General features: G+C 61.6%; 44 protein-coding genes. 15 read left to right on the forward strand and 29 right to left on the reverse strand.

Annotated features, from left to right (window positions below; all coding sequences use genetic code 11):
- The first annotated feature begins 257 nt into the window (after positions 1-257).
- From VL202_RS11150 to VL202_RS11170, 5 genes are all read left to right on the forward strand, one after another.
- On the forward strand, positions 258-7,853 hold the full coding sequence (locus VL202_RS11150) for a type I polyketide synthase (protein ID WP_325464185.1): 7,596 nt from the start codon (positions 258-260) through the stop codon (positions 7,851-7,853).
- On the forward strand, positions 7,850-9,265 hold the full coding sequence (locus VL202_RS11155) for an aminotransferase class I/II-fold pyridoxal phosphate-dependent enzyme (protein WP_325464186.1): 1,416 nt from the start codon (positions 7,850-7,852) through the stop codon (positions 9,263-9,265). Before VL202_RS11150 ends, VL202_RS11155 begins: the two co-directional genes overlap by 4 nt.
- A gap of 55 nt (positions 9,266-9,320) precedes the next feature.
- On the forward strand, positions 9,321-10,121 hold the full coding sequence (locus VL202_RS11160; protein WP_325464187.1) for an SDR family oxidoreductase: 801 nt from the start codon (positions 9,321-9,323) through the stop codon (positions 10,119-10,121).
- Between the two features lie 229 nt (positions 10,122-10,350).
- A complete protein-coding gene (locus VL202_RS11165) occupies positions 10,351-11,931 on the forward strand; it encodes an LTA synthase family protein (RefSeq protein WP_325464188.1) in 1,581 nt (526 codons plus the stop codon).
- The gene (locus VL202_RS11170) at positions 11,918-13,255 is read left to right on the forward strand and encodes a capsular biosynthesis protein (protein WP_325464226.1); all 1,338 of its coding nucleotides are present in this window, start codon (positions 11,918-11,920) and stop codon (positions 13,253-13,255) included. Before VL202_RS11165 ends, VL202_RS11170 begins: the two co-directional genes overlap by 14 nt.
- Here VL202_RS11170 and VL202_RS11175 read toward each other — a convergent pair.
- From VL202_RS11175 to VL202_RS11240, 14 genes are all read right to left on the reverse strand, one after another.
- Positions 13,236-13,952 (reverse strand): hypothetical protein, encoded by a 717-nt coding sequence (locus VL202_RS11175; protein ID WP_325464189.1) that lies wholly within the window; start codon positions 13,950-13,952, stop codon positions 13,236-13,238. The two genes, VL202_RS11170 and VL202_RS11175, sit on opposite strands and share 20 nt — an antisense overlap.
- A gap of 126 nt (positions 13,953-14,078) precedes the next feature.
- Entirely contained in the window at positions 14,079-15,440 is a 1,362-nt protein-coding gene (locus tag VL202_RS11180) for an RkpR, polysaccharide export protein (RefSeq protein WP_325464190.1), read from the reverse strand.
- Entirely contained in the window at positions 15,440-16,099 is a 660-nt protein-coding gene (locus VL202_RS11185; protein ID WP_325464191.1) for an ABC transporter ATP-binding protein, read from the reverse strand. Before VL202_RS11185 ends, VL202_RS11180 begins: the two co-directional genes overlap by 1 nt.
- On the reverse strand, positions 16,096-16,866 hold the full coding sequence (locus tag VL202_RS11190) for an ABC transporter permease (RefSeq protein ID WP_325464227.1): 771 nt from the start codon (positions 16,864-16,866) through the stop codon (positions 16,096-16,098). Before VL202_RS11190 ends, VL202_RS11185 begins: the two co-directional genes overlap by 4 nt.
- Positions 16,867-17,015: 149 nt before the next feature.
- The gene (locus VL202_RS11195; protein ID WP_325464192.1) at positions 17,016-18,329 is read right to left on the reverse strand and encodes a capsular polysaccharide biosynthesis protein; all 1,314 of its coding nucleotides are present in this window, start codon (positions 18,327-18,329) and stop codon (positions 17,016-17,018) included.
- Positions 18,330-18,416: 87 nt separating this feature from the next.
- Complete coding sequence (locus VL202_RS11200) at positions 18,417-19,427, reverse strand: KpsF/GutQ family sugar-phosphate isomerase (RefSeq protein ID WP_325464193.1); 1,011 nt, start codon at positions 19,425-19,427, stop codon at positions 18,417-18,419.
- 143 nt (positions 19,428-19,570) lie between these two features.
- Positions 19,571-20,035 carry an Rrf2 family transcriptional regulator gene (locus tag VL202_RS11205; protein WP_325464194.1) on the reverse strand — a complete coding sequence of 155 codons (465 nt, stop codon included), beginning with the start codon at positions 20,033-20,035 and terminating at the stop codon, positions 19,571-19,573.
- A gap of 152 nt (positions 20,036-20,187) precedes the next feature.
- Positions 20,188-20,418 carry a hypothetical protein gene (locus VL202_RS11210; RefSeq protein WP_325464195.1) on the reverse strand — a complete coding sequence of 77 codons (231 nt, stop codon included), beginning with the start codon at positions 20,416-20,418 and terminating at the stop codon, positions 20,188-20,190.
- Between the two features lie 497 nt (positions 20,419-20,915).
- Positions 20,916-23,450, reverse strand: coding sequence for a protein translocase subunit SecD (gene secD / locus VL202_RS11215; RefSeq protein WP_325464196.1), 2,535 nt, complete (start codon positions 23,448-23,450; stop codon positions 20,916-20,918).
- 110 nt (positions 23,451-23,560) lie between these two features.
- Positions 23,561-23,989, reverse strand: coding sequence for a hypothetical protein (locus VL202_RS11220; RefSeq protein WP_325464197.1), 429 nt, complete (start codon positions 23,987-23,989; stop codon positions 23,561-23,563).
- A gap of 149 nt (positions 23,990-24,138) precedes the next feature.
- Positions 24,139-25,752: a 5-guanidino-2-oxopentanoate decarboxylase gene (locus VL202_RS11225; RefSeq protein ID WP_325464198.1), complete on the reverse strand. Its 1,614-nt coding sequence runs from the start codon at positions 25,750-25,752 to the stop codon at positions 24,139-24,141.
- On the reverse strand, positions 25,749-26,939 hold the full coding sequence (locus VL202_RS11230) for a pyridoxal phosphate-dependent aminotransferase (RefSeq protein WP_325464199.1): 1,191 nt from the start codon (positions 26,937-26,939) through the stop codon (positions 25,749-25,751). Before VL202_RS11230 ends, VL202_RS11225 begins: the two co-directional genes overlap by 4 nt.
- 15 nt (positions 26,940-26,954) lie before the next feature.
- Positions 26,955-27,614, reverse strand: coding sequence for a TetR family transcriptional regulator C-terminal domain-containing protein (locus VL202_RS11235; protein ID WP_325464200.1), 660 nt, complete (start codon positions 27,612-27,614; stop codon positions 26,955-26,957).
- Positions 27,611-28,489 carry a dimethylarginine dimethylaminohydrolase family protein gene (locus VL202_RS11240; protein ID WP_325464201.1) on the reverse strand — a complete coding sequence of 293 codons (879 nt, stop codon included), beginning with the start codon at positions 28,487-28,489 and terminating at the stop codon, positions 27,611-27,613. Before VL202_RS11240 ends, VL202_RS11235 begins: the two co-directional genes overlap by 4 nt.
- 211 nt (positions 28,490-28,700) lie before the next feature.
- Here VL202_RS11240 and VL202_RS11245 point away from each other — a divergent pair, with 211 nt between their 5' ends.
- From VL202_RS11245 to VL202_RS11265, 5 genes are all read left to right on the forward strand, one after another.
- The gene (locus VL202_RS11245; RefSeq protein ID WP_325464202.1) at positions 28,701-29,474 is read left to right on the forward strand and encodes an ABC transporter ATP-binding protein; all 774 of its coding nucleotides are present in this window, start codon (positions 28,701-28,703) and stop codon (positions 29,472-29,474) included.
- Between the two features lie 35 nt (positions 29,475-29,509).
- Positions 29,510-30,292, forward strand: coding sequence for a transporter substrate-binding domain-containing protein (locus VL202_RS11250; protein WP_325464203.1), 783 nt, complete (start codon positions 29,510-29,512; stop codon positions 30,290-30,292).
- A 207-nt stretch (positions 30,293-30,499) separates the two neighbouring features.
- Positions 30,500-31,228 carry an ABC transporter permease gene (locus tag VL202_RS11255; RefSeq protein ID WP_325464204.1) on the forward strand — a complete coding sequence of 243 codons (729 nt, stop codon included), beginning with the start codon at positions 30,500-30,502 and terminating at the stop codon, positions 31,226-31,228.
- Complete coding sequence (locus tag VL202_RS11260; RefSeq protein ID WP_414692840.1) at positions 31,225-32,079, forward strand: ABC transporter permease; 855 nt, start codon at positions 31,225-31,227, stop codon at positions 32,077-32,079. The genes VL202_RS11255 and VL202_RS11260 overlap by 4 nt, the downstream gene beginning before the upstream one ends.
- Position 32,080: 1 nt before the next feature.
- Complete coding sequence (locus VL202_RS11265) at positions 32,081-33,250, forward strand: M20 aminoacylase family protein (RefSeq protein ID WP_325464205.1); 1,170 nt, start codon at positions 32,081-32,083, stop codon at positions 33,248-33,250.
- An 84-nt stretch (positions 33,251-33,334) separates the two neighbouring features.
- On the opposite strand, the gene VL202_RS11270 is transcribed toward VL202_RS11265, so the two are convergent.
- Positions 33,335-33,901: a transglutaminase-like cysteine peptidase gene (locus VL202_RS11270; RefSeq protein ID WP_325464206.1), complete on the reverse strand. Its 567-nt coding sequence runs from the start codon at positions 33,899-33,901 to the stop codon at positions 33,335-33,337.
- Positions 33,902-34,346: 445 nt separating this feature from the next.
- Between VL202_RS11270 and VL202_RS11275 the strand changes: the two genes are divergently transcribed.
- The 3 genes from VL202_RS11275 to VL202_RS11285 are packed head-to-tail and all read left to right on the forward strand — an operon-like array spanning position 34,347 to position 37,427.
- Positions 34,347-35,474, forward strand: a complete 1,128-nt coding sequence (locus VL202_RS11275; protein WP_325464207.1) for a hypothetical protein — start codon at positions 34,347-34,349, stop codon at positions 35,472-35,474.
- Positions 35,471-36,643: a DegT/DnrJ/EryC1/StrS family aminotransferase gene (locus tag VL202_RS11280; protein ID WP_325464208.1), complete on the forward strand. Its 1,173-nt coding sequence runs from the start codon at positions 35,471-35,473 to the stop codon at positions 36,641-36,643. The genes VL202_RS11275 and VL202_RS11280 overlap by 4 nt, the downstream gene beginning before the upstream one ends.
- A 19-nt stretch (positions 36,644-36,662) precedes the next feature.
- Positions 36,663-37,427 carry a cephalosporin hydroxylase family protein gene (locus tag VL202_RS11285; protein ID WP_325464209.1) on the forward strand — a complete coding sequence of 255 codons (765 nt, stop codon included), beginning with the start codon at positions 36,663-36,665 and terminating at the stop codon, positions 37,425-37,427.
- 213 nt (positions 37,428-37,640) lie between these two features.
- On the opposite strand, the gene VL202_RS11290 is transcribed toward VL202_RS11285, so the two are convergent.
- From VL202_RS11290 to VL202_RS11320, 7 genes are all read right to left on the reverse strand, one after another.
- Positions 37,641-38,330, reverse strand: a complete 690-nt coding sequence (locus VL202_RS11290) for a metallophosphoesterase family protein (RefSeq protein ID WP_325464210.1) — start codon at positions 38,328-38,330, stop codon at positions 37,641-37,643.
- Positions 38,327-39,322, reverse strand: a complete 996-nt coding sequence (locus VL202_RS11295) for an ATP-grasp domain-containing protein (RefSeq protein WP_325464211.1) — start codon at positions 39,320-39,322, stop codon at positions 38,327-38,329. The genes VL202_RS11290 and VL202_RS11295 overlap by 4 nt, the downstream gene beginning before the upstream one ends.
- Positions 39,319-40,194 carry an NAD(P)-dependent oxidoreductase gene (locus VL202_RS11300; RefSeq protein ID WP_325464212.1) on the reverse strand — a complete coding sequence of 292 codons (876 nt, stop codon included), beginning with the start codon at positions 40,192-40,194 and terminating at the stop codon, positions 39,319-39,321. The genes VL202_RS11295 and VL202_RS11300 overlap by 4 nt, the downstream gene beginning before the upstream one ends.
- Positions 40,191-40,916 carry a class I SAM-dependent methyltransferase gene (locus tag VL202_RS11305; protein WP_325464213.1) on the reverse strand — a complete coding sequence of 242 codons (726 nt, stop codon included), beginning with the start codon at positions 40,914-40,916 and terminating at the stop codon, positions 40,191-40,193. Before VL202_RS11305 ends, VL202_RS11300 begins: the two co-directional genes overlap by 4 nt.
- Complete coding sequence (locus VL202_RS11310) at positions 40,913-41,626, reverse strand: WbqC family protein (RefSeq protein ID WP_325464214.1); 714 nt, start codon at positions 41,624-41,626, stop codon at positions 40,913-40,915. Before VL202_RS11310 ends, VL202_RS11305 begins: the two co-directional genes overlap by 4 nt.
- Before the next feature lie 123 nt (positions 41,627-41,749).
- Positions 41,750-41,932, reverse strand: coding sequence for a hypothetical protein (locus VL202_RS11315; RefSeq protein ID WP_325464215.1), 183 nt, complete (start codon positions 41,930-41,932; stop codon positions 41,750-41,752).
- 194 nt (positions 41,933-42,126) lie between these two features.
- Positions 42,127-43,344 (reverse strand): glycosyltransferase family 2 protein, encoded by a 1,218-nt coding sequence (locus tag VL202_RS11320; protein ID WP_325464216.1) that lies wholly within the window; start codon positions 43,342-43,344, stop codon positions 42,127-42,129.
- A gap of 174 nt (positions 43,345-43,518) precedes the next feature.
- Between VL202_RS11320 and VL202_RS11325 the strand changes: the two genes are divergently transcribed.
- Positions 43,519-43,824, forward strand: coding sequence for a chorismate mutase family protein (locus VL202_RS11325; protein WP_325464217.1), 306 nt, complete (start codon positions 43,519-43,521; stop codon positions 43,822-43,824).
- A gap of 83 nt (positions 43,825-43,907) precedes the next feature.
- Here VL202_RS11325 and VL202_RS11330 read toward each other — a convergent pair whose 3' ends face one another.
- The 7 genes from VL202_RS11330 to mscL all read right to left on the reverse strand — a co-directional run bounded on the left by VL202_RS11330 (position 43,908) and on the right by mscL (position 50,797).
- A complete protein-coding gene (locus tag VL202_RS11330; protein ID WP_325464218.1) occupies positions 43,908-45,137 on the reverse strand; it encodes a class I SAM-dependent methyltransferase in 1,230 nt (409 codons plus the stop codon).
- Entirely contained in the window at positions 45,134-45,697 is a 564-nt protein-coding gene (locus VL202_RS11335) for a dTDP-4-dehydrorhamnose 3,5-epimerase family protein (RefSeq protein ID WP_325464219.1), read from the reverse strand. The genes VL202_RS11330 and VL202_RS11335 overlap by 4 nt, the downstream gene beginning before the upstream one ends.
- Positions 45,694-46,779, reverse strand: a complete 1,086-nt coding sequence (rfbG, locus tag VL202_RS11340; RefSeq protein WP_325464220.1) for a CDP-glucose 4,6-dehydratase — start codon at positions 46,777-46,779, stop codon at positions 45,694-45,696. Before rfbG ends, VL202_RS11335 begins: the two co-directional genes overlap by 4 nt.
- Positions 46,779-47,549, reverse strand: coding sequence for a glucose-1-phosphate cytidylyltransferase (gene rfbF, locus VL202_RS11345; protein WP_325464221.1), 771 nt, complete (start codon positions 47,547-47,549; stop codon positions 46,779-46,781). Before rfbF ends, rfbG begins: the two co-directional genes overlap by 1 nt.
- Positions 47,550-47,819: 270 nt before the next feature.
- Positions 47,820-48,854: a UDP-glucose 4-epimerase GalE gene (gene galE, locus VL202_RS11350; protein WP_325464222.1), complete on the reverse strand. Its 1,035-nt coding sequence runs from the start codon at positions 48,852-48,854 to the stop codon at positions 47,820-47,822.
- Between the two features lie 167 nt (positions 48,855-49,021).
- The gene (locus VL202_RS11355; RefSeq protein ID WP_325464223.1) at positions 49,022-50,188 is read right to left on the reverse strand and encodes a pyridoxal phosphate-dependent aminotransferase; all 1,167 of its coding nucleotides are present in this window, start codon (positions 50,186-50,188) and stop codon (positions 49,022-49,024) included.
- Between the two features lie 180 nt (positions 50,189-50,368).
- Positions 50,369-50,797, reverse strand: coding sequence for a large conductance mechanosensitive channel protein MscL (gene mscL / locus VL202_RS11360; protein ID WP_325464224.1), 429 nt, complete (start codon positions 50,795-50,797; stop codon positions 50,369-50,371).
- A gap of 231 nt (positions 50,798-51,028) precedes the next feature.
- On the opposite strand from mscL, the gene VL202_RS11365 reads away from it, so the two are divergent.
- The coding region (locus tag VL202_RS11365) for a hybrid sensor histidine kinase/response regulator (RefSeq protein ID WP_325464225.1) at positions 51,029-54,349 on the forward strand (3,321 nt) is incomplete at its 3' end.

A 54,349-nucleotide genomic window follows, 5' to 3' on the forward strand; every position in this document is an offset into this window, starting at 1 on the left:
CGCCTTTCCGGCAATAGGTTCTCCACAACGGTTACGGCATGTCTCCATAAGTGTGTTGGACGCCCATGCGCCAAGTGTATGTTCGCACAACAGGGTTGAAAGCTAGTGAACATGGGTTAAAAGGACGCTAATATAGCTGGCGTCGAAAGGATGGCGATCCGCTCCAGCGGGTCCGAAGGGAAGTTCCGATTGCTTTTTCGCGTTTCAAGTGTAAGCAGCTAAAACAACTCACAGCAGTTTAGAGCGTTCGATAAAATATGACAGTTGAAATCATAGGGCGCGCATGTCTCGCCCCGGGAGCCAATTCGCCCCAAGCGTTGTTTCGTATCCTTCGCCAGGGCAAATGCACCGTCACACGCATACCTTCGGACCGCTGGGATCTTGCTCGCTTCTGGCATCCTGTCATTGGCAATCCGGGCAAGACCTATTCGTTTGCGGCCGGCGTACTCGACAGCGTCTATGATTTCGATCCGGCTGCCTTCGGCATGTCGCAGCGCGAAGCCATGTATATGGATCCGCAGCAGCGCGTCCTGTTGCAACTCGCGTGGCGTGCGCTCGAGGACGCGAACATTTCCGTCCCATCGCTGCATGGCGAAAATGTCGGCGTCTACATCGGCGCGTCGAGCCTCGACCATGCCAACCTGACGGTCGAGGACCCTGCCGCCGCCGGTCCCTACTTCATGACCGGCAATACGCTGTCGATCGTTTCGAACCGTATTTCGCATATTTTCGGCCTCAGCGGCCCCAGCATGACGGTCGATACCGCCTGCTCGTCGTCGCTGGTCGCCCTCGACCAGGCGATGCGGGCGCTGAATGACGGGGAAATCGACACGGCTATCGTCGGCGGCGTCAATATCCTCGCGCATCCGCTGCCCTTCGTCGGCTTCGCACAGGCCCGCATGCTGTCGCCCGAAGGACTCTGCCGCGCCTACGACAATGACGGCGGTGGCTATGTGCGTGCCGAAGGCGGCGTCGTTTTCGTCTTGCGCCGCTCCGACCGTGCCAAGCAGGAAAAAGACCGCAGCTACGCCAAGATCATCGCGACCGGCGTTAATTCCGCCGGCCGGACCAATGGCATTTCGCTGCCGTCGCGCGAAGCGCAGGCCAACCTGTTGCGCGCGATCTATCAGGGCAACAACATCGATTCCAATCAGGTCGCCTTCGTCGAAGGCCACGGCACCGGCACCAAGGTGGGCGACCCGGCCGAAGTCTGGTCGATCGGCACCGTCATCGGCGCCAACCGCCGTGCGCCCGTTCCGATCGGCTCGATCAAGTCCAACATCGGCCATACCGAACCGGCGTCCGGCCTGTTCGGCATGCTCAAGGCCGTCATGGCGCTTGAGAACAATTATCTGCCCGCCTCGCTGCATTTCGATACGCCGAACGAAAATATCGACTTCGACGGCCTGAACGTCCGCGTCACGGCAAACCCGATCGAGCTTCTGCGCGGCAAGCGCGCCCGTCTCGCCGGCATCAACTCCTTCGGCTTCGGCGGCGCCAATGCCCACGTCGTCATCAGCGATCCGGATCCGGTTCAGGACGAACGCCACCGCAACAACGCCACGGGCCATGTCTTCATGGCAAGTGCCCACACCGCCAACAGTCTTGAAGACCTGCTGAAGTCGTACAAGTCGGCCTTCGCCAAGGCCTCGAAAGAAGAGGCGCGCTCCATCATTGCCGCTTCCGGCGCCAATCGCACTCAGATGCGCCATCGTTTTGCCGCGCGCAGCGATCATCCCGAAGACATCATCCGTGCCATCGCCAGCCATCTGGAGAAGCCGGCTTCCGACATCGGGGAAACCGGTGAAGCCGTTACCAAGGACGCGAAAGTCGCCTTCGTCTTCTCCGGCAACGGCTCACAGTGGGCCGGCATGGGCGTCGAGGCTTTCCGTGAAAATCTGCATTTCCGCCAGTGTTTCACCTCCGTCAGCGCGCTGTTCAAATTCCACTCGGACATCGTCCTCACCGATCTCTTGACCGATCCGGATCTCGACAAGAAGCTTGCCGACACCAAGGTCGCCCAGCCGTTGCTGTTCGCGGTGCAGGCAGCCCTGTCGGATTCGCTGGTTGCCATGGGCATCAAGCCGACCGCCGTCTTCGGCCATTCCGTCGGTGAAATCGCTGCCGCCTATGCGGCCGGCACCCTGTCGCTGGTCGATGCCGTCTCGATCGTCGCCAAGCGCTCGCTGCACCAGGACCTTCTGGCCGGTCAAGGCACGATGGCAGCCGTCATGCTCGGCGAAGATGCCGCAAACGCCTTTGCCAAGGCCCGTGGCCTCGAGCAGGTCTGCGTCGCCGCCATCAACGCGCACAATTCGGTGACCATTTCGGGTCCTGCCCACGAGGTTTCCGCCTATCGCGACGCCGCGCGCAAGGCGAAGATCCCGGTTCAGATCCTCGACATCAACTATCCGTTCCATCACCCGATCATCGATCAGGCGAAGAAGGCCTTCCTCAGCGATATCCCGGATATTGCCCCGCGCAAGTCGGAACTCGCCTATCTGTCGACCGTCACCGGCTCCCGACTGGATGGCACGCAACTGGATCCGGACTACTGGTGGAAGAACGTCCGCGAGCCGGTTCGTTTCCAGGCCGCCACCGAAGCCGCGATCGAACTCGGCTGCAGCCTGTTCATCGAAATCTCGCCGCGCCCGATCCTCTCGTCCTACTTGAAGGAAACGGTCAAGCAGGCATCGATCCCGGGCATGGTCGTGCCGACGCTGCTGCGCGACCCCGGCGAAAAGGGCCAGGATCCGATCTCGCGCGCCATGGCGCGAGCAATCTCCCATGGCGCCGCCTTCGACGAGGCCCGCCTGTTCGGCAAACGCAATGCCTTTGTCCGCCTGCCCAATCTGCCGTTCGAACTGACCGAGTTGCGTCCGCCATCGACCAGCGATACGACTGATCTTTTTGGCCGCGGCTCCAAGGTTCCCTACACGCTTGCAGGCTGGCGCGCCGACCTCAACAGCGGCAGCTGGAAAAACCATATCGACGCCCATCTGTTTCCGGACTTGGCGGAGCATATCGTCGATGGCAAGGCAATCCTGCCGGGCAGCGGTTTCATTGAAATCGCCATTTCCGTCGCGCAGCAATTCTACGGTACGCCGGAAGTCGACATCACCAACCTGGAAATCATGCGCCCGCTGGAGCTTGCCGACAGCCGGATGATGGAACTGTCGACCGTGCTTTCGCCGGAGACCGGCGATATCGAAATCCGCTCGCGCGAACGGCTGTCGGAAGACGACTGGACCGTGCATGCCGTGGCCCGCAGCCGCAAGCCTATCCCGGCAAATGCGACCGTTTCCGCGAACCCGTTGGCCGGGCTGGAAAAATCGGCAACGGTCACGCCGACCAAGGCCTATGAGACTGCCCGCCAGTTCGGCCTCGACTACGGCCCGCGCTTCCAGCTGATGGCGAAGGCCGTTTCCTATGGCGACCGGTTCATCGATGTCGAACTGAAGGAGCCGGAAGATGCCGGCAACCCGTTCGTGTCATACAGCCTCAACCCGATTTCGGTGGATGCGACGTTCCACGGAATGGTGGCGCTGTTCGATCGTTTCACCGGCGAAGCCGGTGGCGCACCTTACATTCCGGTCCGCTTCGGTTCCGTTCGCATCAGCAATTCCGGCCTGATCGTCAAGCGCGCCATGGTCGAAATCGAGCGCATCAGCGCCAACTCGATCAAGGCGAAGTTCCGCTTCTTCAGCGCCGATGGAGAACTCATCGCCGCGTTCGACGATTGCCGTTTCCGCCGGACTTACCTGCGCCAGCACAAGACGCTCGACACGCTGTCCTTCCACTACGAGGCAATCCCGTCGGACCGCGCAGCGCTGCTTTCAGCCGTGGTCTCTTCGACCGCCTTGCCGCTGCCGCTGGTCGCCGCCACCGACGATACCGGCATCGACAATACGACGCTTCTCTTCAATGCCGCGATCTACCGCGCCTGTCATGAGATCGCACTGAAGCTCGGCAAGGGGACGGCGAAGATCGAAACGCGCTCGCTTCCCGGCGACTTTGCCTTCCGTTGCTTCCTGGCGAACTGCCTCTATGTCCTGGAAGATGCCGGACTGTGCGAGCACAAGGGTGGAAGCTGGAAGATCGCGACCGAGTTCTCGCTGCCGCCGGTCGGCGACATCCTCAAGGAACTCTATGGCGAGCGCTCCGAGCGCGCCGTCGAAGCCGTGCTGATCAACAATTCCTATGCGGAAGCGCTTGATCGCATCGACAGCCTGTTTGCCGCCGAGATTTCCGGTATCGAACCCGAGATAGGCAAGGCGCAGGGCTTCATCAGCGATGCGACGCTGGATCATCAGACGGTGCACTCCGAATCCACCCGCCAGCGGATGGAACTGGTTCTCGACGCCGTCGAAAAGGCCTTGGAAAGCGAAAACGGCAAGCGGGATTTGAGGATCGTCGAGGCCGGTACCGTTTCCGCCGGATTCACCAGCCGTCTGGCGACGCTGGCGACGAAATATGACGCCAGCCTGATCGTCGTCGAGCCGCGTGAAAATGCGCAGCGCAACCTCGAAATCGCCTTCGAGGAGCACGCCAATGTGCGGGTCCTCAAGAAGGACGCCTTTGGCAGCCTTCCGGCTTTCGACCTCGCCGTCAGCGCGTCGGACACGCTCTTCCAACTGGTCGACGAGGATGCGGCGATCCGCAACGCGATGCGGACCAGCCTTGGCGAACTTGGCGCGCTGGTCGCCGCGACCAATGCACCGACCGTATTCAGCGATTTCACCTTCGGGCTGACCGAAGGCTGGTTCGCTCGCAGCCAGGCCATCGATTTCCCGATCGGAAAGCTCGCCACCGTCACCCAGTGGCAGAAGTGCCTGAGCGACCTCGGCCTGCGCAATGTCACAGTTGAGGATCGCGAGCTCTCTCATGGCAATATCATCGTCGTCGAAGCCCAGGGCGGTCGGCTGACCGAGGCCAAGCAGGCGGACGTCGCGCGGCCCCTCGATGTCGCAACGCCGGTCATCGTCCTGCATGAAGGCGGCGTTTCGGCCCTGCACAAGGGGCTGCCATCGGGCAAGGACGCCATCCAGTCGCCGCTCGTTCCGGTTCAGGTGACCGGCGATTTCGACATGGATAAGACCAAGCTGGCGGAAGCCCTTCAGGGTCTTCACGACAAGCCGGTACGCGCCGTCTATCTGTCGGCGGCGACGTCGGGCGATCGTAGCGAGGATTCGGCTGTCCTGCAGAACCGCGTCCTCTCGCTCAGCGCCTTTGCCGAAGCCCTGCGCCAACATTATGCGGATGCCGAGCCAACTGCCGAACAGCGCCCGCGCCTCGTCGTCGCAGCCCCCGGCGGTTCGCCGATAACGGTGGTTTCGCGTTCGAAGGACGTGGCCGGCTCCAGTGTCAACAGCGGCCTCTGGGCTTTCACGCGCGTTCTCCAGAACGAGTACGATATCCTCGACATCCATTCGCTCGACCTGACCGGCCCGAAGGCGGATGCAGGCAGCCAGCTCGCCACGGCGATCGTCCTGCTTTCAGATGAGAGTGGCAACCGCGAATGGCTGCTGGACGGCAAGACGGGCATCCTGTCGGAAATCCGCGCCGTTCCGGGTCCGGTCAGCCAGGCGCTGCGCCACACCTCCAGCTTCAAGGCAGCGACCATCCGCCAGCGCGTCAGCTCGCAGGTCGGCAGCATTGCCTGGGAAGAATCAGACATTCCGCAGCCCGGCCCCGACGATGTCGTGGTCGCTGTTGCAGCGACCGGCCTCAACTTCCGCGATGTCATGTGGGCCATGGGCCTTCTCCCGGAAGAAGCACTTGAAGACGGCTTTGCCGGCGCAACGATCGGCATGGAACTGTCCGGCCACGTCGTTGCCATCGGCAGCGGCGTCAAGGATCTGTCGATCGGCGATGCCGTCATGGCAATCGGCCCCGCGGCGTTCTCGACCCACGCCATCGTCTCCCGCTCAGGCGTCGCCCGTCTGCCGGAAACCGTCAGCCCGGTCGCGGCAGCAACCGTGCCGGTCGCCTTCCTCACCGCCTATTACGCGATGATGGAGCTCGGCCGCATCCGTGCCGGCGAAACGATCCTGATCCATGGTGCAGCCGGCGGTGTCGGTCTCGCGGCCCTGCAGGTCGCCAAGCTTGCCGGCGCCAAGGTCATCGCCACGGCCGGCACCCGCGAAAAGCGTCGTTTCATCAAGATGCTCGGCGCCGATCATGTCTTTGATTCGCGTTCGCTGGCCTTCGTCAACGACATCCTCGGCGTCACCGGCGGCGAAGGTGTCGACCTCGTCCTCAACTCGCTTTTCTCCGAGGCGATGGAACAGAGCCTGTCGCTGGTCAAGCCGTTCGGCCGCTTCCTCGAACTCGGCAAGCGCGACTATTATGCCGACAGCAAGATCGGCCTGCGTCCGTTCCGCCGCAATATCAGCTATTTCGGCATCGATGCCGACCAGTTGCTGGTCAATGCGCCTGATCTGACGAAGCGGATCTTCACCGAGATCGGCGCCCTCTTCGAAGAGGGCAAGCTGGTGCCGCTGCCCTATCGCGCCTTTGGGTTCGACGAGATCGGTAACGCCTTCCGCCTGATGCAGAATGCCGGCCATATCGGCAAGATCGTCGTCCTGCCGCCGGTTTCCGGCCGCGACGCGGTCGCCAATCGCCCGGCGGGCCGCATGTCCGTAGACAGTCACGGCGTGCATCTGGTCGTCGGCGGCATCGGCGGTTTCGGCCTTGCTGCCGCGAACTGGCTGGTCGACAAGGGCGCCCGCAACATCGCACTCTCGACCCGCCGCGGCGTCGCCGATAGCGAAACGCTGGAAGCGATCAAGCGCTGGGAAAGCAAGGGTGTATCGGCAACGGTTCATGCCTGCGACATCACCGACGAAGCGGCAGCCGACAATCTGTTGCAAACGCTGCGCCAGATCGCACCGCTGAAGACCGTTGTTCACGCAGCCATGGTTCTCGACGACGCGCTGATCAACAATCTCAACCGCGAGCGCAACCGTCCGGTCATCGACGTCAAGGCCAAGGGTGCTGCCGTTCTCGACAAGCTGACCCGCGGCGATGCGCTGGAGCATTTCATCCTGTTCTCCTCGGCAACGACGCTCGTCGGCAATCCGGGACAGGCCAATTATGTTGCCGCGAACGGCTATCTCGAAGGTCTGGCCCGCGCGCGCCGCCTGGAGGGCTTGCCCGGTCTTGCCATCGGCTTTGGCGCCATTGCCGACAAGGGCTATCTGGCCCAGAACACCGACGTCAACGACCTGCTCTCCAAGCGCATCGGCAAGACCGCGCTGAAGGCGCAGTCGGCCCTCAACCAGGTCGAGAGCTATATCCGCTCCGATCCGGGCACGGTCGATGCGGCCGTCGCGATGATCTCCGAGCTCGACTGGTCGGCTGCGCGCAACCTGCCGGTCGTTCGCAACGCCCTGTTCGAAGTCATCCTGCGCACGGCCGACCAGCATTCGCCGGGCAGCGACGGCAAGACGATGGATCTGGTGGCGATGATCGAAGGAAAATCGTCTCAGGAAGCCGAGGACATCCTTTACGATCTGGTTGCCGGCGAAATCGCCGCCATCCTGCGCGTCTCCAAGGATACGATCTCGCGCAACAAGATCCTGAAGGAAATCGGCCTCGACAGCCTCATGGCAGTGGAACTGGGGATCAGCTTTCAGCAGAATACCGGCTTCGACATGCCGCTCAGCGGTGTTGCCGACAACACGACCGTCGGTGACGTGGCCCGCAAGCTGTACGACAAGGTCAGCAAGCGCGACAACGGCAGCGAGGAAGACAGCGAACCAGCCGACAACAAGATCGTCAACGAGCTCACCCAGCGCCATACGGGCAACGGGGCCGGAAACGATACGGAGAAGGCAGTCAGCCAATGAGCCAGAACGAGGAACGTCAAACCGCTTCGAAGATGAACAGCAGCCTGAAGGAAAACCTGCTGGACCGGATGCGCAATGCGCACCAATCTTCCGAGCGAAACCGCATGGCGCGCTCCGAGCGCGACGTTCCTCCGCCTGTTCGCCGCAAGCAGACCCGCTTCGAGGACCTGCCGGAATACAAGCAGGTTCTGACCCAGAAAGTGGCAAGCGAGCAGCTCGGCATCGACAATCCATTCTACCGGGCGCACCAGACGGCGGCCGGTGCGACGACGGTCATCGACGGCCGCAAGCTGATCAATTTCGCGTCCTATGACTATCTCGGCCTCAACCGCCACCCGCATGTTCTGTCGAACGCGCGCGATGCGATCGGCACGTTCGGCATCTCCGCCTCCGCCAGCCGCCTCGTCGCGGGCGAGCGTCCGGCCCATGCCGAACTCGAGGAGCGCATCGCCTCCTTCTACGGCGTCGAAGCTGCCGTCTGCTTCGTCAGCGGTTATCTGACGAACGTCGCCACAATCAGCTGCCTGATGGGTCCGAAAGACCTCGTCGTTCACGACGAGTTCATTCACAACAGCGCGCTTGCCGGCATCAAGCTTTCGGGCGCGACGCGACGCCTGTTCAAGCACAATGATGCCAACGACCTGGAACATGTGCTGCGCACCGTTGCCGGCGATTATCGTCGCATCCTGGTGATCGTCGAAGGCGTCTATTCGATGGATGGCGATATCGCCAATCTGCCTGGAATCATGAAGCTGAAGGCGGAATACGGCTTCTGGTTGATGGTCGACGAAGCGCATTCGCTCGGCATTCTCGGCAAGCGCGGCCGCGGCACATTCGAACATTTCGGCATCGACCCACATCAGGTCGATATCTGGATGGGCACGCTGTCCAAGACCACGTCGAGTTGCGGCGGTTATATCGCCGGCAGCGCGGCACTCGCGGCCGTTCTCAAGGCGACCGCCGGCGGCTTCGTCTACAGCGTCGGCCTTGCGCCGGTTCTCACCGCATCGGCCATTGCCAGCCTTGACATCCTCGAAAGCGAGCCGGAGCGCGTCGCGGCCCTGAAGCGCAACGGCGCCCTGTTCCTGAAACTCGCGCAGGAAGCCGGTCTCGACACGGGCTTGAGCGCCGGCTTCTCTGTCGTCCCCGTTCTGGTGGGCGATTCGCTGCGCGCCGTGCAACTCTCGAACGATCTCCTGACCGCAGGCATCAACGCCCTGCCGATCATCCATCCGGCCGTGCCGGAAGGTCTGGCGCGCCTGCGTTTCTTCATCACCAGCGAGCATACGGAAGAGCAGATCCGCCAGACCGTTGCGGTCACGGCGGAAAAGCTGAAGGATCTGACAGAGCGGAACTTCGGCCTCGCCTCGATCGACATCCAGCAGATGATGAAGATGCTGGCTTCCCGATAGTCTGGCCGCCATCCGGCAGCCAGCCCTTTCCCATGAACCGGACCGGTCTTGCGGCATGACTCATGTGATCATCACCGGCGGCTCGAGCGGGATCGGACTGGCACTGGCGCGCATCTACACAAAGCGCGGCGTGCGGATTTCCCTTTTGGCCCGCACGCTTTTGGCCCTTGAAGCGGCTCAAGCCGAACTTGCTCGCGTGAACCCGGTCGCCGCGATCCGGATCGAAAGCGCTGATGTGGCCGACGAAGTCCAGATCCTTGCCGCGATCCGCCGTTGCGAGGGTGCCTTCGGTCCCTGCGATATCCTTATTACCTCGGCCGGCATCGTCGAGCCCAGCCTGTTCGAGACGCTGCCGGCGGACGCGTTCGAACGGCAGATGCGGACGAACCTGTCCGGCAGCGTCCATGCGGTGCGGGCCGTCTATGCCGGCATGAAAGAGCGCCGCTCGGGAAGGATCATGATGGTCTCGTCCGGCGCCGGGCTGATCGGCATTTATGGATATACCGCCTATTCCGCCTCGAAATTCGCACTGCACGGATTTGCCGAAGCCCTGCGCTCCGAGGCAAAGCCACATGGCGTCAGTGTTTCCGTCTGCTTTCCACCGGATACGGAAACGCCGCAATTCACCCGTGAACTCGAGCATCGCCCGCTCGAGGCGGCCGTCATCATGGGCAGCGTCGCCCCATGGGCGCCGTCCGCCGTTGCGGCCCGGATCGTCCGCGCCATCGACAAGGGATCGTTCGAGGTCTTCTTCGGTCTGTCGCTCGGTGCGCTCGGCCGTTTCGGCTCCACCGTGAAACCCTTCCTCAACTGGTGGTTCGATCGCGCCATCCTCAAGATCGGCCGCCGCCCCTGAATGGGCATAGTCTGTCTGTAACAGATGCCACGCCTCGATTCGCCGAGCGCTCGGCGACGATCGAAAACGCATATCCACAGTGCCTGATGAACCGGCGCGTTGCTCCGACGGAATCGCTTTCGGTCGGTGATGAAATACTCTAAGTGTCGTCTTGTCGCGACAATGGCAGACAGACCGGCGGCGGGTAAAAAAACATGAAGGTATCCGTTTGGCGTTGACGTCGCTCCACATGCATGACCATCCCGTGGCGCTGACTTTATTCTGCTACGTGCTTGCCTGTTCCGTGATCCTGTTCACGGACAGGTTCGCGCTTCCCAAGCGCGAGCGCCGCCGCAACAGGCCGCCGGCCAGTATCAGCCGCGCACTCATGGACATATTCGCGCGGCTTCCGATCATCGCACTGGTCTTTGCCGGCTTTTTCGCCATTTCCTGGCGCCCGCTCTATGCCAGCGCCGGCACGATGAGCTTCTTCGTCATCTTCACCGGTATCTCGCGCGCCAAATACAAGTTCATCCGCGAGCCTTTGGTCTTCTCCGACATTGCCCTCGTCGCCGACGTCTTCAAATACAAGTCGATCTTCTATGCGAATTCGCTGAACATCGTCTTCTGGCTGGTCGCTTTTCTTTACGTGTTCGGGGTTTCCGCGCTCTACATGTATTTCGAACCGCACCTCCTTCCGGCAAACAACAAGCTGTTGTGGATCACGGTGATGATCCTGATCGCCGACCTGCCGTGGATTCTTCTGTTCTACGGCCCGGTCAACCGGCCGGTGGCGGATCTGGCACAGCGCCTGGTCGGCAAGCCCAACGTCAAGGTCAGCACCTACCGGTTCGGCACCTTCGCGTCGGTCATCTATCATTTCATCATCTGGCTTGGCCGCCGTCGTGAACAGATCGTCGCCGACCTGTCGGAACGCTTGCTGGCCGCGGTGCAGGATCTGATCGGCCATGATGCCGAGAACAAGGCGCCGCTGGTTATCGTCTGGCAGTCTGAATCCTTCATCGACATGCGCAATTGCGGCGTCGACAGTATCGAACTGCCGACGATCGACCGGCTGCAGAAATTGTCTGCGCAATGGGGACGCCTCGCGACGGTCTTCGAAGGTGGCTATACGCTGCGGACCGAATTCGCCGTGTTGAGCGGCCTTGTTCCCGACGATCTCCACATCGACGCCAGCTACCCCTATTTGCGGGCCAGCCACTATACGAATGTCGTCTGGCCGACGAAGCTGAAGAAGGCCGGATGGAACACGCATTTCATGCATCCCTACGACCGGACATTCTTCCTGCGCCACAAGGCGATGCCACAACTTGGTTTCGAGAAGATGACCATGCTCGACGAGTTCGATCATGATCCGATGTTCGACGGTCCCTATGTCTCTGATTTCGCGCTGACCTACAAGGTCATTGACGAGTTGGAAAATCAGACGGATGCCAAGGGCAGCTTCCTTTTTGTCGCCTCGATGGCCAATCACGGCCCGTGGGAGCCCGGTCGCGTCGAAGGCCTGACCAATCCGGTCGAAATATACCTCGATATCCTACAGCAGTCCGACAAGGCCCTCGGCGAACTGGTGGACCATTTGAACAAACTCGACCGGCCGGTCTGGCTGTTGTTCTACGGCGACCATGCACCGCTGCTGAAATCCTTTGCCGATCCCTTCCCTGACCCGCGCACCGACTATTTCATCGTACCCCTGGGCCACGCCCGCAAATCGCATCACACGCCGATGCCCCCGCGCAGCGAGGAGCCCTGGAAACTGTTGGAAGCGCTGCTCAAGCATGCCAATCTGCACAAGGATGATCTGCGCTAGTGCTGGCGCGGATATCCGGGAGCCTGACGATGGTAGTGCAGCAGTGACGCCGCGTGTCTTTCTCTTCCTGCAGGGACCATCCTCGCCGATCTTCGCCAAGATCGCCGATCGCCTTGAGGCATTTGGCCACCTCTGCCTCAGGATCAATCTCAATCCCGGTGACCAGATCTTCTGGCGGCGCAAGGGCGGGTATAACTATCGCGGACGCGGCGGCGACGCCTGGCGGACCTATCTAGCCGCCTTCATGGACGAGCATGACGTCACAGACCTGGTGCTCCTGGGCGAGGAACGCGACTATCACCGCGTGGCGGTCGAGATCGCGAAGACCCGCGCTCTCGACATCTTTGTTGTCGAGATGGGTTATCTGCGCCCGGACTGGTTGACGCTGGAACGCGGCGGCATGTCGTCCAACTCGCATTTCCCCGCCGATCCCAACGTCATCATCGAGGCCGCGCGTGCGTTGCCGGAGCCGCGCTGGAAGCGGCACCATACGCAGAGCTTCGTTGCGGAAGCCGCCTATGATTTGCTCTATAATCTGCCCAATGTCTTCCTGTGGTTTCTCTTTCCCCATTACCGCCGGCATGCGCTCTTTCATCCGCTGGCGGAGTATGCCGGTTGGGTGATGCGGCTGGCGGGCAGCGGCAAACGCAAGCGGGTGGCGGCATCGACCATCGAAGCGCTCATCACCGACGGCACGCCCTTCTTCGTCTATCCGCTGCAGCTCCAGACAGATTTTCAGCTGCGCGCGCACTCGCCTTACAACGACCAGCGTGAAGCGATCGACGCGGTCCTCTCCTCCTTTGCCGCGCATGCGCCAAAGGCGTCCCGACTGGTCATCAAGATCCATCCGCTCGACAACGGGCTGATCGGCTGGCAGCGCTTCATCACCGATCTGACCGACCGGCTCGGAGTGGGGGAGCGCGTGACGTTTCTCGACGGTGGCGATCTCAACGCCCTGCTTGCCAAGGCAGAAGGAACCGTAACGGTCAATTCCACCGTCGGGTTGAGCGCCTTGCAGATGGGCAAGCCCGTCAAGGTCCTCGGGACCGCGATTTTTGACATTATCGGGTTGAGCGACCAGGCCGGCCTCGACGCCTTCTGGCCCGCGCCGATGCCGCCCCGAGACGATCTTCGGGTCGCCTTCTTCCGTCTGCTCGCGGCAACGATCCAGGTGCGCGGAAACTTCTATTCAGCTGGCGGGACCGATGCCGGGGCTGATGCGATCGCCCGGCGTCTGCACGAGCGATCGGTCAATCAGCCCGGAGCCTTCATCGATCCACCGCCGCGCCAAAAACCGCAAAAAATCAATCGTCGTCATCATTGATCGGTTCGGAAGTCCGCCATTCTTCCATTTCTTCTTTCGAGAACAGGCGGAAACGCCGACGGTTCCAGGTGATCCCGCGCTTCACGACAACCGCGGGCGTTCCCGCCAGAACCACGCCGCTTTCCTTGAAGGTCTTGTTGACGAAGGATTTGGCACCAACGACGCAATCGTCCGGAAGCACGGTCCCCTTGTTGAGAATGGAGCCGACCCCGACCCAGACATGATCGCCGACAACAACGGATTTCGGGCGGTTCAGACGGCGGCCATCGCTCTTGCGGATCAGCGAGTGGGCATCGCTCGTGCGAATTTCGATCCCCCGCGAAAACATGCACCAGCGGCCAACGGTAACATTGCCGCGTTCCTGGCTGAGGACATAAACGGACTCAAAGGTCGTCCCCTCGCCGATCGACACTGTCTGATCGGTTCCCTTGATCATGAACTCGCCGCAAAGCCGGCAATTTTCGCCGATGACGAGGCGGTTCCCCCGCCCCCGGATGGTGATATGCCCGGTGAAGGATGAGGATCTTGGCAGCTCGATACTGTGTCCAGTGCCAAAAAGCCGGATGGTCGCGATCAGGCGTCCCTTGGCATCAACCGTGTTGTTCTGCCCCCGGTCGATCATGGTGGCAAACGGATAGTGGAAACGGATCTTCGGCAGAGATCTGAAAAAACTGCCAATTCTCTCAAAGACATTCATTCTGAAAAACCGTGCACGCCCGTTCGAACCGAGCCCTCATAGACCATGAAGATGTGGGAAGAAAATCGGGCTGCATGCCAAATCACAGGACAGGGCCGATAGCCTTGTCCTGTGGTGTAAGCGAATTCAGGTCCGGTCACGAATGTTGTAATAACCCATGACGAAGACGGCCCAGGCAAAGAGCAGGCCGAGAGAGACCAGGAACGAATTGAGGAACCGGGTCGGGTACTGCGCCATCTCCGACAATGTCGGCTGGATGAAGACTGCCAGATAGCGTTGCTTGCTGCTGGCATCCAGGCGTGCCTTTTCCAGGCTTGCAAGAGATAACGTATAGGCACGCTCGGCAAATTCCCGTTCCGTTTCGAGCGCTTCGTACTGCTGGATCCGGCCGGCGACATCGCCCGTTGCCGATCCACGCGCCGACTTGTCGGAAACGTTGCCACTGCCCAGTCGCTGCCGTTCGGAGTCCAGCTGCTGATCGACACTGGCGATGCGTGCCTTGAGCACGCGAACACGCGGCGTATCCTCGCCCATTTGCGTAAGAGCGGTTGCCAGATCGGCGTTCATTTGAACCAGTTGCGCTTCCAGACCGCCGATCAGCTGGGCCGCGAGCTTCGCACCCTCGACAGGATCAACTTCCTGCGACATGTCGCGATAGTCGCGCACGGCAACGCGGGCATTGGCAAGGCGCTCTTCCGCAACGCGCACTTCATCGCCAGCCGACGTCAGGACACCGCTGCGGGCCTCCGCCGAAAGGTTGTTGACGAGCTCATCGCACTTTTCGATCACGAACTGGGCAATCTCGCGAGACTGTTGCGGATCGAAAGCCTTGACCTGCAGTTGCATGATACCCGAGGCGTGGTCATAATTCACGTCGACCATTTCGCGCCAGTATTCAAGCTTGTCCTCGACCGGCAGGCCGCCGGCCAAGCCATAGAAATAATCAAGCCCGCGCGCATGGTAGATCCCCTCCAGATCGAACTTCTTCTCGACCTCGGCCAGCATGCGCTCGCTGCGGATGAAGTCCATCAGGATATAGCTGTCGGACTGCGTGTTGCCAGTCGAAGCCTGGGTGAACATGCCAAGAATGTCCGATCCGCCGGAAGCCTCGATACTGCGCACGGAGAAGGATGCCGTGCTGTGATACTGATCGGCGGCCAGGAAGATCATGTAGATGGACGCAAGGGTGCCCGGAATGGCGACGAACAGGATGAAGCTGGCGATGATCATCGCATGGCGCAGGCGAAGCGAGCCGATGCGGCCTCGCCTCTTGACTTCCTGCGTGATGATCGTGTGGATCTTGTTGCGACCCGGCTTTACCTTGGCGATCGGCATCGCCTTGCTCGGAACCAGCAAACGGTCGTCATTGCCCAACAGGCCTTCCAGGAGATGGACGCTTTTCGGCTTTACAACGTCCTTGCCCGTCAAACGGTCCGGGCTGATATCCGTCGCCGCGGCACTTGGAGCCGCATTCTTGATGACCGCCATTACCGTTCCTTCATATTCCTGTTGTGGGCGCCGATAGCGTCCTCAATATCATCATAATAGGTTAATTTGCCATTTTCCATAACCACCCCACAATCGCAATAATCGCGGATGGTCGTTGTACTGTGCGAAACCATAATGACGTCGGAGTCTTGTAGTCTGCTCTCAAAGACAACCTTGCATTTCTTCTTGAAATTCGCGTCGCCGACAGCGGTGATTTCATCAACGAGATAATAATCGAAATTCACGCCCATGCTCAAACCGAATGCGAGACGGGCTCTCATGCCGGATGAATATGTACCAACTGGTGCCTTGAAGAAAGGCCCCAATTCGGCAAATTCCTCGACGTACTGGATCAGTTCGCGCGTATCGACGCCGTAGATGCGGGCGACGAAGCGAACATTTTGCTCGCCGGTCATGGTCGCCTGGAAACTTCCCGCAAACCCCAGCGGCCAGGAAATCTTCCCGTGACGGATGATCCGGCCGCTGTCCAGACGGATGGTGCCGGCGATCAGCCGCAGCAAGGTCGACTTGCCGGCGCCGTTGCGCCCCAGGAGCCCGATGCTCTTACCCCGCTGCAATACAAGGGAAGCGCGCTCGATAATGGGTTTGTTGATGCCTTTGGTGCGCGCGAATTTCGTCGCCTGCTCAAGCCTGATCATTCGTTTCTCAACACAGCGGAAGAAGCGGAAAAAAGGACCATTCCAAAAAAGAATGTCAAAAATGCGAAAGTGTAGGCGTAGGATATATCCAGCCCGACAGCCCGGTACTCATCATAAAACCCCGTACGGAAATGCATGGTTACGTGAATCAGCGGGTTATAAAAAATGATCTCTCTGTAAGGGTGGGGAATTGCGTCCGGCAGAAAGAATACACCCGAGATCAGATAGAGCGGCCTGTTAACGATCCCGTAGACCTTTTCGTACAGCGGATATTTGACGAACAGCACATTGTTGGACAGCCCCACGCCGAGACCGAGCATGCTGGCGATAAAGGCAGCTTCGACGATTGGCGGCCAGGAAAGCTCCGGCGGAAAACGCATTGTACCGACAATCACGGACAGGACCACGGCGGCAACGGCGACTGTGGTGACCAATTGCAGGACATAACGCGCCACGATCGTGTCGATCGGCGCAACATTCGGATAACTCAAAAGCGATTTGTTCGACCGCACGGCGCCGTTCAGGTAAGTCACCATCGCCTGATAGAACTGGAAGCCGATATAACCTGTTCCAAAGAACAAGGGAAAGCTGATGCCAAGGGCCGGTGTGCGTGCAATCGCCTGGAAGATGACCGTCAGCAGTGCGACATTTGCGGCGGGATCAAGGAGAGCCCAGATGTAACCGCCCGGTTTGCTGCCGAAACGGGCTTCCATTTCGCGGACGAGCAAGGCGGAAACAACCCGCGTATGGGTAACCACATGTTCCAAACAGGTTGCTTTCTCAAGTACCGAACGCCGCATCGCCGCTTCAGCGCGACGCACATGCGCCTTCCATAAACCAATCCGCGCAACACCGCCACTTTTGCGGCGGACACCATATCACGTTCATTTTCAAAAAGATCGTGCCTTCAGTATGGCTACTTGTCGAACGGGTAGAGAATCCGGCCGATCAACCTGAATTTCGGATTGGAAAGCTCGCGAAAGAACTGGATCGGATCCTCGCGATAGTTCTCCGCATCCCGCCCGTGACCAATCCCGGCGATGAACGGCGAAACGATCGGCGTCAGCAGATGCCGCCAGCCGAGAACGCCATAGGGCCCCCAGGCCTGCCATTTCGGACCGGACGCGCGATAGGGTTTACCAGCAACATTCGCCCCGGCGAAATGGCGCCGGATGCCGTCGACGGTTTCCTCGAAGGAAATGCTCCGGCCCGTTTCTGGCTCGAAATAGCGCGGATAGAGCAGGTATGCGCCGGCAAACAGTGCCTCGATCGTCAGGGATCGATCCCGCCGCGGATTCGGCTGTCGGTCGTCCGTCAGGCCCCATCCGGCATAGAACGGGCAGCCTTGTACCGTCACCTTCAGCCCGCGCAACAGCGCTTCGAAGCCCGCCAGTGAGGTGATCGTGTAGACATGGTCGATGGTCTCGAAGGCACGAGCCATCGGCAACGGCTCGGTCAAGATCTGGCAGAGATGGCGGACATCCTGCGGGTCCGACTGGGCGAGGCGCACGCGGTTGAGGATATCGGGATGCGGTTTGTAGATGATCTGGGCGTCCGGATTTTCCGCCGCCGCCAGCCGCACCAGGTCGTTGTTGGTCACCGCTGGCAGGCAGCCGAACTGGATCGAGGCATCATCCTCGACCTGGCCGATCACCAGCACGCGCCTGGCCGTCTTCGGGCCATAAAGGCTGTCGATATCCGTCTTGATGTCGCTGTTATACTTGCTGACCCCGGTCTCCAGCAGGAAGCGGATGCCTTCCGCAGCGCGGGCGAGAAGATGTGGATCACCATCGAAATCGTAGGCCGCAAGCAGGCGCTCGAGATCGGACGGCGTACGGCAATCGAAATAGGCCGTGCCCGTGTCGAAGGCAAGCGAGAGCGGCGGGGTCCGGCTGGCATTGGCCTCGACTGAACGAATGAAACCATCTTCGATGAAGAAGACGGGGATGTGGTTGCTTGCCGCGAAGGACCGCAGTCCGTCCGGCGCCCTTAGGCTCCACACGAAGATCTGCGGCTTGTCTGCCGCGAGGATCCGAGCCGCCCATTCCTCCTCGAATTCATTGTCTCGGGCATACATGGGCACAAAGACAAAGTCGCATTCCGGGAAATAGCGCTGGAAGACGGCCTGTTTCCACCCGTGAATGTGAAACGCGAACGTGACGACGCCAGCACCTGGTGCGCTTCGATCCGGAACCGGGTGAGGACAGTGCGGCTGTTCAGGCAATGGCATCCGCTCGCAAAATCGTTTCCCCCGCGCCCGCCGACGTCAATATCGCAACGCGGAGGGCGGAGGTTTCCTCCACGGCGCTATCGAAACTCAGGCGACGCCCGCGCGCAAGAGATCATGAATGTGCAGGATACCCGACGGGGTGCCGGTTTCATCGACCAGGAACAGCACGGTAACCTTCTGCGCCTGCATCAGTTCCATCGCCGCGCTGGCAAGGATCGAACCCTTGATGACCCGCGGATTGTGCGACATGACCGTGTCGACCGTTTCCAGCAGCAGGTCGCGCGACATATGCCGACGCAAGTCGCCGTCGGTGATGACGCCGACCAGCTTGCCCGTCTCGTCGGTCACGCCGAGCACGCCGAACCCCTTGGAGGACATCTGGATGACCGCATCGCCCATCGGGCTGCCAAGCGGCAGGATCGGGATGGCCTCGCCCTCATGCGCCAGTTCCTGCACCAGCAGCAGTTGCGAGCCGAGCTTGCCGCCCGGATGGAAGGTCTTGAAATCCTGAGCCGAAAACCCGCGCCGTTCCAGAAGCGCGATCGCCAGCGCATCACCGACGGCCAGTTGCAGCATCGCCGAGGTGGTCGGCGCCAGACCATGCGGGCAGGCTTCCTGGACCTTCGGCAAGGTGATGGCGACGGTCGAATTGCGCGCCAGCAAGCTTTCCGCGTTGGAGGTCACGGAAACGATCGAAACATTGAACCGCTTGGCATAGGTCAGCATGTTTCCAAGCTCGACCGTCTCTCCGGACCATGAGAGGAGAATGAGCAGATCTTCCGACGTTATCATGCCGAGATCACCATGGCTGGCTTCCGTCGGATGCACGAAGTAGGCGGAAGTGCCGGTGGATGCCATGGTCGCGGCGATCTTGCGGCCGATATGCCCGCTCTTGCCGACACCGGAAACCACAACACGACCGCTGCCGCGAGCGATCAGTTCGACGGCATCGACAAGACTGTGCGACAGCGCCGGGTCCGAGGCAAAGCTCGCGGCAAGCGTGTTGATGCCATCGACAGCCGTTGCCATCGATCGCCCGATCGATTCAAGCACAGCCTGATCTTCAGGGGTTTTCGTACCGACTTGCCTGAGACCCATCATTTACGCTCCTAGACCTTCATTGCGTGTCCGGTTATAGCCAGAGCGCTCCCAGATCAAACTAAAATGGCCAAATCACGCGTTTTCTGCGCAATCGTTGCGTGAAAACGTCAGTTCACCGCGCGACAACGTGCCAGTGACGCTCAACCGGCGCGCTTTTCGGCGATCTCGTCATCCGGAAGGAGCGACTTGCCCGGATTGTTGACGAAAGCTTCCAGCGTCATCGTGTCGAGAATATCGGCAATGGCGTCGCGGACGATCGTCATGGAATGGCGGACTTCGCAGGTCTCGGGATCATTGCAGTCGTCACAGATCTCATAGGCCGTGCGGCTCGCACAGCGGATCGGCGCGAGCGGGCCATCGAGCGTGCGTACGACCTGGCCGATCCTGATTTCGGTTGCGGGACGCGACAGGGAATAACCGCCACCGGGGCCTTTCTTGGAGCGCAGGATGCCGGCATTTCTGAGTTCCAGAAGGATCGTGTCGAGAAACTTCTTCGGAATGTTGTTGCGGCTCGCAATTTCGGTAATGAAGGCCGTCTCGCCCGGATCAAGCCTGGCAAGATCAACCAGAGCCTTCAGTCCGTATTTTCCCTTTTTCGTCAGCATCGCAGTTCGCTCTTTCCACAGATCAGCGCTCAAAATGGCTTCGATCTGCCGATTGCCATCCCATGAAACCGGCATATCACAAGAGAAGCCTTGCCAATATACCGATTTAGTCAAAAGGTGGCCAAACTGCGGTTTTCACGCATCTTTATGGTTTACGCGACGGCGTAGACCGCGGAAGTGTCAGCGGATCGCAACACCGGCTGCCTGTTGCCCTGTCCGGCCATCAATTGCCTGACCGCCGAACGCGCCTCGTCCGCCGAGCGGAAGTAACGCGAATCGAGATCCCAGACGTGATACTTGACCGCGACGAACTTCATGCCGCCCGCATCCGGGATGACGACACCGACAGCTTCTCCGCCAAATTCTATAACCTGCTTGTTCATGGAAAACGCTCCTTCCACGCCCGGGCGCGGATCATTCTAAATCGTGCAAATTCAAGGAAAGGACTGGCCTTGAGTCACATTCGCGAAATGACGCGGATGCAAAGGTCTTTCGTTGCGCGACAATAGGAACGCGAGCCGCGAAGAGTGGCGACGTGATGATTGGCAAACATGGCACTCTCCCTTGGCATTGACCGGAGGGTTCACCCCGGGTCGGTTACAGACGTCCGCCGGACACTTCCCGTCCGCGGATGATCAAGAATTACAATAGACTACCAATTAAGTCAACTAAAATTGTCTTTTGTTGAAAAAATATTCCCAATATTTCGCAAATTAACCGATTAATGGGATACCATTTTCAACAATTCTGCCAAACTGGAACGATAATCTAGATTGCCGGAACAATCCATCGACATTCCACGATGTTATGTAGGCTCCGCATGGGACAAAAAAAGGGCAACCGAAGCTGCCCTTTCGAATTTCTTGAGTTCGGGGAGGAATCAGCTCTTGGCCAGTTCCGTGCCCGGCGCGCGGGTTGCTTCCCGATCCTTCCACCAGCGGCTGAGGAAGAGCAGGATCGGACCGCCGATATAGATCGACGACGTCGTCGCGACGATGACGCCGAAAATCATCGGCCAGGCGAAGCTCTTCACCGCATCACCGCCCCAGATCGCCATCGGCACCAGCGAGAACGCCGTCGCCATCGAGGTGAAGATGCACCGCGCCAGAACCTGGTTGATCGACATGTCGATCAGATCGGAGAACGGCATCGACTTGTACTTGCGCAGGTTTTCACGCATGCGGTCGTAAACCACAACCTTGTCGTTGACCGAGTAGCCGATCATCGTCAAAAGCGCCGCGATGGCCGTCAGGTTGAAGTCGATCCCGGTCAACGCGAAGAAGCCGATCGTCTTAGTGATATCGAGCAGCAGCACCGCGATGGCACCCACGGCAAAGTGCCATTCAAACCGCCACCAGATGTAGAGCAGGATCGCCAGCATCGCGAGCGCGACGGCAAGGAAGCCCGAACGGGCGAGTTCCGCCGAGATCGTCGGGCCGACGACTTCCGTGCGTTCGAAGCTCGCATCGGGAGTGACCTTGGCCACGCCTTCCTTGATCTTGTTGAGCGCGACCGTCTGCTCCTGTTCGCCGCCCGGCTGACGCTGGACACGGATGAGGACCGACTGGTTCTGGCCGAATTCCTGCAGCGCCACCTCGCCGATGTTGAGCCCTTCAAGCTCCGCACGCAGCTTCGGCAGGTCGAGTACCGATTTCGAGGTCGCTTCCACCTGGATACCGCCGACGAAGTCGATGCCGTAGTTCAGGCCGGGATGGAAGAACAGGATCACCGAACTGATCGACAGGAAGGCCGACATGCCGATGGCGACGAAGCGGCCCTTCATGAAGGAAATCTTCGGCAGATGGCGAACACGACCAAACAGCGACGGGATTTCCAGCTTCTTCATCTTGCGGCGAACGACCACTTCGCGCATCGCCAGACGCACGATCGTGATCGATGTGAACATCGAGATGACGATGCCGAGCATCATGGTGATGGCGAAACCGCGAACCGGGCCTGTGCCGAACATGAACAGCAGGATGGTGCCGGAAAGGGTCGTGACGTTGCTGTCGATGATGGTTGCGTAGGCCTTGTTGAAGCCGATATCGAGCGCCTTCATCGCCCCTGCCCCGCCTTCCGTTTCCTCTCGGATACGGGCGTTGATCAGGATGTTGGCGTCCACCGCCATGCCGATACCAAGGATGATACCGGCGATGCCGGGCAGCGTCAGCGTCGATCCGAGCATACCGAGCACGCCGATTGTCAGGATGGTGTGCAGCAGAAGGCCGAGATTGGCGATCATGCCCCAGGCGCCGTAGAGCAGCACCATGAGCGCCACGACGAGGACGAAGCCGGCAAAACCGGTATAGATACCCATGCGGATGGAGTCGGAACCAAGGTTCGGGCCGACGGACCGTTCCTCGATAACGGTCAGCGGCGCCGGCAGGGCGCCGGAGCGCAGGAGGGCCGACAGAACGGTTGCTTCCTGGGCGGTGAAGTTGCCGCTGATCTGGCCCTGGCCGCCGGTGATCGGTTCGTTGATGCGCGGCGCTGTCAGGACCTTGCCGTCGAGCACGATGGCGAAAGGCAGGCCGACATTGTCACGGGTGATTTCCGCGAACTGGCGGGCACCCTGGCTGTCGAAGGTAAAAGAGACGATCGGCTCATTGGTCTGCTGGTTGAAACCGGCCTTGGCGTCGGCCAGCCGCTCGCCGGCGATGGCGACGCGGCTTTCGACGGCATATTTACCACCGTCATTGGCGCCTACGAGAATGTCGACGCCGCGCGGCGGCGGGTTCGGCGAATTCGGATCGACGGATGTGTCGACCATGTGGAAGCTCATCTGCGCGGTCGAGCCAAGCAGCTTGCGCAGGCCCGTCGGATCCTGCAGACCCGGCAGCTGGACGAGGATACGGTCCGAGCCGACGCGCTGAATAAGCGGCTCGGCAACGCCGACCTGGTCGACGCGGCGGCGAATAATCTCGAGGCTCTGATCGACCGCCGAAGTCATGCGTTCGCTGAGGCCGGCCTCCGTGAGCTTGACGGTGATCGTGTCGTCCAAAGTCGTGACGTCAATGTCCGAGGTAACGGCACCAAAGCCGAGCGTACCCGTCTGGACCGCCAGCTCCTGGATCTTCGGCATGACCTTTTCGCGATCCGCCTGGTCGGCAATCTTGATGGCGATCGTGTCGCCGGCGATGCGGGCCGACGAGGTCGGCAGCCGCGCGGTGCGAAGGGCAGCGCGGATATCGTCGAGAAGCGTATTCAGGCGAGCCTTGCGCAGGCCGGCCGCATCGACTTCCAGGACGAGGTGGGAGCCGCCCTTCAGGTCAAGCCCGAGCGTGACAGGCTTGACCGGCAAAAAGGCGGCGTATTGCTGCTGGACAGCCAGCGGCAGCAGGTTTGGGAGCGCCGCGAGTACCCCGAAAAGGGTAATCGCGACATAGGCCAGAATGGCCCATTTCGAAGTGCGCATGTTGAGGTTCCATTATGGCCCGCATACCTCGACAGTGCCGGGGACAGCGGGTGTGACAGTCGAATTGAGAACTGCGCCGCAGCGCATAAGCCGCCCTTCAAGGGCAGCCTTCAGGCGCCGCGGGCCGGAGGACCACGGACGCGAATGATGTCGCCGCGCCGGCCGGCGGCAACATCATGCGAAAGAGCCATGACGGGCATGCCGCCATAGGAAACGCCGGCAACGACGATGGCGGCGGGCACCAGGAACGGCACCGGTCCGCCCGGAGAGGCCTTGCCATCGGCGCGATCCGCGGTGAACCGCAGGTCGGCGACGGGGAACGCCCGCATGACATGCCGCGACAGGGTCGTGTCCGACGAACCGCTTTCGGGGACCGCGACATTTCCGGCATTCTGCTGCGTGGCGAAACGCGAGGAAAAGCCCTGCGCCGAGGCGACGAACTGCATGGCAAGGGCGGCGGCCAGAATCCAGAGCACGGCAAAAAGCTTGCCGGCACCTCCGCGATCGATCCTGTTGCCGTTCATGCCCATGAAGGACATTTTCCTTCCCATTGGCGGACAGTTTTCACTGCAAATCGCCGCACCGCGCGCCGATTCAGCCCGCAAGTTGGCTTAAAAACCATCGCTCGTGGCCAAAGTCAAATCCTACCACCCGCGCGACGGGTTGAACATCCCATCACGGGCTTGCCTCATGCCGTCACGCCCGCCGTGCGTGTCTGGTGGATTTCGATGAGCGATGGCCCACCGCGCTTGCGGGCTTCGATCAGCGCTGCCGGCAGATCGCCGGCCTTCGCCAACCGCACGGCCGGCACGCCATAGGCACCGGCCGCCAGCAGGAAATCGGGTGCCGACGGCCTGACGCCTTCCGGGGTGATCCCGGACTCGACCATGAAGTTCTCGATCTCCTGGTAACCGTCATTGTTCCAGACCAGGAAGATCACGTTGGCGCCGATATCGACCGCCGATCCCAGTTCCGCCAATGAAAACTGGATGCCGCCATCGCCGACGAGGCAGATCACCGGCTTTTCCGGATCGGCGACAGAGGCCCCCACGGCTGCCGGCGGCGCATAACCGAGCGCGCCAAAACCGGTCGCCGAATTGAACCATGTTTTCGCGCGCGGCGCATCGCAATAGAGATTGCCGGCATAGACGGCCTGGGTGGAATCGCCGACGATCACGGCATCCGGCAGGGCTTGGTAGATGGCATCGATCACCGCGATCTCCGCGCGCATCTTCGCCGTCAGTTCCGCCATCGCCGCCTTGCGGGCCGTCGCCGCCCGCTCCTTGCCCCTTGCCGCAGGCTTCGCCGTCAGGAAGGCAAGGATGCCGGACACAGCCGCCTTGGTACCCGACAGGATCGACAGCGCCGCATGCGGGCCGCGCGCCAGCTGCGCCGCATCGATGTCGGTGCGGATCAGGTTGCCGAGGATCGGGAAGCCGCCATCGGCATACATGTCATAGTCGGTCTGGCCCATTTCGGTGCCGAGCGCGATCACCAGATCGGCATCGGAAACCAGAGCCCGTACGGCCTTCAGACTGGGGCTCGCCGGTACGCGCAGCGGATTGCCAGCCAGCATGCCGCGCGCATTGACGGTCATCACCACCGGCGCGCCGATGCGCTCCGCCAGTTCCAGGATTTCCGCCTCGGCCGTGATCGCGCCACCGCCGCAGATGATGACCGGGCGGCTGGCATCGCCACAGAGGATCGCCGCCTTCTGCAGCGTCTCAGCGTCGGCCCTCGGCCGCGTTGCCGTCGCCTTGCGCAGCGACGGCGGAGCGATCCGTGCCGTCATCACGTCGGTCGGGATTTCGATATGCACCGGACCGGGCCGGCCGGAGGTGAGGATGGCAAAGGCCCGCTCGACGACGACAGCCAGATCGGCCGGGTTGAGCAACGTCTGCGAATAGAGCGCCAGCGTCTTGATCATGCCGTGCTGGTCGGGCAGTTCGTGCAGCAGCCCGCATCCATGCCCGAGTGAATCCCGGCGGTTGACGCCTGAGATCACCAGCATCGGGATCGAATCCTGCCGCGCCTGCGCCATCGCGGTGATCGTATTGGTCAGCCCCGGCCCGGTGATGACCAGCGCCACGCCCGGCTTGCCGCTGACGCGGGCATAGCCGTCGGCCATGAAGCCCGCGCCTTGCTCGTGACGGGGCGTCACATGCCGGATCTTCGAGGCGGCGAGACCACGGTAAAGCTCGACCGTATGGACGCCGGGAATGCCGAAGACGGTATCGACCCCGTTGGCCTCGAGCAGATCGACCAGCACTTCACCGACGGTTTTCATCTCTTGTGTGCTCATGCCCGGCGCTCCCGGCGGGAGACCAGCAGGATCGCGAGGTCCGCGATGCGGCGGCAGGCCTCGATAATCGCCTCTTCCGGCACGGTGAGGCTCATGCGCACATAGGGCGCAGCGTGCTGACCAAAGGATGAGCCCGGCATGACCGCGACACGCTCCTGTTCCAAAAGAGCCCAGGCGAAGGCTTCGCCGGTCAGCCCGGTGCCCGCGACATCGAGCAGGATGAACATGCCGGCTTCCGGCGGCAGCGGCGTCACGCCCGGCACGTTCGACAGATGTTCGACGATCAGATCGGCTCGCGCCTTGAAAGACCCACGCATGGCGGCGGACGTGCCGATTTCATGGGTCAGCGCATAGGCCGTCATGTCGGCGATAAAGGGCTGGACGCCGAACAGCATCGTCTCGGAAACCGGCAGCAGGCGGCTTGCAAATTCCACCGGCCCGACGGCCCAGCCGCTGCGGAAGCCGGGCGCGGCATGCGACTTTGAAATCGAAGAAACAACGATTGTCCGCTCCGCAAGGTCCGGGTTGTCGAAGGGCGATGCAAACGTCGTGTCGAAGATCAGTTCTTCATAGACCTCGTCGCAGACGATCCAGAGATCGTGCTTGCGGCAGACCTCGCCGATCTCGGCGATCTCGCGCGCGGTCAGCACCGCGCCTGTCGGGTTATGCGGCGTGTTCAACAGCAGCACCCGGCATTTCGGCGTAATCGCCTTTTCCAGATCGGCCGCCTGCATGTGAAAACCATGTTCCGGCTTCAGCGGCACCGTGACGCGATGGGCGCCGGTTGATTGCACGACCCCTTCATAGGTCGCATAATGGGGATCGCCGACCAGAACACCATCGCCGGCCTCGACCAGCCCCAGCATCACAGTGAACAGCGCCGTCTGCGTGCCGGGAAAGCACAGCACGTTCTCGGCCGTCACATCAGCACGGCGCCGGGCATAGCGCGCCGTCAGAGCGCTGACCACCGAGGGCTCGCCACGGCCGTTGGAATAACGGTAGCGGCCGGCATTCATCGCCCGCTGCGCTTCGGCCAGAAGCGAGGGATCGGCTGGCATGTCGGGTTCGCCGATGGTCAGTTGGATGACATCCGCACCCTCGCTCTGCATCTGGCGCGCGCGGATATGCAGAGCCCATTTTTCAGAGCCGAGATCCGCCAGCCGGTCGGTGATCGATGAATAGCGCATGGTGTCTCCTGGATATCAGACTGTTTCGGCGGCGCGGCCAGAGGCCCCGCCGGACGTTTCGTATGTGCCGAGCGAAAGGCTCAGCAACGCCTCGATCGAGGACAGGGCGATCGAGACCAGCTCGGCCTCCTCGAACAGTTCGCCCGCAAGGCAGCCTTCCAGCCAGAGCCCGTCGATCATGCCGTTGATGGCGATCGCATAACGGCGGCAATCGGCCTCGCTGTCGGGACGCTCCTCCGACCGCAGGAAATCGCCGATCAGCCCCTGCAGGTCGTTGCGGAAGCCCAGATAGCCCTCGCGGTGGATGACGGCAAGGTCCGGGTCCACCCGCACCTGACTGATGAACGAGGCCCAGAGCGACAGGCTGCGGCCGTTCGCCACCGGCGCGGTGAGGTTGAGCGTGATGAACCGGCGCAGCCGCGTGCGCGGGTCACCCTCGATATCCCCGGCCTTGGCCGCGAAACCCGCCAGCACCGAGCGATAGGCCTCGGCCACCATCTGGTCCTTGGAATCGAAATAGTGCCGGACGAGGCCCGCCGTGACGCCGGCGCGGATGGCGATCTGGCGGACCGTCGCGCCCTTCAGGCCAAGCTCGGCGATCGTGTCGAGCGTGGCCTCGATCAGTTCCTGCCGCCGCTCTCCCTCCGGCGCGCGATGGAACGTCCGGCGGTTCATGCGGCCCGTCGCAGCACCGGCCGCGTCAGGCAGGTCGGGCCGCCCTCGCAGGCGATGCAGAGCGCGTCGGCCTCGAAGGTCTCGACCTTGCAACCGGCCGCTTCCATCGCCGCCTTGGTCTTGGGAAAGCCCGCCACCATGATCACCTCGTTGGGGCGAACCGGCAGGACGTTGAGGCTCAAACCGTTGCTGGCATGGAATTCGTCGGCCGGAGCCTCGATCATGGTGATGCCCCATTCCTTCAGCAACTGGTAGAAGGCGGCCGGCAGGAGCGGCGCGAAAACCAGCGCCAGATCGCGCGACAGCGGGCTCATCACCGACATCAGGTGCAGGCAGGCTTCCTCGCCATGCCAGAGCGGCAGGTCGTAGCCGAGCACGTCGATGCCATGCGGCGCCAACATTTCCGTGAGTTGGGAAATACCCTCCTCGTTGGTGCGCACGCCGCGGCCGACGATCAGCGTCTCGGCATCGAGCCAGATGCAGTCGCCGCCCTCCACCGTACCGGGCGAGACGATGCGCCCCAGGATCGGGATGCCGGCCTTCTTGTAGGCGGCTTCGTGCAGCGCCGTTTCCTTTTCCCGGAGCGGCTTGCCCATGCGCAGGATGATCGCGCCATGGTTGGACATCAGCGAGGGGTCATGGGTGAACATGGCATCGGCCAGGCCGTCGCCCTTGTCTTCCAGCCAGAGGATTTCGGCGCCGGACTTTTCCACCAGGCCGGCGAATTCCGCATATTGCCGCACGGCCTTCTCGCCATCGAATGTCGGGCCATAATGCCATTGCGCAGGATCAGCCGAAGCAAGGCTTGCGCCCGGCCGGCGCATCAGCACACGCACCAGATTGGCCGACATCTCCTGCGAACCATAAGCCGTCATCGTCTACTCCTGTCGGAAATTTGATCATGTGGAGGGGCTGCCAGAAAATGCAGCGTCGGCGTTATTATACGGTTGAATAATTTCTGCACAAGTGCCACGATGGTTTTCATGGAACAGCGTGACAGGCAAAAATGCCGCACGAAAAGAAAACCAGGGGAACTGTTTTCATGCGTTCGAAGCCGGCTCTCTGCCTCATAGGGGCAGATCTTTCATGACGAAACCAGCCCAGGCAATTGCGGTCTCACAACTCCACAAACGCTTCGGGCCGCTTGAAGTGCTCAAGGGCGTTTCGCTGACAGCCAACCAGGGAGACGTGATCGCCATTATCGGCGGCTCCGGCTCCGGCAAGTCGACCTTCCTGCGCTGCATCAACATGCTGGAACTGCCGACAGCCGGCACGGTCACCATCCACGGCGAGACGATCGTCATGAAGAATGACGGCCGCGGCGGTCAGATGCCGGCCGATCGCAAGCAAGTCGAACGGCTGCGCACCCAACTCGGCATGGTGTTCCAGAGCTTCAATCTCTGGCAGCACATGACCATCCTCCAGAATGTCATCGAGGTTCCCGTCCACGTGCTCGGCAAGTCGAAGGCGGAAGCGATCGACACGGCCGAGGCGCTCTTGCGCCGCGTCGGCCTGTTCGAGAAACGCGACGCCTATCCGGCCTTCCTGTCGGGGGGCCAGCAGCAGCGCGCGGCGATCGCCCGGGCCTTGGCGATCCAGCCGCTGGTCATGCTGTTCGACGAACCGACCTCGGCGCTCGACCCGCAACTGGTCGGCGAGGTGCTGACCGTCATCGGCGATCTTGCCAAGGAAAAGCGCACGATGATCCTCGTCACCCACGAGATGAAGTTTGCGCGCAACGTCGCCAATCACATCGTCTTCCTGGCCGATGGCGTCATCGAGGAACAGGGGCCGCCGGACGAGATCTTCGGGTCGCCGAAGTCCGAAAAGCTGAAAAGGTTCATCAGTTCCATTCACTAAAATCAAAAACTGCAAAAACCAAAAAGGGAAACAGCATGAAAAAGACGCTCACAACCATTGCTCTGTCGCTCGCTCTCGGCGTGGCCGCCGCCGGTGCCGCCGTTGCGGATCCGGTCAAGGTCGGCTTTGCCGCCGAGCCCTATCCGCCCTTCACCTCGCCGGATGCCTCAGGCAACTGGGAAGGCTGGGAAGTGGAGTTCCAGAAGGCCATCTGCGCCGAGGCCAAGCTGGAATGCGTGGTCACGCCCGTCGCCTGGGATGGGATCATTCCAGCCCTGACCTCCAAGAAGATCGACATGATCATCGGCTCGATGTCGATCACCGAGGAACGCCTGAAGACCATCGATTTCTCCGACAAGTACTACAACACGCCGACCGGCGTCATCGGGCCGAAGGACGTCGCCTTCGAAGCCACGCCTGAAGGCCTCAAAGGCAAGACCATCGGCGTTCAGGTCTCCACCGTCCACCAGGATTACGCCAACAAGTATTTCGGCGAGAACGGCGCGACGGTGAAGGAATACCAGACGCAGGACGAAGCCAACAACGATCTGGCCGCCGGCCGCCTCGATGCCGTTCAGGCCGACGCGATCGCGCTCGGCGCTTTCCTCGCCACCGACCAAGGCAAGGCATGCTGCGACCTGAAGGGCAACGTCAAGGACGATCCGGCCATCCTCGGCGCCGGCGTCGGCATCGGCATCCGCAAGGGCGAAGACGAACTGAAGGGCAAGCTGAACGCGGCCATCAAGGCGATCCGCGAGAACGGCACCTACGACACCTTCTCGAAGAAATATTTCGACTTCAATATCTACGGCGAGTGATCGCACAACGCCCGCGGAGGGATACCCCCTCTGTCGGCGACGCCGACATCTCCCCCTTGTGGGGGAGATGTTCCGTGCGCCCTGTGCCTCCCTTACCCGGTTGCGATAAGGGAAAAGAATGATCTCCCCCCTTGTGGGGGAGATGTCACGAAGTGACAGAGGGGGTGAGCCGCGTCCTACGCGAAAAGCCCCATTCAACGAGGAACCATGGCTGATCCCGCATCCCTCATCAACTGGAGCCTGCTGGCGCTCGAACCGCCTGGCTGGGGCGGCGTGCTGCTCAATGGGCTGTTGAATTCCATCATCATCGCCGCCGGCGGCTATGCGTTCGGGCTGGCGCTCGGCATTGGCGGCGCGGTCGGCAAGCTCTATGGCGGCCCGATCACGCGCGACCTGATGGAATGCTATACGACGATCGTGCGCGCCGTGCCCGAGCTCGTCCTTATCCTGCTGCTCTATTATGCGGGTACCGATCTGCTCAACCATCTGCTCGGTTTCTTGGGAGTCGGCCAGGTGGATATCAGTGGCCTTGTCGCCGGCATCTTCGTCATCGGCATCGTCCAGGGCGCCTATTCCACCGAAGTCCTGCGCGGCGCCATCAAGGCCGTGCCGGCCGGGCAGATCGAGGCCGCGCGCGCCTATGGCATGTCGCCGACCAAGGTGATGACCCGCATCACCCTGCCGGCGATGCTGCCCTATGCCATTCCCGGCCTTTCCAATCTCTGGCTGATCGCCACCAAGGACACCGCCCTTCTTGCCGTCGTCGGCTTTTCCGAACTGACGCTGGTCACCCGCCAGGCAGCCGGGGCGACCAAGGCCTATCTCCTGTTCTTCTGTGCCGCCGGCGCGCTCTATCTGGCGCTGACGCTGGTATCCGATCTCGTCATCAAGATCATCGAGCGCCGCGCGCGGCGCGGCTTCGTGGAGCAGGCATGACCGGCTTTCCGCTCCCAGACACGACACCGGCCGAGGTCACCACCCATGCCATGGCGATCCTGCCGGAGGACCTGCCGAAGGCGGAGAGCTTTTTCAAGCCGCACCGGATCGTCCTGATCCTGATCGCCGCCATACTCGTCTTCTGCATCGCCTGGTTCATGCGCTGGGACTGGCTCCCGCAATATCTGCCGAAGCTTGGTTACGGCATCGTGGTGACACTGCTGATGCTGTTCAGCACCTCGATCCTCGGCTTCCTTCTCGCCGTGCCGCTCGGTCTCGTGCAGGTGACCGGTCCCTGGCCGCTGAAGGCGCTGGCGAAAACCTTCTGCACCGTCATTCGCGGCACGCCGCTGCTTTTGCAGCTCTGGCTTCTCTATTACGGCCTCGGCTCGCTGTTCCCGCAATTCCCGGCCATCCGCCAGTCGTTCCTCTGGCCCTATCTGCGCGAATCCTGGCCTTATGGCGTGGCGGCGCTGACGATTTCCTTCGCGGCTTACGAGGGCGAGATCATGCGCGGCGCCTTTGCCGGCGTGCCTTCCGGCGAACTCGAGGCAGCGAGGGCGTATGGCATGAACCGCTGGACCGTGTTCCGCCGCATCTGGCTGCCGCGCGCCATCCACCGCGCCCTGCCGACGCTGAACGGCGAAACCGTGCTGCAGCTGAAGGCCACGCCGCTGGTTGCGACCATCACCGTCATCGACGTCTATGCCGTCATCTCCAAGGTCCGGCAGGATACCTTCATTACCTATGAACCGCTGCTCCTGCTCGCGCTCATCTACATGTGCCTGACGGGAATACTCGTCATGGCCTTCCGCACTCTTGAAAACCGCATACCAACGCGTGGTGCCTGATATGACCCTGAACATCAATCTGACCAACGCCATGCCGGAACTTGTGGCTATCCGCCGTGATCTGCATGCCCATCCGGAACTGGGACTCGAGGAGGTTCGGACCTCAAGCTTCGTCGCCACCTGTCTCGAAAGCCTCGGCTACACCGTGACCCGCGGCCTGGCGAAGACGGGCCTCGTCGCCACCTTGAAGAACGGCACGAGCGAGCGCTCGATCGGCATCCGCGCCGATATGGATGCGCTGCCGATCTTCGAGGAAACCGGGCTTGACTACGCGTCGAAGACACCCGGCCTGATGCATGCCTGCGGCCATGATGGCCATACGACGATGCTTCTGGGTGCGGCCCGCGCCATTGCCGAGCGGAAGAATTTCGATGGCACCGTGCACCTGATCTTCCAGCCGGCCGAGGAGAATTTCGGTGGCGCCAGGATCATGATGGACGACGGCCTGTTCGACAGGTTCCCCTGCGATGCCGTCTTTGCGCTCCACAACGAGCCCGGCCTGCCCTTCGGCCAGTTCGCGCTGCGCGAAGGTCCGATCATGGCAGCGGTCGATGAAGCGAAGATCACAGTCCACGGCCTCGGCGGCCATGGCGCCGAGCCGCAGGAAACCGCCGATCCCATCGTCTGCGGCGCCTCGATCGTCATGGCCCTGCAATCGATCGTCTCGCGCAACATCCATCCGATGGACCCGACCGTGATTACCGTCGGCTCGTTCCACAGCGGCTCGGCCAGCAACATCATTCCCGAACGCGCCGAGATCGTCGTCGGCATCCGTTCCTTCGATCCGAAGGTGCGCGACGAGCTGGAGCGCCGCATCCGCATGGTCGCCGAAAACCAGGCGGAAAGTTTTGGCATGACCGCGACGGTCGATTACCAGCGCAGCTATGATGCCACCATCAATCATAAGGCCGAGACGGATTTCGTCCGCGATCTCGCCGTGCGCTTTGCCGGCAGGGACAAGGTGGTCGATCTGGAACGACCGTTCATGGGCAGCGAGGACTTTGCCTTCATGCTGCAGGAAAAGCCCGGTACCTATTTCTTCCTCGGCTCCAGCGTCACCGGACAGGAAAAGTCGTTGCACCACCCCGGCTACAATTTCAACGACGACCTCTTGCCGATCGGCGCCGCCTTCTGGACGGAGCTGGCGGAAGCCTATCTCGCCCGAGCATGAGCCCAAACAGAAAAAGGCCGCAGGAAGGGACAATTCCTGCGGCAAGTCGGGACAGTCGTCAGTAAACTTTGAAGTCGAAAATGCTCAGTCGAAGAAACGGACGGTGCTGAGCGCTGCGAAGCTGTAGCCAGCGTCACGACGCTTCATGATCGAAGCCTGCCGATGATCGAGCACGAACTCGCCGCTCGACGTGGTGATGACCAGAACCGAATGGCTGCGACCTTCCGGCGTCATGACGCTGGCGACCCGCATGGCGCCTGCCGGCAGGCCGGCGCGGATCAGGTGGCTTCGCTTCATCATCGCATATTCGTCGCTTGTGCCGGGCAACTGGTTCAGCGACAGGAACTCACGCTGGGCGCGGATCGTCGGCATGGCGCGGTTGACCGTGCGGTTGACGGAGGCCAGCACCGTGCGCAGCTTGTTGGTATAGGCGATGACGTTGCGGCTCGAGGTGCGGCACTCGTTGCCATATTGCAGGCAGAAGAGCTGGTAGGAAAGCTTGGTGCGCTCGCTGAACTCGACATTGCGGACCGGCACGGTCGCGCTGATGGAGCGGGCGGCGGAAGAAATGCTCATGGCCTGCGAAGGTGCGGCGGCCGTGGCGACAAGACCGATCGACATTGCGATCGCAGCGAGAACTTTTTTCAACATGCCCCTGTCCCTGTTTTATCCCGCTCGTCTGCCCCTGTCCGGACAGCGTCGAGTTTTTAAGGCGCCGGATTCATTCCGGCTGCGGCGAAAGCGTCATGCTGCGAAACCGTGTGGCTGGTTCCGTTCTCCGATGAGATGACCATAGCCGGCACAGTTTGCGGGCCGCTTAAATCGATGCGTACAATTTTACACAATCCGCATTTTTAAGAAAATCAGCTTCAAAACAGCCGACAAGTTGATGAAAAGGCGACCGGTCGACTTCCCTCGCCGATGCAAAGCCTCGCTCAAGTTTCCCGCGTTACCTCTAAAAGCACATGTCAGCAGGCAATGGCTTCCGGCAGGAGACAGGACCGCACCCTCCTCCACGCGGACGTTACTTGCCTGCTGGCGTGACCAATTCCGGATTCGCGGCTCCCCGAATCCCGCTGACGTCACGAGGCAAGCCATGACACAACTCGCGATCTGCATTCCCCTGGACGCCGCCATGCAGGATGTCCTGCCGCTGGTGACGGCACTCACGGAAAACAGCGCCGCCGATATCGAGATCGTCATCGCCCGGCCCGTTGACATGGTCATGTCCGAGGCGCTTCTCAGCCTCGCGACCGGCGATGCCCGCGTTCGCGTCATCGATGCAGAAGCGGGCATCAGCCCCCAGGCCCTCTGGCGCGAGGCTGTCGCAGCCACCACCGGCAACTGGGTGACCCTGGTGAAGCCCGGAGACATGATCGAAAGCGACCTCGCCGTCATGGTCGCCTACCTCGAAACCCATTCGCCTGATGTCGATGCGCTGGCCTGGAACGCCTTCCAGATCGATCGCCATGCCGAGCGCGGCAAGACGAGTTCCGTCGCCATTCCCGCCGGTTACCAGATCGAAACGCTCGACAAGACCGCGATGCTCAAGGCCTTCTTCTGCTGGGAAAACAGCCTCAGCGTTCCGAAAATGCCGTTCGGGCTCTATCACGCCGCCATCCGCCGTTCCCTCGTCGACGCCCTGCGGGAACTGCCGGAAATGCGGGACTGGTCGACGCCGCTGCCGCAGTATGAATGGGCTGCCAGGGTCGCGTTGTTTGCCAATGAACTCGCCTTCTGCGCCCGCCCGATGTCGGCGATCAGCACCTCGCCTTACATGGCCGAGACGCCGCGCCACGAATGGAACTTCCCCTTCCATTCCGGCCTCGGTCTTGCCGGCGCGGTGGCGGAAGTGCAGTTCCATGTCCTGCGCGAACTGGGCTCGCCCTGGTCCGGCAACACCGAAGCCTTCGTGCGCGCGCTGACGATCGAATGCATGATGGAAACCAGCCGCGAGGCCTTCATGGCCAAGGGCAACGCCTATTTCGCGGCGCTGCGCGAATTCGAGGGCGGCCATCTCGCTCCGCATTTCCGTCCGGAATTCCGCGAGGTCCGTTCGCAGGACACGCGGCGCGGCCTGCATGGCAAGGCGCTCCTGGTCGATCGCTTCCTCGGCGGCGCGCAGGATGCCGGCGAATTCTACGACACGGTCCGGCTGATGCTGGCGCCCATCGGGCTGATCTGCGGCGGCGTCGTTCGCGACGGTGAAAAAGTGATCGCATGACTGGCACTCCCTCCCGCATCGCTTACACCAAGCCCTCGATCACCGAGCTGGAAGTGGCTTATGCGAGCGATGCCGCCGCAAACGGCTGGGGTGAGCGCTGCTACGATTATATCGTCCGCTTCGAGGACGGTTTTCGCCGCCATCTCGGCGCTGCCCATGCGATCGCCACATCGAGCTGCACCGGCGCCATGCATATGGGCCTGGCGGCACTCGGCATCGGCGCCGGCGACGGCGACGAAGTCATTCTCGCCGATACCAACTGGATCGCGACGGCTGCCCCGATCGTCCATCTTGGCGCGACGCCCGTCTTCGTCGATGTGAATCCCGACAGCTGGTGCATCGATCCCGATGACGTCGAGCGCCATATCACCCGCAAGACCAAGGCGATCATCGCCACCCATATCTACGGCAACCTCTGCGACATGGACCGCCTGCTGGAGATCGGCCGCCGGCATTCCATCCCCGTCGTCGAGGATGCGGCGGAAGCGATCGGCTCTGAATGGCATGGCCGCCGCGCCGGCTCCATGGGCATTTTCGGCACCTTCTCGTTCCACGGCACCAAGACGCTGACGACAGGCGAAGGCGGCATGTTCGTCACCAGCGACAGCGCCCTGTTCGAAAAGGTCCTGACGCTCAGCAATCACGGCCGCGCCCGCAGCCAGAAGAAGCAGTTCTGGCCAGATGATGTCGGCTTCAAGTACAAGATGTCGAATATCCAGGCCGCACTCGGCTGCGGCCAGCTGGAACGCATCGACGGGCTGATCGCCCGCAAGCGCGAGATCCTTCAACGCTACGCCGAAAAGCTCAAGGCCTACCAGAGCGTCAGCCTCAATCCGGAAGCACCTGATACCGTCAACGGCGCATGGATGCCGACCGTTGTGTTCGACCGCGACCTCGGTATTACCCGCGACATGCTGCAGCAGGCCTTCAATGACGCCAATATCGATGCGCGCGTGTTCTTCCATCCGCTGAGCAGCCTGCCGATGTTCGAAGAGAAACGCGGCAACCGGCATGCCTGGGATATTCCGGAGCGGGCCATCAACCTGCCCAGCTATCATGACATGACCGAGGACGAGATAACCCGTGTGGCGGATGTCGTCATCGGCCTGATCGACAGCCGTTCCACGGCTGCCCTGCCCGGCGAACAACGCCTGGCGAAATCCGCTTGAAGCAAAGGCATAACATTCCATGACCACCAAAGACGACCGCCAGGAGTTCGAAGCGCATAAGGAAGCAATGTGCCTGGCGCTGGGCAAGGACGAGAAGGTCTTCAAGCAGTCGATCGACACGATGCTGGCGCTCGATGCCTACGACTATTCCTATCTCTGGAGCTGGATGGGCGTTCCGATCATCCAGTTGCCCGCCGACATCATGGCGACGCAGGAAGTCATCTGGAACACCCGACCCGACATCATCATCGAAACCGGCGTCGCGCGCGGCGGCTCGATGATCTTCATGGCCTCGCTGCTGGCCATGACCGGCAATGACAAGGGCAAGGTGATCGGCGTCGATATCGACATCCGCGCCCACAACCGCGAAGCGATCGAGACCCATCCGATGGCGAGCCGCATCGCGCTCATCGAAGGCGGCTCCGTCGACGACAGCACGATGCAGGCCGTCCGCGATCTCATTCCGCAGGGCGCCCGCGTGATGGTCGTGCTCGACAGCGACCATTCCTACAAGCATGTGCTCGCCGAATGCCGCGCCTACGGCCCTTTGGTCACGGAAGGCTGCTACCTCGTCGTCGCCGACACCGCCGCCGCCCACTGGAGCGCCGAACAGGCGCCGAAGAAGCGTTCAAAGACCTGGTTTACCGGCGACGAGCCGCTAAGCGCACTGAACGACTACCTTAAGGAAACCGACCGTTTCCACGTCGATCCCGTCATCAATGGCAAGCTCGTGCTGGCCTCTTCACCCGGCGGCTACTGCGTTCGCTTGCCGGACGCGGGTTGAGGATTTTCAAGTTTTCTGCGAGCGGTCTTCCCTTGGCTTATCGCGGACCGGCTGATCGACTCCGAGGTTGAGGAGGCTCGTCCCCTCTGTCACTTCGCGACATCTCCCCCTCAAGGGGGAGATTGCCCGGATTTCGGACGGAAGGCCCTCAAAACGCAAGCGATACGGAATAATTGAGTTCGTCAGCATTCTCGGAAGCGCCGTGCGACCCCATCACCCCGCCAGCGTGATCCTGTCGATCCGGCCGCCAATCTGGGCGCCGATATAGAGATTTTCGTAGCAGCGCGCCGGGAAGCCTGCCGCTTTCATATGAAAAGCCGTCTCGTCGATATCGTAGTCGACCCGGCGCAGTTCGATCAGCCCGTCCTCGAACGTAGCAAACGCCGCGCGGCAATCGCCGTCGCGGGGCTGGCCAACGGCGCCGGGATTGCAGAAGGTCCGGCCATTGACGTCGAGCCGGACCTGCACATGCGTATGGCCGGCAAAGAAGGTCTCCGCCCCCTCCGGCAGATCCGTTTCCGATATCTGGTAGAGGTACTGGTCGACGTGATCGCGCCAGCCGCCATGGGTGAAATAGGTCGTCCCGTCTATGACATAGGGCTTTGACTGCGCCAGCCACGCCACCTGCGCGGGAGAGATGATGCCACGCTGGTATTCGGTGATATCGGAGACCAGCCTGGAACGCGGGCAGCCCTCGCCGCTGACGATATAATGATCGTGATTGCCGAGAATGTTGACGACACCGCGCGCGCGCAAAAGATCGACGCATTCGCCGGGTTGCGCGTAATAGCCGACGACATCGCCGAGCGAGAGGATGCTGTCGCAGCCGAGTGCATCGATCTTGTCCAGCACGGCCGTAAGCGCCGGGAGATTGCCGTGAACGTCGGAGATGATTGCGATCATGTCACCACATAGTCTTCGTAATAGCGCCAGCCGCGTCCGGGGCGGATATCGGGAGCCGCCGGCCGCTGACCCCACAGGTAATACTCGACCGACATGACGGCCTCATTATAACCGAAGGCGGCCCGCAGCGACGTGCTGCTGGAAAAGCGCGGATTGATCTCGAGCAGATAGGGCGTCTCCCCATCCATGCGGAACTGGTAGTTGGTCGGGCCGACCGGCCTGAAGATCGCCGCCAGTTTCTCTACCGTGTCGGCCAGCACGGGATGGTCCACCACCTCGGCATATTGCGTATTGCCGGCGACGGAAAGCTTGCGGCGGAAGACGATCGGCGGCAGAGCCGTGCCGTCACCGAAACCAAAGGCACCGACGGTGAATTCCTGCTCGTCGTTGCCGATGAATTTCTGGATCAGGAATTCGTCGCTGCTCTTGCGGCTCCAGTAGTTGAAATCGTCCTCGTCCTTCAGGACCGCGATGCCGCGCGAACCGTTGCCTTGCCGAGGCTTCAAGAGAAGCGGCAGGCCGAGGTCGCGCACGCAATCCGCAAAGCCGGCGCCGAGGAGCGCGGGAATGGCCGGCAAGCCCAGCCGCTCCAGTTCGAGACCGAAATCCCACTTGTCCTGCGCCAACTCGATGACGGCGGAGCCGTTGAGGACGATGCGGGCATCGAGTTCGGCAAAGGCTGCCCGGTTGCGGCTGAAGAACAGCACGTCGAGTTCGAGCCCCGGCAGGACGAGATCAACCGCCTCGTCGCGCAACAGGTCCGTCCAGAAATCCAGATAGGCCTCCGAATCCTCATCAAACGCCGGTTTGGCGAAGAATGTATCGCACCAGTAGCGCCCGATGCCGTTCGCATCACGATCGACGCCGATGACACGCATCTTGAGCCCCGACAGGCGCAGCGACCGGATGATCCCCTGCCCGATCAGCGCTCCGACCGCCGTTACGACGACGGTGATCGCTTCTCCGGGTTTCTTCGTTGCATGCATCGTCATGTCAGGTCCATGGGTCCAAAGGCCGGCGCCGTCCCGGCATCGCGGATCATCGCGATGCCATCGCGCATGCCGATTGCGGGATGAAGTCCCAGTCGCGCGAAAGCGTCGGCGCCATCAGGAAAGTGGATCGGCCGGAACGGTGTCTTCTCCGGCACGATGACGGAACGACCGCCCTGCCCGAAGACATTGAAGGCAAGATCGGCGATCTGCTCGATCGTCAGCGATTCCGGATGGGCAATATCGAGCACGCCCGCCACCTGGCTTTCGGCGGCCCGGATCATCACGTCGGCGGCATCGCGCACATGCAGGAAATTGCGCACACCATCCGATCGCGGCATGCTTATATCCTCGCCCCGCGACGCATAGGCGATGATCCGGCCGAACCAAGCCTGGTGATCGCAGCAGCGGCCCCCGACATCGAACAGCTGCGTAAAGCGCAGGCTGCAGAACCGTATTTTCTGACGCTGCAGCGCCCAATCGAACAGCTGTTCGGCAATGCCCTTGCTCAGGCCATAGGAGGTGAAATTGCCGGGATCGAGCGTGCGATCGGACGAGGCCGATCCGGCATAGATGAGAGCAGTCGCCTTGAGATCGCGGACAAGCCCGGCAACGGCGAAGGCGCTTTCCGCATTGGCCGCGAAATTCTGCCGGAACCCGTCATCGCTGTCGCCGGCAAAGCTCGCGGCACAGTGGAACACAACATCGGCGTTGATCGAGGCGGGAACCGAAACCGCGGCGTCCGTAAGGTCGAAGGCGATATCATCGTTCTCGGAACGCCCGATGGTCACCGTCGCGATGCCCCGCTCATGCAGCCGCTTCACCAGCTCACCGCCGAGCATCGAGCGCGCGCCGACGACGGCGGCGGTTTTCATTGCAGCGTGGCTTCCATCAGGAGGGCAACGCAGAGGTCCGGGAAGTCGATGCCGACCCGCAGCATCGCATCGAGGTTCTCCTGGAAGTCCGGCAGCGTCTTCAGCACCGCCAGCGGCAGCGGCTTCAGGTAGATGCCCTCCTCCAGGCTCACCGCGTAACCATGATCCTGCATTTCCTGCTTCAGCGTATCGCGGCAATACTGCCGCTTGTGGCCGAGCGCATGGTCATTGGCGTTGAGGCTATAGATATCGTCGATCTTGCCGAGTTCCACGCCGAGGCGCCGGTTCATCGACTTGGCATTGGGAACGGCGACGAAGATGCGGCCGCCGGGCTTCAGGAATGTCTTGAAGCGCTCCAGCAGCAGGCCGGGGTCATCGACATGTTCGAGGATGAAGCCCATGACGATGACATCGAAACGCTCGTCGGTCTCGAAATTCTCAAAATAGGAAAACACCACCTCGCCGGCGAAATCCGGGCTCTTCTCCTTGAAGAGATCGATGACCAGTTGCGAGCCCTCGATGATCACGTGGCGATCGCAGGCGGCATTGAACAGGCCGGGCGTGTAGCCATGGCCGATCCCGAGTTCCAGGATAGAACCCACCTTGCCGAAACGCTTGATGATGCGCTCCGGATACCAGTTGAGGATGAGATCGTTTTCGATGGCCGTTGCGGCATTCGGACGATACTCGGATGTGACTGCATCCAGATTTTCTGTCGTCATTGCGTGAATTCCTTCCAACCGATCGTTCCCGAATTTATCATGGCAGCGCCTTCCACACCGCAATTGGCGATCAGGTCCAATGCAGTCACATAAGGGGTGAAGTCGCCGTGCAATTGCGGATAGGGCGTGCGCTCGTAGCGCATATATTCGACGGAAATGCCCTTTTCCTCGAACAGGTCGTGATTCAGGTAATGCCGGGCACCGTGGCCGGTAATGTAGGCCGTACCTTCCAGATGCTCGACGATATCGCAGACCCGCTCGCTGCTCGCGCCTGGAACAGGCAAGGCCTCCGACGAGAGGAAACGCGGGTTGAGATTGAAATAGGCTGCGAGTTCCAGCATCGACAGGCGTGAGATATCAGCGACCGTTTCGGCCTCCTGCGCGAAAACGCGGTCGACTAAATCAAGCATCTCCGCACGGAACGGCGCCTTCAGATACGCCTGCCGCAGGGTTTCGCGGTGCCGGCTGCGCCAGTCCGTGCGCTCGTCGAGCATGACCTCGTCGATCCGCTGGCCGAAATGATAATCGCGTAGCGGCACCGTCATCCAGCTGACGCCATAGACGCCTTTCACCTGGACGCGGTTGCTGAAGCTGCCCTTGGAATATTGCACGTCGTCATAATGCACGAAGACATCCGCCAGCCGGATCTGCTCCAGCAGACCCACCCAGGGGAAATACATCGACTGTGAGATAACGATATTCCGGCTCATGATCCGTTCAAGCAGTCCCGACTTCCTGTCCGAGAAGCCAGCCGTGGCAACGGCTCTCCGGACAATGCGATAGGGCCAAACTACCGCCAAAGCCTTTCGCGAGGCTGGTTGTATCGCCCTGCCTCAGCCGTCGATCCAGACGAGTTCGAGCCCCGGACGGTGAAGCGCCGCCTGGCCGGCGATGGCCGCGCGCTTTCCGGCAAACGTCTTGGCCGCGCCATCGAGCCTGAGGGTCGCGTCCTTCCGGAAGACGCCGATTTCCTTTGCCTTGCGGGCGGCATCGGCGATTTCCTGCCGATCGGCCATATCGACCGAGGCCTGTTCGAGACGAACGGCGACAACGAAGAAGACGCCGGGGAAGGCTGCGCATCGTAGAACTGCGGCAAAATCGCATAACCCCTTGCCGCGAAGTCGCCCCTCGCCGAAGCGGGATGGTGCCGGCGAGGCACGCAGCTCTTTCGAGCGGTCCGCCTTGCGTGCCTCGCCGGGTCCTCGTCTGCTTACGCAGCCTTGAAATGCTCGTGGAAGTTCAGGGTCAGGTCCTTTACCGGTGCTACCATCTGGTCGACCAGGTGGTAGAGTTCAGCCGGTGTCTGGACGCCCGCGACCTCTTCGTCGATCAGCAGGTAGTCCTCGGCTATGCCGGTGAAGAACTTGGCATCGGTCGGCTCGACATAATCGACCGGCTTGAAGTTCTGCAGATATTTGCCACCCTGCCAGCGGGCGAATGCCGAACGGTAGCCCTCGACCATGCCGTCATAGGCAGCGACATTGCCCATCATGCCGCAATTGATGCCGCAAGCCTCCGCGAAGTTGGCCTCCCAGCCCTTGATCGGGCTGTAGCCATAGGTGGTGAGGAACCAGTGCTGCGTCTGCGCGATACAGGCGGCAAGACCGAGGATCGACGGGAAGGGGAAATTCTTCATGTGTGGATCTTCGTCGATGTTGCGGCCGGTCTCGACCATGAAGGCCGCATGCATCTCGGTGATCTTTTCGGTGATCTTGATCTTGGCGGAATTGCTTTCGGCGCAGGAGCCGAGAACCGAGAAAGGGCGTTCCGAGTAGAACATGTTTTCGGCGGTGACGAGCACCTTGCAGACATTCTCGAAATCGACGGTCGGATATTCGCAATAACGCCCTCCGAACCGCCCCTTGATCTTGTCCATCACCCGCTTGGAAACCGCACCGTGGTAGAAGCCGAAGGCCATGTTCGGGGTCGCCTTGCTGCCCTTCCAGGAGAAGAACTCCTGGTAGAGCAGTGCGCGCGGCAGCCGGTGGACGCCGGTCTTCAGCGGCACGGAGACGTTGCAATGGTTCGGACGGTTGCCCGGCCAGTTATAGGTCAGGCGGCTCCAGACCATCACGTCGACGGCCTTGTGTTCCTGCTGCGAACGGATGAGCAAGTCGGCCACGTCGATATCGACATAATCGTCATCGCCGATCATGCAGATGAATTCGCCGGTCGCCGCCTCGATGCAACGATCCCAGTTCTCGAACATCGGGTACACGCGATCGCCGGACGGCAGGTATTTCACGCGCGGATCGGCGACCACGTCTCCCATGAAGCCGTTCATGATCGAGGCATCGTCGGAATTGTCGGCGAAGACGAACTCCACGTCGGTGCGCAGGTTCATCAGCTGGCTTCTGATCGTTTCCTGGAAATAGCGCTGGCGGTTACGCGAAGGCACACAAATCGTCAGTTTCGGCTGGGCGAACATGAAATTTCTCCGTTTCTCGCACATTAGATGCAAGGGCTTTCCCGAAGCTTGCCCGCGACCCATCGTCCACGGCGCCGGTTTTCAGCTTTTCAGGAGGAGGATCGCTTGCTAAGCAGCGACGAGAGCGGCTGTGCAATGCAACAAGGCCGCATTGAAATGACCTCGGAGACCCACATGCAGAAAAGCCCGGCAGACTGCACGTCGATGGCAGACATCCGCGTCGAGATCGACCGGATAGACCAGGCGCTCATTGCCCTGTTCAAGGAGCGCTGGGGCTATATCGGACGAGCAGCGGAGATCAAGAAGGATGCCGGGCTGAAGGCCGACATTCCCACCCGGGTTGATCAGGTACGACGCAACGCGCGCAAGAATGCCGACAAGGCCGGGCTGAACCCGGATTTCTACGAGGACATCTGGGCGCGCCTCATCCAGCATTCGATCGAACACGAACTGGACATTCTCGGCGACAGCGACCGGTAGCCAACGTCAGCCGATCTTGACGCTCGTCGGCTCCGATTTCTTGACTGGCTTTTCAAGCGCTGCTTCCGGCAGGCCGATGTCGGCTACGGGTGCACCGTCAGCGTCGGCACCGCCGTTACGAACTTGCCACCCCAATCGCTGATATACGAAAGCTGCTGCTTGATTTCGGCCTGAAGATTCCATGGCAGTATGACCACCCTTTCCGGTTTTTCGGCTTTGAGAACGTCCTCGGTAACAACCGGAATACGGCTCCCAGGAAGCAGGAGGCCCTGCTTGGCCGGGTTCTTGTCGACGACGAATGGCATGAGGTCCGGCTTGACGCCGGCGAAATTCAAAAGCGTGTTTCCCTTGGCGGCCGCGCCATAGGCGGCGACCTTCAGGCCCGCCCGCCGGCTCTCGATCAGGAAGCTTAGAAAGCCGTCGCGCACCGTCTGCGCCGCATCCTGGAAATTCGTATAGAAGGCATCCTCGATCATGCCGGCCGCCTGCTCGGCGGCGAGCGTCGCGGTCACAGCCGCGGTCACGACATGCCTCCCGGTATCGCTGCGCTGCGCGAACACCCGCAGACTGCCGCCATGCCAGGGTGTCGTCTCGACGTCGAACACGGAAAGCCCGTTGGCTTCGAACACGCGCTTGACCGCCGTCAGCGACAGATACGAATAGTGTTCGTGATAGGCCGTATCGAACTGCGCTTCGCGCACCATGTTGAGCAGATGCGGAAACTCGAACGTGGCGACGCCGTTCACCTTCAGCAGGCGCGTGAAACCGGCAACGAAATCGTTGATGTCGGGCACATGAGCAAGCACGTTGTTGGCCGCCATCAGGTCGGCCGAGCGACCCTCCGCCGCCAGTTTCTCGCCGAGTTCCGCGCCGAAGAATTCCTCGACGATCTCGATGCCCTTCGCCCGGGCTGCCGCCGCCGTGCTCGCCGTCGGCTCGATCCCGAGACAACCGATACCCCGCGCCTTGGCATATTGCAGCAGATAGCCGTCATTGGCGGCGATCTCGACGATCGTGGAGCTTGTCGTCAGGCTGAAACGGTCCTGCATGTCGGCGACATACCGCTCGGCATGTTTCAGCCAGGACGTGGAGAACGAGCTGAAATAGGCATAGCTGGAGGAGAAGAAGGTCTCGCGATCGGCGAAATCCTCGGTCTGCACCAGCCGGCATTCGGCGCAGGTGCGGATGACCAGCGGATACCAGAGCTCCGGCATGTGCCGCTCGTCGGTCCTGACATAGGAATTGGACGGCGGCGCGGTTCCGAGGTCGAGGAACGGCACCATATGCGTCGATCCGCAGTGACGGCATTTCATGCGGCAACTCCACGATAGTCCTGCGACAGCAGCGGATGGGCCGCATCACGCGGCGACAGGTTGATCACCGGCAGCAGCCAGTCGATGACGAGCGCCGGATCCTGCGGATTGAGCCCACCTTCGGCTTGCGCGACATAGGCCTGCGAATGCGCGTAGATCATCCGCACATCGTCGGTCAGCGCCTGGAAGCCGTGGGCAAAGCCCTTCGGGATCAGCAGCGACGTGCCGTTGTCCTCGGAAAGCTCGACGGCGAAATGCTGCAGGAAAGTCGGCGACTCCGCGCGAATATCGACGACGACATCGAGAATGCGGCCACGCGTGCAGGTGACGAGCTTGATCTCGGCATGCGGCGGGCGCTGGAAATGCATGCCGCGCACGGTGCCGCGCTGCCGCGTTCCCGTCTCGTTGAGTTGGGCGACGTTGCCCTGCCAGCCGAATGCAGCGAGATCGTCGACGCAGAACAGCCGCGACAGGAAGCCCCGGTCGTCCGACAAGGTCCTGCGGCCAATCACGAAAAGTCCGCGAAGCGGTGTTTCGTGCGCCGTGAAGCGGCCGCTCATCCAGCAGCCCTCAGCGGATTGACCGCCGTGGAGAGACCGGCAAAGTCACGGATATCGGCAAGGCAGAGATCGAGTGCCGCCTGTCCGTCGCATTGGCCACGATACCATTCCATCGTCCGCTTGACGGTTTCCGACAGCCGCCAGCGCGGCTGGTAGCCGAGCTCGGCCTTGGCCTTGTTGCTGTCGAGAACCAGGTAGCCCGCCTCGTGCGGACCATCTGTTCCGTCGCCCAGCATCATGGTGCCGCCGCCGAAATGCCGCTCGGCCATCTTCAGCACCGCGCCGACCGAAGCCGCCTCGCCGTGGTCCGGTCCGAAATTGTAGCTCTCGATGCCATCCGGCGCCTGCCAGAGGCGTTCGGCAAGATCCATATAGCCGCCAAGCGGTTCCAGCACGTGCTGCCAGGGACGCACGGCGCGCGGGCGGCGCACCTGCAGCGTCGCGCCGCTCTGCCAGGCCCGCACCGCATCCGGAATCAACCGGTCCTGCGCCCAGTCGCCGCCGCCGATGACATTGCCGGCGCGTGCCGTGGCGAGACCGATCCGGCGCGCCGCGAAAAAGGACGAACGATAGCTTGCCACGACGATTTCCGCCGCCGCCTTGCTGGCGCTGTAGGGATCGTGGCCGCCGAGCGGATCGCTCTCCATGAAGGCGAGGCCGGTTTCGGCATTGTGATAGACCTTGTCCGTCGTCACCACGACGATCGACTGCACGTCTTCCGACATGCGCAGCGCATCGAGCAGGTTGGCCGTGCCGATGACATTGATGTCATAGGTTTCGGCCGGGCTGCGATAGCCCGCCCGCACCAGCGCCTGTGCCGCCAGGTGAAAGACCACTTCCGGCTTGGTGTGCAGCACGCGATTGTTGACGGCATCACGGTCGCGGATGTCGATGATGCCCTCTCCGGACGTGTCCCCGCCCAGGAGCAGATACAGCGATGGATCGGTCTGCGGTGCCAGCGACAGGCCCGAAACATCGGCACCCAGTTCACGCAGCCACAGCGTCAGCCAGCTGCCCTTGAACCCGGTATGTCCGGTGACCAGAACGCGTTTGCCACGCCAGAATTCGTTTGTCATAGGCATCACCAGCTTTTCCACGGCGGAGCGCCGCTTTGCCAAAGGGTCTCGAGATGATTTTTGTCGCGCAGCGTATCCATCGGCTGCCAGAAGCCATCGTGGAAATAGGCCTGCAGTTCACCTTCCCTGGCGAGCCCCATCAGCGGCTCACCCTCCCAGCTCGAATGGTCCGCCTCGATCCGGTCGATCACGCGGGGAGAAAGCACGAAGAAGCCGCCATTGATGAAGCCGCCCTCGCCTTCCGGCTTTTCGATGAAGCCCTGTACCTCGGTGCCTTCCAGCTGCAACGCGCCGTAGCGTGCCGGCGGGCGAACGGCGGTCACCGTCGCCTGCTTGCCGTGGCTCTTGTGGAAGGCGATCGTGGCGCCGATATCGACATTGCTGACGCCGTCGCCATAGGTGAAGCAGAAGGCTTCCTCGTTCTTGAGGTAGGAGGACACCCGCTTGAGGCGGCCGCCGGTCATCGAGTTTTCGCCGGTATCGACCAGCGTCACCCGCCAGTTCTCGGCACTTTGACGGTGGAACTCGATCGAATTCTGCGACAGGTCGAAGGTGATGTCCGACATGTGCAGGCCGTAATTGGCGAAATATTCCTTGATCATGTAGCCCTTGAAGCCGCAGCAGATGATGAAGTCGCGCACGCCATGGGCGTAGTAGACCTTCATGATATGCCAGAGGATCGGGCGTCCGCCGATCTCGACCATCGGCTTGGGGCGAAGATGGGTTTCTTCCGCGATGCGCGAACCAAGGCCGCCGGCGAGAATGACCGCTTTCATGTGATCCTCCGGCTAGATGCGATGATGATCGCCGGCAAGGGCGGCGACGATCTGACGGAGGGAAACGTGGTGGATACTGGTCCGGTGCGGATCGGGTACAGACCTGCGCGCCGTCTTCAGCCGCACGGCCAGCGGCCTTGCGGTCATACGGTTTTTGAGGCGAGGAAACTCCATGATGCTCAGGTCCAGTCAGTCTATCCTGACTGGCACCCTAGAGCGTGAACCTGTCGTCAAACTGGAGGCGGCGGCAAACGCTGCCTCCAGTTTGGATCAGCGATGCGCCGAAGCCAGAAGCCGCTGGATTTCGTCGATGTCGTAGCTGTTCTTGCGAGCGAGATACCGTTCCCAGTCCAGCGCCGTGCCGACGATCAGATCGAGATCGTCGAAAGCCGGCGTCCAGTCCAGCCGCTGGCGGGCGACTGTGGAGTCGGCGACGACGCTGACAGCATCGCCGGCGCGCCGGGCGGAATAATCGATCTGGAATTCGCGGCCATGGACCCGCTTGACCGCCTGCAGCACCTGCAGAACGGAATAACCCTCGCCATAACCGCAATTGGCCACCAGCGGCTCGCCGCCGTCGCGCAGGTATTCGAGCGCCTTCAGATGCGCCGCGACGAGGTCGGAAACATGGATGTAGTCGCGCACGCCCGTGCCGTCCGCGGTCGGGTAATCGGTTCCGTAAACATCCACCTTGAGGCGTTTCCCAAGCGCTGCCTCGCAGGCGACCTTGATCAGATGCGTCGCGCCCGCCGTCGACTGGCCGGTGCGGCCACGCGGATCGGCGCCGGCGACGTTGAAGTAACGCAGGGCGACATAGCGGAAATCGTGGGCGTTCGCGGCGTCGCGCAGCATGACCTCCGACATCAGCTTCGACATGCCATAGGGGCTTTCCGGATGCAGCGATGCCGTCTCGCGCACCGGCAGCGGATTGTCCGGCGTGCCATAGACGGCGGCCGTCGAGGAGAACACGAAATGCTGGATGCCGGCTTCGACTGCCGCGGCGATCAGCTCGCGCGTCTTGGCCGTGTTGTTCTCGTAATAGGACAATGGATCGGCGACCGATTCCGGCACGATGATCGAGCCGGCGAAGTGGATGATCGCGTCGATTTTATTTTCCTGGAAGATCTGCGACAGGATGGTGCGGTCGGCGACATCACCGAGATAGAAGCGCGCCTCCGGCGCCAGCGCCCAGCGAAACCCAGTCGAGAGCCGGTCCAGCACCACGACATCCTGGCCTGCATCGATCAGCGCCCAGACCATATGGCTTCCGATATAGCCAGCACCACCCGTTACAAGAACAGCCATTGCACTTACTTCCCCGTCCCGTTTTGACAGGGAGCATCAAAGTACAAATTTCTTTCCGAAGCTTCACCCGCGACCGTTCAGACGGCGAAAACTGAAGTATTGCTCAATGTATAGTTAGAGCATCGTTGGAATATCCGATAAAATTTTATCGAATACCCGCATCTCGATCAGAGCCCGGCAATATAGCCGGACAACCGCTCGGCCGCCGCCGCGATCTGGCCGGGATCGCGCAGGAAACAGGCGCGCATGAACAGCGAACCGCCCGCGCCGAAGGCCGTTCCAGGCGCGAGGCCGACGCGGGTCCGGTCGACGATGTCGAGCGCGGCACGGCGGGCGTCCGTCACCCCGTCAATCTTCAGGAACGCATAGATCGCACCATCCGGCTTCAGTGTCTCGACCCGGTTGGTGGCGATCAGCGCATCGCAGAACAGGTCGCGCGAAAGCGTGGCCTTGGCGACGTTCTCGGCAACGAACGCATCCCCCTGATCGAGCGCGACAGTGGCGCCCGCCTGGATGAACTGCGCCACGCCGGAGGTGGAATACTGGATGAGATTTTCCAGTACCTGGCCGATCGCCGGCGGCGCGACGATCCAGCCGGCACGCCAGCCGGTCATCGACCAGTTCTTGGAGAAGGAATTGACGAACAGGATCCGGTCATCGTCCTCCATGATATCGAGGAAGGACGGCGCGCGCGGGCCGTTGTAATAATAAAGCGCATAGATTTCGTCGGCCATGATCCACAGGCCATGCTTGCGCGCCAGCGACAGGATGGCCTCCAGGTCATCATGGGTCGCGGTCCAGCCGGTCGGGTTGGACGGCGTGTTGACGAACAGCGCCCGGGTCCTGGGCGTGATCGCCGCTTCCAGCTTGCCGATATCCAGCTGCCATTTTCCATCGGCGAAATCCAGCGGCACGGCGACCGCCTTGACGCCGGACAGTTCGGCGCTGGCGGCGAAATTCGGCCAGGCCGGCGACAGGAACACCATGTCGTCGCCGGGTGAGGTCACGGCCTCGATCGCCAGCTTGATCGCCTGCATGCCTGAACCGGTGACGTAGAAATTGTCGGGGGACAGCGTCTTGTTGAAATGCCGCTGGTAATAGCGCGCCAGCGCCTCGCGCAACGGCGGCACGCCGCGCTGCCAGGTATAGAATGTCTCGCCGGCCGATAGCGACGCCTGCGCTGCCTTCGAGATAAAATCCGGCGTCGGCAGGTCGCCCTCGCCGACCCAGAGCGGGATCAGCCCGTCACGTCCGCGCGCATAATTCACCAGTTCGACAATTCCGCTTTCCGGTGCGGCAAGCGAACGGGGACTAAGGCTGGACATGATGGTCATCGGCGGGCTCCTCGCGCATGACCCGGCAAATCGGAAACGATTTTTGGAAAGGTCATGCGCAACTTAAAATTCCAGAGCCCGCTTCTATCGGTTTTTCACATCACGATCACGCGATATTCGCTGACGGATTTATCGATTCTGGTGATGTATCGAAACCGCCGCAAGAGCGTCGAACGCGCCTCAGGCGCGCGGCGTCTTCAACAGGTCGCGGATCTCCGTGAGAAGCTGGACATCGACCGGCGGTGGTGCAGCCGGCTCCTCATTCTTCTGCTTTTCCATCGATGCACGCATCCTGTTGACGCCCTTGACCAGCAGGAAAATGATCCAGGCGAGGATCAGGAAGTTCAAGACGACGGTGAGGAAGTTGCCGTAGGCAAACACGGCACCCTGCTCACGCGCGGCCGCAAGCGAGGTTGCCGTTACCGTGCTGGAAAGCGGAAAGAAGAAGTTGGAGAAATCAAGACCGCCGGTAAGCGCACCGACCACCGGCATGATGATATCGTTGACGAGCGAGTTGACGATCAGCGTGAAAGCGCCGCCGATGATAATCCCGACAGCAAGGTCCATGACATTGCCTCTGGCGATAAACGCCTTGAATTCATTAATCACTTCTCTCTCCTTCTCCCTGATCCGAACCAGCCGCGACTTCCTGTCCCACCCGGTTGACCAATGCTAACCTAAAATCATCTCAAGTAAATCATCCGATGGAAAATAGCCCGGCTCGCAGATTTCCCTTCAAACGAAAAACCAAAGCCGGTTCTTTGACTTAAGGCTTAGGCGGCCCTGATTTTCTTCCCGCCCGTCTTGTCCTATGCTGGCTCCTGAGGACAAGGAGGAGACATGCTTTCGGGCTCGATCATTTTCGCGGCCGCCTTCGCCTATCTGCTGCTGCTGTTCGCGGTGGCAAGTTACGGCGATCGCCAGGCGCGGAAAACCGCTGCTGCCGGACAGGGCAGGCCGCTGGTCTATGCGCTGAGCCTTGCCATCTACTGCACATCCTGGACCTATTTCGGCGGGATCGGGCTTGCCGCAGAGCGTGGGCTGGAATTTACCGGCATCTATATCGGCCCGATCCTGATTTTCACCATCGGCCTGCCGGTGCTTCGCCGCATCATCGCGCTTGCCAAGGCCCAGAAGCTGACCTCGGTGGCAGATTTCATCGCGGCGCGCTACGGCAAGAACCCGGCCGTCGCGGCCATCGTCGCATTCATCTCGCTGGTCGGCGCCATCCCCTATATCGCCCTGCAGCTGAAGGCGGTTTCCAGCTCGGTCTCGGCCATGATCGATACCAGCGGCTACGGGATCGGCGCCGGTGAGAATTTCATCGACCTGCCGCTGCTCGTCACGCTGTTCCTCGCTTGCTTCGCCATCGTCTTCGGCACCCGCCACACCGATGCGACCGAGCATCAGGACGGGCTGATCCTGGCAATCGCCATGGAATCGGTGGTCAAGCTGCTGGCATTCGTGACGGCCGGGCTCTACGTCGTCTTCTTCCTGTTCGATGGCCCCACCGATCTCTGGGCGAAAGCGGTCGCCAATGAACAGATCATGTCGGCGCTGCAGTACAAGACGCCGATGTCGCGCTGGATCATGCTCGTCGTGCTTTCGGCCTTCGCCATCATCATGCTGCCACGGCAATTCCATGTGACGGTCGTCGAGAACCGCACGGAAAAGGACCTGCGCACCGCCGGCATCCTCTTCCCCGTCTATCTCGTCGCGATCAACATCTTCGTTCTGCCGGTCGCCATCGGCGGCGTCCTTACGTTCGGCGGAAGCGGCGAGGCCGACCTCTACCTGCTGAAACTGCCGCTTGCGGCCAATATGCCGATCGTGGCGCTGATCACCTTCATCGGCGGCTTTTCCGCCGCCACCGCCATGGTCATCGTCGCCTCTGTGGCACTGTCGATCATGATCTCCAACGATATCGTCATGCCAGTCTTCATCCGGCGCAAGCTCACCGGCCGTGGCGGCTCTCCGGATGTCACCGGCACACTGCTGAATGTCCGGCGCACCGCGATCTTCGCCGTCCTGCTGCTCGGATATGGTTACTACCGCGCCGCCGACATGAGCGCCGGCCTCGCCTCGCTGGGGCTCTTGTCCTTTGCCGCCGTCTCGCAGATGGCGCCCGCCTTTCTCGGCGGCCTCGTCTGGCGCCAGGCCAATGCTCGCGGCGCCATCGCCGGCATGACGCTTGGCTTCGTCGTCTGGGCCTATCTTTTGTTCCTGCCGAGCCTCGGCGGCCAGGACAATTCCCATGTCGCCACCACGGTGCTTGAGTTCCTGTTTCCCTTTACCTCGGCCTTTTCAGGCACTGACGCCGATCCGCTGGTGAATGCCTCGGCGCTCAGCCTGCTGGTCAATGTGCTCGCCTATGTCATCGGCTCGCTCACCCGGGTGCCGAAGCCGCTGGAGCGGCTGCAGGCCGGCGTCTTCATCCGCCGCAAGTCGCGCACCGAAAAGGCCTTTCGCGGCCGCAAGACCAAGATCACGGTACTCGACCTGAAGACCACCATCGCCCGCTATCTCGGCGAGGAACGGATGAAGCGCTCCTTCCAGACCTATGAGCGTCAGTCCGGCCGCTGGCTGGAAGACCATCAGCCGGCCGACATGGCGCTGATCCAGTTCTCCGAACAATTGCTCGGCAGCGCCATCGGCTCATCCTCGGCCCGCCTTGTCCTGTCGCTGGTGCTGCAGCGGCTCGACGATACTTCCTCGGACACCGCCTGGCTGCTCGACCAGGCCTCCGAAGCCCTGCAATATAACCAGGACATGCTGCAGACGGCGCTGTCGCAGATGGACCAGGGCATCGCCGTCTTCGACAGTTCGAACAACCTGATCATCTGGAACCGCCGCTTCCGCCAACTTCTCGACCTGCCGGAAGCGGCCGGCCAGGTCGGCTTTCCGCTGGCCGAGATCGTCGCCTTGCTGACCAAACGCGGGGATATCCGCAAGGAAGACGGAAGAGCGCTGGTCAGCCACTTCCTGACGCTCGACAAGCCGTTCCTGCTGGAGCTTTCCGGCGGTGCCCGGATCATCGAGGTGCGCACCAATGCCTTGCCGGACAAGGGCATCGTCACCACCTATACCGACATCACCCAGCGCGTCGCCGCCGACATGGCGCTGAAACAGGCAAACGAAACGCTGGAACTGCGCGTTGCCGAGCGCACCGGCGAACTGACCCGCGTCAACAGGGAGGTTGCCGAAGCCCGCGCCTCGGCCGAAGAGGCCAATATCGGCAAGACACGTTTCTTCGCGGCGGCCGGCCACGACATCCTGCAGCCGCTGAACGCCGCCCGGCTCTATTCCTCGTCGCTGGTCGAGAGGCTCGGCGATTCGGAAAACCGCGTGCTCGTCCAGAACATCGATTCCTCGCTGGAATCGGTCGAAACCATTCTTGGCGCCGTGCTCGATATTTCCCGTCTCGACACCGGTGCGATGAAACCACGGCTGCAATCCGTCCCGCTCAACGACCTCCTGCGCCGCATCGAGACCGACTTTGCCCCCGTCGCCCGCGCAGCCAGTCTTGAACTAACGGTGATGCCGACGTCACTGACGGTGCGCACCGATCCCAATCTCCTGCGTCGCCTGGTGCAGAACCTCGTGTCCAACGCCATCAAATATACGATCCAGGGCAAGGTCCTTGTCGGCGTGCGCCGCGAGGGTGGCAATGCGATCATCCAGGTGCTCGACTCCGGCATCGGCATTCCCGCTTCGAAATTCCGCACCGTGTTCAAGGAATTCGCCCGCCTCGAAGAAGGCGTCAAGACCGCCTCGGGGCTGGGGCTCGGCCTGTCGATCGTCGATCGCATTTCGCGCGTCCTCAATCACAGCGTCGACCTGCAGTCCAAACCCGGAAAGGGCACCCGCTTCCGGGTGACCATGCCGATCGACAGCAACGCCGGCAGCGGCGCCAAGGCTGCCGCTCCGGCGCCAGCGCGCACCGCCGAACCTCTGCATGGCCTGCGCGTCCTGTGCATCGACAACGAACCGCTGATTCTCGAAGGCATGAAGCTTTTGCTCGAAGGCTGGGGCTGCACCGTCGCAACCGTGCCCTCGCTTTTCGCCTGGCAGGAGGGGCTGACCGGCGAGGACATTCGGCCGGACGGGATTATCGCCGACTATCATCTCGACGACGGCACCGGCATCGACGTGATCCGCGCC

The organism is Pararhizobium sp., from assembly GCF_035497515.1.
GTDB lineage: Bacteria > Pseudomonadota > Alphaproteobacteria > Rhizobiales > Rhizobiaceae > Pararhizobium.

Coding starts and splice junctions, on each gene's coding strand:
- VL202_RS11170 (WP_325464226.1), top strand. CDS start 11,918: ATGATCTGCGCTAGTGCTGGCGCGGATATCCGGGAGCCTGACGATGGT.
- VL202_RS11235 (WP_325464200.1), bottom strand. CDS start 27,614: ATGAACCGCCGGACGTTCCATCGCGCGCCGGAGGGAGAGCGGCGGCAG.
- VL202_RS11275 (WP_325464207.1), top strand. CDS start 34,347: ATGACACAACTCGCGATCTGCATTCCCCTGGACGCCGCCATGCAGGAT.
- VL202_RS11150 (WP_325464185.1), top strand. CDS start 258: ATGACAGTTGAAATCATAGGGCGCGCATGTCTCGCCCCGGGAGCCAAT.
- VL202_RS11195 (WP_325464192.1), bottom strand. CDS start 18,329: ATGCCATTGCCTGAACAGCCGCACTGTCCTCACCCGGTTCCGGATCGA.
- secD (WP_325464196.1), bottom strand. CDS start 23,450: ATGCGCACTTCGAAATGGGCCATTCTGGCCTATGTCGCGATTACCCTT.
- VL202_RS11210 (WP_325464195.1), bottom strand. CDS start 20,418: ATGAACAAGCAGGTTATAGAATTTGGCGGAGAAGCTGTCGGTGTCGTC.
- VL202_RS11300 (WP_325464212.1), bottom strand. CDS start 40,194: ATGAAAACCGCCGCCGTCGTCGGCGCGCGCTCGATGCTCGGCGGTGAG.
- VL202_RS11175 (WP_325464189.1), bottom strand. CDS start 13,952: ATGAATGTCTTTGAGAGAATTGGCAGTTTTTTCAGATCTCTGCCGAAG.
- VL202_RS11270 (WP_325464206.1), bottom strand. CDS start 33,901: ATGTTGAAAAAAGTTCTCGCTGCGATCGCAATGTCGATCGGTCTTGTC.
- VL202_RS11225 (WP_325464198.1), bottom strand. CDS start 25,752: ATGAGCACACAAGAGATGAAAACCGTCGGTGAAGTGCTGGTCGATCTG.
- VL202_RS11260 (WP_414692840.1), top strand. CDS start 31,225: ATGACCGGCTTTCCGCTCCCAGACACGACACCGGCCGAGGTCACCACC.
- galE (WP_325464222.1), bottom strand. CDS start 48,854: ATGGCTGTTCTTGTAACGGGTGGTGCTGGCTATATCGGAAGCCATATG.
- VL202_RS11310 (WP_325464214.1), bottom strand. CDS start 41,626: ATGAGCCGGAATATCGTTATCTCACAGTCGATGTATTTCCCCTGGGTG.
- VL202_RS11180 (WP_325464190.1), bottom strand. CDS start 15,440: ATGGCGGTCATCAAGAATGCGGCTCCAAGTGCCGCGGCGACGGATATC.
- VL202_RS11165 (WP_325464188.1), top strand. CDS start 10,351: ATGCATGACCATCCCGTGGCGCTGACTTTATTCTGCTACGTGCTTGCC.
- VL202_RS11315 (WP_325464215.1), bottom strand. CDS start 41,932: ATGGCCGATCGGCAGGAAATCGCCGATGCCGCCCGCAAGGCAAAGGAA.
- VL202_RS11305 (WP_325464213.1), bottom strand. CDS start 40,916: ATGACGACAGAAAATCTGGATGCAGTCACATCCGAGTATCGTCCGAAT.
- VL202_RS11230 (WP_325464199.1), bottom strand. CDS start 26,939: ATGCGCTATTCATCGATCACCGACCGGCTGGCGGATCTCGGCTCTGAA.
- VL202_RS11250 (WP_325464203.1), top strand. CDS start 29,510: ATGAAAAAGACGCTCACAACCATTGCTCTGTCGCTCGCTCTCGGCGTG.
- VL202_RS11200 (WP_325464193.1), bottom strand. CDS start 19,427: ATGGGTCTCAGGCAAGTCGGTACGAAAACCCCTGAAGATCAGGCTGTG.
- VL202_RS11295 (WP_325464211.1), bottom strand. CDS start 39,322: ATGACGATGCATGCAACGAAGAAACCCGGAGAAGCGATCACCGTCGTC.
- VL202_RS11245 (WP_325464202.1), top strand. CDS start 28,701: ATGACGAAACCAGCCCAGGCAATTGCGGTCTCACAACTCCACAAACGC.
- VL202_RS11355 (WP_325464223.1), bottom strand. CDS start 50,188: ATGACCATCATGTCCAGCCTTAGTCCCCGTTCGCTTGCCGCACCGGAA.
- VL202_RS11320 (WP_325464216.1), bottom strand. CDS start 43,344: ATGTTCGCCCAGCCGAAACTGACGATTTGTGTGCCTTCGCGTAACCGC.
- VL202_RS11330 (WP_325464218.1), bottom strand. CDS start 45,137: ATGAAATGCCGTCACTGCGGATCGACGCATATGGTGCCGTTCCTCGAC.
- rfbG (WP_325464220.1), bottom strand. CDS start 46,779: ATGCCTATGACAAACGAATTCTGGCGTGGCAAACGCGTTCTGGTCACC.
- VL202_RS11220 (WP_325464197.1), bottom strand. CDS start 23,989: ATGTCCTTCATGGGCATGAACGGCAACAGGATCGATCGCGGAGGTGCC.
- rfbF (WP_325464221.1), bottom strand. CDS start 47,549: ATGAAAGCGGTCATTCTCGCCGGCGGCCTTGGTTCGCGCATCGCGGAA.
- VL202_RS11240 (WP_325464201.1), bottom strand. CDS start 28,489: ATGACGGCTTATGGTTCGCAGGAGATGTCGGCCAATCTGGTGCGTGTG.
- VL202_RS11155 (WP_325464186.1), top strand. CDS start 7,850: ATGAGCCAGAACGAGGAACGTCAAACCGCTTCGAAGATGAACAGCAGC.
- VL202_RS11265 (WP_325464205.1), top strand. CDS start 32,081: ATGACCCTGAACATCAATCTGACCAACGCCATGCCGGAACTTGTGGCT.
- VL202_RS11160 (WP_325464187.1), top strand. CDS start 9,321: ATGACTCATGTGATCATCACCGGCGGCTCGAGCGGGATCGGACTGGCA.
- VL202_RS11335 (WP_325464219.1), bottom strand. CDS start 45,697: ATGAGCGGCCGCTTCACGGCGCACGAAACACCGCTTCGCGGACTTTTC.
- VL202_RS11290 (WP_325464210.1), bottom strand. CDS start 38,330: ATGATCGCAATCATCTCCGACGTTCACGGCAATCTCCCGGCGCTTACG.
- VL202_RS11280 (WP_325464208.1), top strand. CDS start 35,471: ATGACTGGCACTCCCTCCCGCATCGCTTACACCAAGCCCTCGATCACC.
- VL202_RS11325 (WP_325464217.1), top strand. CDS start 43,519: ATGCAGAAAAGCCCGGCAGACTGCACGTCGATGGCAGACATCCGCGTC.
- VL202_RS11185 (WP_325464191.1), bottom strand. CDS start 16,099: ATGATCAGGCTTGAGCAGGCGACGAAATTCGCGCGCACCAAAGGCATC.
- VL202_RS11285 (WP_325464209.1), top strand. CDS start 36,663: ATGACCACCAAAGACGACCGCCAGGAGTTCGAAGCGCATAAGGAAGCA.
- VL202_RS11255 (WP_325464204.1), top strand. CDS start 30,500: ATGGCTGATCCCGCATCCCTCATCAACTGGAGCCTGCTGGCGCTCGAA.
- VL202_RS11205 (WP_325464194.1), bottom strand. CDS start 20,035: ATGCTGACGAAAAAGGGAAAATACGGACTGAAGGCTCTGGTTGATCTT.